Annotated in this window: 55 protein-coding genes and 4 pseudogenes (1 of these 59 only partly in view); 16 read left to right on the forward strand and 43 right to left on the reverse strand. The window is 37.3% G+C overall.

The window, feature by feature from the left end; all coding sequences use genetic code 11:
* Nucleotides 1-211 precede the first annotated feature (211 nt).
* Nucleotides 212-312: pseudogene (locus tag G3O09_RS22875) on the reverse strand (DNA-binding response regulator); the annotation flags it as partial.
* Between the two features lie 549 nt (nt 313-861).
* Nucleotides 862-1,473 (reverse strand): annotated as a pseudogene (locus tag G3O09_RS05480) (transposase); the annotation flags it as partial.
* Nucleotides 1,474-2,031: 558 nt separating this feature from the next.
* Here G3O09_RS05480 and G3O09_RS05485 point away from each other — a divergent pair.
* Nucleotides 2,032-3,498, forward strand: a complete 1,467-nt coding sequence (locus tag G3O09_RS05485; RefSeq protein ID WP_163100477.1) for an alanine/glycine:cation symporter family protein — start codon at nt 2,032-2,034, stop codon at nt 3,496-3,498.
* A gap of 320 nt (nt 3,499-3,818) precedes the next feature.
* Here the strand turns inward: G3O09_RS05485 and G3O09_RS05490 are convergent, their stop codons facing one another.
* The 6 genes from G3O09_RS05490 to G3O09_RS05515 all read right to left on the reverse strand — a co-directional run bounded on the left by G3O09_RS05490 (nt 3,819) and on the right by G3O09_RS05515 (nt 11,428).
* A complete protein-coding gene (locus G3O09_RS05490; protein WP_163100478.1) occupies nt 3,819-4,784 on the reverse strand; it encodes an NAD(P)H-dependent glycerol-3-phosphate dehydrogenase in 966 nt (321 codons plus the stop codon).
* 245 nt (nt 4,785-5,029) lie between these two features.
* Complete coding sequence (locus G3O09_RS05495) at nt 5,030-5,308, reverse strand: hypothetical protein (RefSeq protein ID WP_163100479.1); 279 nt, start codon at nt 5,306-5,308, stop codon at nt 5,030-5,032.
* A gap of 765 nt (nt 5,309-6,073) precedes the next feature.
* A complete protein-coding gene (locus tag G3O09_RS05500) occupies nt 6,074-8,410 on the reverse strand; it encodes a glycerophosphodiester phosphodiesterase family protein (RefSeq protein WP_163100480.1) in 2,337 nt (778 codons plus the stop codon).
* A gap of 1,012 nt (nt 8,411-9,422) precedes the next feature.
* On the reverse strand, nt 9,423-10,670 hold the full coding sequence (locus G3O09_RS05505; RefSeq protein WP_163100481.1) for a DUF4153 domain-containing protein: 1,248 nt from the start codon (nt 10,668-10,670) through the stop codon (nt 9,423-9,425).
* Nucleotides 10,671-10,718: 48 nt separating this feature from the next.
* Nucleotides 10,719-10,934: a helix-turn-helix domain-containing protein gene (locus tag G3O09_RS05510; protein ID WP_017153334.1), complete on the reverse strand. Its 216-nt coding sequence runs from the start codon at nt 10,932-10,934 to the stop codon at nt 10,719-10,721.
* Between the two features lie 11 nt (nt 10,935-10,945).
* Nucleotides 10,946-11,428, reverse strand: coding sequence for a DUF2975 domain-containing protein (locus tag G3O09_RS05515; RefSeq protein ID WP_163100482.1), 483 nt, complete (start codon nt 11,426-11,428; stop codon nt 10,946-10,948).
* Nucleotides 11,429-11,824: 396 nt separating this feature from the next.
* On the opposite strand from G3O09_RS05515, the gene G3O09_RS05520 reads away from it, so the two are divergent.
* A complete protein-coding gene (locus G3O09_RS05520; RefSeq protein ID WP_163100483.1) occupies nt 11,825-12,466 on the forward strand; it encodes a GTP pyrophosphokinase in 642 nt (213 codons plus the stop codon).
* Between the two features lie 73 nt (nt 12,467-12,539).
* Here G3O09_RS05520 and G3O09_RS05525 read toward each other — a convergent pair.
* Nucleotides 12,540-12,671: pseudogene (locus G3O09_RS05525) on the reverse strand (recombinase family protein); the annotation flags it as partial.
* Between the two features lie 507 nt (nt 12,672-13,178).
* Entirely contained in the window at nt 13,179-13,856 is a 678-nt protein-coding gene (locus G3O09_RS05530) for a hypothetical protein (RefSeq protein WP_163100484.1), read from the reverse strand.
* A gap of 106 nt (nt 13,857-13,962) precedes the next feature.
* Here G3O09_RS05530 and G3O09_RS05535 point away from each other — a divergent pair, with 106 nt between their 5' ends.
* Complete coding sequence (locus tag G3O09_RS05535; protein WP_163100485.1) at nt 13,963-14,199, forward strand: hypothetical protein; 237 nt, start codon at nt 13,963-13,965, stop codon at nt 14,197-14,199.
* A 474-nt stretch (nt 14,200-14,673) separates the two neighbouring features.
* Here G3O09_RS05535 and G3O09_RS05540 read toward each other — a convergent pair whose 3' ends face one another.
* A complete protein-coding gene (locus tag G3O09_RS05540) occupies nt 14,674-14,931 on the reverse strand; it encodes a hypothetical protein (protein WP_163100486.1) in 258 nt (85 codons plus the stop codon).
* Nucleotides 14,932-14,947: 16 nt separating this feature from the next.
* Entirely contained in the window at nt 14,948-15,190 is a 243-nt protein-coding gene (locus tag G3O09_RS05545) for a hypothetical protein (protein WP_163100487.1), read from the reverse strand.
* A gap of 754 nt (nt 15,191-15,944) precedes the next feature.
* Here G3O09_RS05545 and G3O09_RS05550 point away from each other — a divergent pair.
* Nucleotides 15,945-16,217, forward strand: a complete 273-nt coding sequence (locus G3O09_RS05550; protein WP_163100488.1) for a hypothetical protein — start codon at nt 15,945-15,947, stop codon at nt 16,215-16,217.
* A 180-nt stretch (nt 16,218-16,397) separates the two neighbouring features.
* Here G3O09_RS05550 and G3O09_RS05555 read toward each other — a convergent pair whose 3' ends face one another.
* The 3 genes from G3O09_RS05555 to G3O09_RS05565 all read right to left on the reverse strand — a co-directional run bounded on the left by G3O09_RS05555 (nt 16,398) and on the right by G3O09_RS05565 (nt 17,992).
* Complete coding sequence (locus tag G3O09_RS05555; protein WP_163100489.1) at nt 16,398-16,817, reverse strand: VOC family protein; 420 nt, start codon at nt 16,815-16,817, stop codon at nt 16,398-16,400.
* 117 nt (nt 16,818-16,934) lie between these two features.
* Complete coding sequence (locus G3O09_RS05560; RefSeq protein WP_163100490.1) at nt 16,935-17,381, reverse strand: GyrI-like domain-containing protein; 447 nt, start codon at nt 17,379-17,381, stop codon at nt 16,935-16,937.
* 203 nt (nt 17,382-17,584) lie between these two features.
* A complete protein-coding gene (locus G3O09_RS05565) occupies nt 17,585-17,992 on the reverse strand; it encodes a YbaN family protein (protein ID WP_240338348.1) in 408 nt (135 codons plus the stop codon).
* A gap of 227 nt (nt 17,993-18,219) precedes the next feature.
* Here G3O09_RS05565 and G3O09_RS05570 point away from each other — a divergent pair, with 227 nt between their 5' ends.
* On the forward strand, nt 18,220-19,074 hold the full coding sequence (locus tag G3O09_RS05570) for a cupredoxin domain-containing protein (protein ID WP_163100491.1): 855 nt from the start codon (nt 18,220-18,222) through the stop codon (nt 19,072-19,074).
* 176 nt (nt 19,075-19,250) lie between these two features.
* On the opposite strand, the gene G3O09_RS05575 is transcribed toward G3O09_RS05570, so the two are convergent.
* From G3O09_RS05575 to G3O09_RS05585, 3 genes are all read right to left on the reverse strand, one after another.
* Nucleotides 19,251-20,249, reverse strand: a complete 999-nt coding sequence (locus tag G3O09_RS05575) for a zinc-dependent alcohol dehydrogenase family protein (RefSeq protein ID WP_163100492.1) — start codon at nt 20,247-20,249, stop codon at nt 19,251-19,253.
* Nucleotides 20,250-20,304: 55 nt separating this feature from the next.
* Nucleotides 20,305-20,886 (reverse strand): DUF4269 domain-containing protein, encoded by a 582-nt coding sequence (locus G3O09_RS05580; protein ID WP_163100493.1) that lies wholly within the window; start codon nt 20,884-20,886, stop codon nt 20,305-20,307.
* An 80-nt stretch (nt 20,887-20,966) separates the two neighbouring features.
* The gene (locus G3O09_RS05585; RefSeq protein WP_240338349.1) at nt 20,967-23,201 is read right to left on the reverse strand and encodes a sensor domain-containing protein; all 2,235 of its coding nucleotides are present in this window, start codon (nt 23,199-23,201) and stop codon (nt 20,967-20,969) included.
* A gap of 189 nt (nt 23,202-23,390) precedes the next feature.
* Between G3O09_RS05585 and G3O09_RS05590 the strand changes: the two genes are divergently transcribed.
* From G3O09_RS05590 to G3O09_RS05605, 4 genes are all read left to right on the forward strand, one after another.
* A complete protein-coding gene (locus tag G3O09_RS05590; RefSeq protein WP_420850327.1) occupies nt 23,391-24,860 on the forward strand; it encodes a spore germination protein in 1,470 nt (489 codons plus the stop codon).
* 23 nt (nt 24,861-24,883) lie between these two features.
* The gene (locus tag G3O09_RS05595) at nt 24,884-25,969 is read left to right on the forward strand and encodes a GerAB/ArcD/ProY family transporter (protein WP_163100495.1); all 1,086 of its coding nucleotides are present in this window, start codon (nt 24,884-24,886) and stop codon (nt 25,967-25,969) included.
* The gene (locus tag G3O09_RS05600) at nt 25,966-27,051 is read left to right on the forward strand and encodes a Ger(x)C family spore germination protein (protein WP_163100496.1); all 1,086 of its coding nucleotides are present in this window, start codon (nt 25,966-25,968) and stop codon (nt 27,049-27,051) included. The genes G3O09_RS05595 and G3O09_RS05600 overlap by 4 nt, the downstream gene beginning before the upstream one ends.
* A gap of 108 nt (nt 27,052-27,159) precedes the next feature.
* The gene (locus tag G3O09_RS05605; protein WP_163100497.1) at nt 27,160-27,609 is read left to right on the forward strand and encodes a hypothetical protein; all 450 of its coding nucleotides are present in this window, start codon (nt 27,160-27,162) and stop codon (nt 27,607-27,609) included.
* Between the two features lie 172 nt (nt 27,610-27,781).
* Here G3O09_RS05605 and G3O09_RS05610 read toward each other — a convergent pair whose 3' ends face one another.
* Both G3O09_RS05610 and G3O09_RS05615 read right to left on the reverse strand, forming a co-directional pair.
* Entirely contained in the window at nt 27,782-28,780 is a 999-nt protein-coding gene (locus tag G3O09_RS05610; RefSeq protein WP_163100498.1) for an ABC transporter permease, read from the reverse strand.
* Nucleotides 28,773-29,693 carry an ABC transporter ATP-binding protein gene (locus tag G3O09_RS05615; protein WP_163100499.1) on the reverse strand — a complete coding sequence of 307 codons (921 nt, stop codon included), beginning with the start codon at nt 29,691-29,693 and terminating at the stop codon, nt 28,773-28,775. The genes G3O09_RS05610 and G3O09_RS05615 overlap by 8 nt, the downstream gene beginning before the upstream one ends.
* 115 nt (nt 29,694-29,808) lie before the next feature.
* On the opposite strand from G3O09_RS05615, the gene G3O09_RS05620 reads away from it, so the two are divergent.
* Complete coding sequence (locus G3O09_RS05620) at nt 29,809-30,582, forward strand: SGNH/GDSL hydrolase family protein (protein ID WP_163100500.1); 774 nt, start codon at nt 29,809-29,811, stop codon at nt 30,580-30,582.
* Nucleotides 30,583-30,635: 53 nt separating this feature from the next.
* On the opposite strand, the gene G3O09_RS05625 is transcribed toward G3O09_RS05620, so the two are convergent.
* Nucleotides 30,636-32,081, reverse strand: a complete 1,446-nt coding sequence (locus G3O09_RS05625; protein ID WP_163100501.1) for a DEAD/DEAH box helicase — start codon at nt 32,079-32,081, stop codon at nt 30,636-30,638.
* 577 nt (nt 32,082-32,658) lie between these two features.
* Between G3O09_RS05625 and G3O09_RS05630 the strand changes: the two genes are divergently transcribed.
* The 4 genes from G3O09_RS05630 to G3O09_RS05645 all read left to right on the forward strand — a co-directional run bounded on the left by G3O09_RS05630 (nt 32,659) and on the right by G3O09_RS05645 (nt 38,467).
* Entirely contained in the window at nt 32,659-34,038 is a 1,380-nt protein-coding gene (locus G3O09_RS05630) for a sigma-54 interaction domain-containing protein (protein ID WP_163100502.1), read from the forward strand.
* Between the two features lie 81 nt (nt 34,039-34,119).
* Nucleotides 34,120-35,463, forward strand: coding sequence for an aspartate aminotransferase family protein (locus G3O09_RS05635; protein WP_163100503.1), 1,344 nt, complete (start codon nt 34,120-34,122; stop codon nt 35,461-35,463).
* A gap of 42 nt (nt 35,464-35,505) precedes the next feature.
* The gene (locus tag G3O09_RS05640) at nt 35,506-36,924 is read left to right on the forward strand and encodes a sodium:solute symporter family protein (RefSeq protein ID WP_163100504.1); all 1,419 of its coding nucleotides are present in this window, start codon (nt 35,506-35,508) and stop codon (nt 36,922-36,924) included.
* A gap of 445 nt (nt 36,925-37,369) precedes the next feature.
* Nucleotides 37,370-38,467, forward strand: a complete 1,098-nt coding sequence (locus G3O09_RS05645; RefSeq protein ID WP_163100505.1) for a tetratricopeptide repeat-containing glycosyltransferase family 2 protein — start codon at nt 37,370-37,372, stop codon at nt 38,465-38,467.
* A 38-nt stretch (nt 38,468-38,505) separates the two neighbouring features.
* Here G3O09_RS05645 and G3O09_RS05650 read toward each other — a convergent pair whose 3' ends face one another.
* Together G3O09_RS05650 and G3O09_RS05655 are read right to left on the reverse strand one after the other, a co-directional pair.
* Nucleotides 38,506-39,432, reverse strand: coding sequence for a glycosyltransferase family protein (locus G3O09_RS05650; RefSeq protein ID WP_163100506.1), 927 nt, complete (start codon nt 39,430-39,432; stop codon nt 38,506-38,508).
* A gap of 9 nt (nt 39,433-39,441) precedes the next feature.
* Nucleotides 39,442-40,368 (reverse strand): NAD-dependent epimerase/dehydratase family protein, encoded by a 927-nt coding sequence (locus G3O09_RS05655; protein ID WP_163100507.1) that lies wholly within the window; start codon nt 40,366-40,368, stop codon nt 39,442-39,444.
* A 136-nt stretch (nt 40,369-40,504) separates the two neighbouring features.
* On the opposite strand from G3O09_RS05655, the gene G3O09_RS05660 reads away from it, so the two are divergent.
* Complete coding sequence (locus tag G3O09_RS05660; RefSeq protein ID WP_163100508.1) at nt 40,505-41,395, forward strand: GT-D fold domain-containing protein; 891 nt, start codon at nt 40,505-40,507, stop codon at nt 41,393-41,395.
* Between the two features lie 115 nt (nt 41,396-41,510).
* Here the strand turns inward: G3O09_RS05660 and G3O09_RS05665 are convergent, their stop codons facing one another.
* From G3O09_RS05665 to G3O09_RS05675, 3 genes are read right to left on the reverse strand one after another with little or no spacing between them, the layout of a single operon-like run.
* Complete coding sequence (locus G3O09_RS05665; RefSeq protein WP_163100509.1) at nt 41,511-42,461, reverse strand: Gfo/Idh/MocA family protein; 951 nt, start codon at nt 42,459-42,461, stop codon at nt 41,511-41,513.
* Nucleotides 42,458-43,564: a DegT/DnrJ/EryC1/StrS family aminotransferase gene (locus G3O09_RS05670; RefSeq protein ID WP_163100510.1), complete on the reverse strand. Its 1,107-nt coding sequence runs from the start codon at nt 43,562-43,564 to the stop codon at nt 42,458-42,460. Before G3O09_RS05670 ends, G3O09_RS05665 begins: the two co-directional genes overlap by 4 nt.
* Nucleotides 43,561-44,280 (reverse strand): N-acetyltransferase, encoded by a 720-nt coding sequence (locus tag G3O09_RS05675; RefSeq protein ID WP_163100511.1) that lies wholly within the window; start codon nt 44,278-44,280, stop codon nt 43,561-43,563. Before G3O09_RS05675 ends, G3O09_RS05670 begins: the two co-directional genes overlap by 4 nt.
* Before the next feature lie 337 nt (nt 44,281-44,617).
* On the opposite strand from G3O09_RS05675, the gene G3O09_RS05680 reads away from it, so the two are divergent.
* Entirely contained in the window at nt 44,618-45,895 is a 1,278-nt protein-coding gene (locus tag G3O09_RS05680) for a nucleotide sugar dehydrogenase (protein ID WP_163100512.1), read from the forward strand.
* 17 nt (nt 45,896-45,912) lie between these two features.
* Here the strand turns inward: G3O09_RS05680 and G3O09_RS05685 are convergent, their stop codons facing one another.
* From G3O09_RS05685 to hppD, 17 genes and pseudogenes are all read right to left on the reverse strand, one after another.
* Nucleotides 45,913-47,040 carry a glycosyltransferase gene (locus G3O09_RS05685; RefSeq protein ID WP_163100513.1) on the reverse strand — a complete coding sequence of 376 codons (1,128 nt, stop codon included), beginning with the start codon at nt 47,038-47,040 and terminating at the stop codon, nt 45,913-45,915.
* A gap of 77 nt (nt 47,041-47,117) precedes the next feature.
* A complete protein-coding gene (locus G3O09_RS05690; protein WP_163100514.1) occupies nt 47,118-48,830 on the reverse strand; it encodes a glycosyltransferase family 4 protein in 1,713 nt (570 codons plus the stop codon).
* Nucleotides 48,831-48,955: 125 nt separating this feature from the next.
* Nucleotides 48,956-49,213, reverse strand: coding sequence for a hypothetical protein (locus tag G3O09_RS22880; RefSeq protein ID WP_338048404.1), 258 nt, complete (start codon nt 49,211-49,213; stop codon nt 48,956-48,958).
* A 226-nt stretch (nt 49,214-49,439) separates the two neighbouring features.
* Entirely contained in the window at nt 49,440-50,312 is an 873-nt protein-coding gene (locus G3O09_RS22420; RefSeq protein ID WP_240338357.1) for a hypothetical protein, read from the reverse strand.
* Nucleotides 50,313-50,948: 636 nt separating this feature from the next.
* The gene (locus G3O09_RS05700; protein WP_240338350.1) at nt 50,949-51,122 is read right to left on the reverse strand and encodes a zinc ribbon domain-containing protein; all 174 of its coding nucleotides are present in this window, start codon (nt 51,120-51,122) and stop codon (nt 50,949-50,951) included.
* Between the two features lie 26 nt (nt 51,123-51,148).
* On the reverse strand, nt 51,149-51,346 hold the full coding sequence (locus G3O09_RS05705) for a hypothetical protein (RefSeq protein WP_163100515.1): 198 nt from the start codon (nt 51,344-51,346) through the stop codon (nt 51,149-51,151).
* Nucleotides 51,347-51,431: 85 nt separating this feature from the next.
* Nucleotides 51,432-51,656, reverse strand: a pseudogene (locus tag G3O09_RS05710) (homogentisate 1,2-dioxygenase); the annotation flags it as partial.
* Between the two features lie 19 nt (nt 51,657-51,675).
* Nucleotides 51,676-52,200: a hypothetical protein gene (locus G3O09_RS05715; RefSeq protein WP_205439615.1), complete on the reverse strand. Its 525-nt coding sequence runs from the start codon at nt 52,198-52,200 to the stop codon at nt 51,676-51,678.
* Nucleotides 52,197-52,325, reverse strand: a complete 129-nt coding sequence (locus G3O09_RS22720; RefSeq protein WP_275898297.1) for a hypothetical protein — start codon at nt 52,323-52,325, stop codon at nt 52,197-52,199. Before G3O09_RS22720 ends, G3O09_RS05715 begins: the two co-directional genes overlap by 4 nt.
* A gap of 108 nt (nt 52,326-52,433) precedes the next feature.
* Complete coding sequence (locus G3O09_RS22430) at nt 52,434-52,730, reverse strand: hypothetical protein (protein ID WP_240338358.1); 297 nt, start codon at nt 52,728-52,730, stop codon at nt 52,434-52,436.
* A gap of 268 nt (nt 52,731-52,998) precedes the next feature.
* Nucleotides 52,999-53,271 carry a zinc ribbon domain-containing protein gene (locus tag G3O09_RS05725; RefSeq protein WP_163100516.1) on the reverse strand — a complete coding sequence of 91 codons (273 nt, stop codon included), beginning with the start codon at nt 53,269-53,271 and terminating at the stop codon, nt 52,999-53,001.
* Nucleotides 53,272-53,297: 26 nt separating this feature from the next.
* Nucleotides 53,298-53,495 carry a hypothetical protein gene (locus tag G3O09_RS22150; protein ID WP_205439611.1) on the reverse strand — a complete coding sequence of 66 codons (198 nt, stop codon included), beginning with the start codon at nt 53,493-53,495 and terminating at the stop codon, nt 53,298-53,300.
* Nucleotides 53,496-53,580: 85 nt separating this feature from the next.
* Nucleotides 53,581-54,729, reverse strand: coding sequence for a homogentisate 1,2-dioxygenase (locus G3O09_RS05730; RefSeq protein WP_163100517.1), 1,149 nt, complete (start codon nt 54,727-54,729; stop codon nt 53,581-53,583).
* A gap of 4 nt (nt 54,730-54,733) precedes the next feature.
* Nucleotides 54,734-55,663, reverse strand: coding sequence for a fumarylacetoacetate hydrolase family protein (locus G3O09_RS05735; RefSeq protein WP_163100518.1), 930 nt, complete (start codon nt 55,661-55,663; stop codon nt 54,734-54,736).
* 7 nt (nt 55,664-55,670) lie between these two features.
* Entirely contained in the window at nt 55,671-56,291 is a 621-nt protein-coding gene (locus G3O09_RS05740; protein ID WP_163100519.1) for a flavin reductase family protein, read from the reverse strand.
* A 3-nt stretch (nt 56,292-56,294) separates the two neighbouring features.
* Nucleotides 56,295-57,401 (reverse strand): histidinol-phosphate transaminase, encoded by a 1,107-nt coding sequence (gene hisC / locus G3O09_RS05745; protein ID WP_163100520.1) that lies wholly within the window; start codon nt 57,399-57,401, stop codon nt 56,295-56,297.
* Between the two features lie 66 nt (nt 57,402-57,467).
* Nucleotides 57,468-57,671, reverse strand: the 3' portion of a protein-coding gene (hppD, locus tag G3O09_RS05750) for a 4-hydroxyphenylpyruvate dioxygenase (protein ID WP_163100521.1). Its footprint extends 912 nt past the window's final position; only the last 204 of its 1,116 coding nucleotides appear in the window; the start codon falls outside the window, past its right edge; its stop codon occupies nt 57,468-57,470.

Here is a 57,671-nt window from a genome sequence, read left to right on the forward strand (position 1 = left end):
TTTTGGGTTAGATCATATTACCTCCTATTATTTCATGTTTTTAATTTTCTGAAAATTCATCATAAGTTATAACTTTTTTAACTTTTGTACTACTTCAAAATAGAACAAAAAAACTACCCAGTGCCTTTTTATTCTGAATGAAATTATCAGGCACTGGATAGCTCTATTAACTTTTTAAATACCAACAATAAAGATTTACATATCCTTAATTTTAAGAGAACGGAACAAGTTTATTTCGGCCGCATGAATAACTGCTTGTGAACGGCTCTTTACATATAGCTTTTTGAAAATTTTATTGATGTGAATTTTGATTTATCAACTTTTTTGGCTTCTGAAAAAGCTTGGCAGCTTCATAAAAAACTAGAGTTTTATGCAACCTCTTATTCCACATAATGGCCCGATTATTGAAAAGAGCTAGTGACGAAAGTTCAACTAAACTCCCTCAATAAAGAAAGCGAAATCGCCCGTTTTCTCTGGTTTTCTCAGTATTTCACAATTAGATAATTTGGTGTTATATGTCATTAATGTGGTTGGATTTATCTTGAAAGGATAAATTTGGACCTTTGAAGAAAAATGATTCATAGCTCAACAGCCACACACTTGCAAAAAATGGTGGGTGAGTAAAATTATGATCGCACTGGTGGATGTCCACATATCTCATGGAGGTCAACCCTCCCATGTCTCACAGAGTCTTCGCTCTCAAATTCCTTCGTCCAACCTTTCCATGAGGTGGATGTCAGTCATGCTGCCCCACAGGGTCTTTGCCCGAAGTTTAGTTGCTTTGCTGACTAATCCGTGATTCAAATGTACGTAACGTATAACTCCAAAAATCTACTCGCTATAAAACTGATCTTTACTAGATTACGCTGCTATTTCTACTTCTCTTTCACTCATATGAGGGATATCCTTTAACATTCTCTTTTCACTAAACTCAAATGGTTTCTTCCCAATGGCAAAGAAAATCCGAATTAACTTATTGCACAATGCAATCAGAGACTGCATTTTCTTTAGTGGATTATCTGGACGTTGCGTATAGTAGGCGTGCAAAGCCTTGAAAGCAGAGTTCTTTACGACCATAATCATACAAACCCTGAAGAGAAGAGCCCTCAGCTTCTTCCTTCCTCTTTTAGTGATCCTGGTTTGTCCCTTATGCTTACCTGAAGTGTTCTCCTTTAAGCTCAATCCAGCCAACTTTATGATTTGTCTAGGATGGAAGTAGTCTTGAAGATTTCCTACTTCCGCGAAAAATCCGGCAACGGTGTCCCTTCCTACACCCTTGATGGCCAACATTTGCTGGACACCTGGGATTTGTTCTATCAGTTTATCTATTTGTGTATCTAATTCTTCGAATTTCATTTGGATTAGATCATACTTATCAAGTAAGGTTGTCAGTTCTAGCTTGGCCATTGAAGTTCCTTGTCGAAGTCCAATGGACTCATTGGCTACTCGCTTCAACTCATTTATTTTGTTCAGTTAATCCTTTTTCTGGTTGTTGCGCCAGCTTCATCTTATTTCATTTTTAGTAAAAGGGATTCACAATTCTATTTACCAGCCAAGCTTATATATGATCATTCAAAAGGCTCAGCCTTTTTTAAAAACTGGTTTTTCTGGGTCTATTTTTTCATGCCCTTTTACAGTTTTTATTTTCATGGGAATTTAAGTGAAAATATTCACAATCTTATATACCTTAACAAAATCTAATCCTAAAGAAAAGCGCCCTTTAACGGCATAACACCTGAGCTTCTATTAGCTAGTTTAGTGAAAAATTACAAATTAAACATAGTTGCGATTACGATAACAGCAATAATGTTTAATACTCCCAATAACGGCAATAAAACTTAAAATTTTCCCGAGAAAGTAGTGTGTTTTTTTATAGAAATAATTGAGTAAATGTAATAGCTAATCCATTACTAAAATTAGCTTTAAGAAAGTAACAACTTAATTTAATATTTTAAAAATAAAAAAAATTCTTTTTTTTAGTTAATATACTGTTATATACTAAAAAACATTAAAGTACATAGGAGGAATAACATGGAACAAATTGTGAACTGGCTTAATGGTATAATTTGGAGCCAAGCACTTATTTATTTATGTTTAGGTGTAGGTTTGTTTTATACTATAGCAACTAGATTTCTGCAAGTAAGGCATATGAAAGACATTTTTAAGCTAATGTTCAAAGGTGGAAAATCAGAATCAGGTATTTCATCTTTTCAAGCGTTGAGTCTTTCATTATCCGGAAGAGTAGGAACTGGAAACATTGCCGGTGTTGCAACGGCGATTGCCTTTGGTGGACCAGGAGCAGTTTTCTGGATGTGGATGATGGCTTTCTTAGGAGCTGGTTCTGCATTTATAGAATCAACTTTAGGACAAGTGTATAAGACAAAACAGGACGGTCAATTCCGTGGCGGCCCTGCATTTTACATAGAAAAAGGGTTAAAAATAAAATGGTATGCGATATTGTTTGCGGTTGTGACAATTATTGCGACAGGAATACTTTTGCCAGGAGTACAAGCAAATAGTATCGCCTTAAGTATTGAAAACGCTTTCGGAATTAGACCTGCGATAACTGGTATTGTTTTAGTTGCTTTACTCGCTTTCATCATCTTTGGAGGAGTAAAACGCATAGCTCGTGTGGCTGAATTTGTGGTTCCATTTATGGCGCTTTCTTATATCTTAGTAGCTATAATTATTACAGTAATGAATATTTCGGAACTACCAGGCGTTATAAAGCTGATATTTTCAAGTGCTTTTGGTGCCGATGCTGCCTTTGGAGGGATCCTAGGAGCCGCTATTTCTTGGGGGGTTAAACGTGGAATATATTCTAATGAAGCCGGTCAAGGTACTGGTCCTCACGCCGCTGCTGCAGCAGAAGTATCTCATCCTGCGAAACAAGGTATTGTTCAAGCATTTTCAGTTTATGTGGATACTTTATTAGTTTGCTCTGCAACAGCATTCATGATTTTGATTACGGGAATGTACAATGTTGCTCCTGATGGTAAACCAGAAATAGTCAACAATCTTGGTGATATAGAACCAGGTCCAGGCTATACTCAAGCTGCTGTTGAATCTATATTTCCAGGCTTTGGAGCTCCTTTTGTTGCGATTTCGCTATTATTCTTTGCATTTACGACGATCATGGCATATTATTACATGGCAGAAACGAACCTTGCCTTTATTAATCGTAAAACAAAACGTGTGTGGACCGTATATGTTTTAAAAGTTGTAATTTGTGTGATGACATTCTATGGAAGTGTGAAAACAGCAAGCCTAGCCTGGGGATTAGGTGACGTTGGCGTAGGAAGTATGGCGTGGTTGAATATCATTGCAATCTTACTTTTAACAAAACCAACTTTAATAGTCCTCAAAGATTACGAAGAACAGCTAAAAGCTGGAAAAGATCCAGTTTTCGATCCTGTGAAGCTTGGCATCCAAGATGCTGAGTTCTGGGAGAAAGAATATAACTATCAAGATCCTAATCGAGTCGAAAAGACTGGGTGATATATGTGAAAAGGGGGCTGACTTAATTAAGAGTCAGTCCTTTTTTTCAAAAGTAGGCTAATTTAAAAAGTTCAATAAAATATATAATAATTTTTAATTTGAAGTGACAATATACCTTAGAGGGCTGGGTATAGTATATGTTGTAGTGAAGTATGCATTGGATATTACCGTTATTCGGTCTTTAATTATCCTCATTCGTTCCTTGGTTAGAACAAGACGGAGCAACACTGACAACAATATAAGTAGCATATATTATCCATAACTTTAATATAACCCTTCTGGATCACCGCCCCCTCTAGCTCAGTAAGTTAATTTATAATTTATTGAAACTCAAATTTTACTGGTCTTAAGAATAATTCTTCTAACGTTTCCTTTGCATTCTTATTTTCAAATAATATCTCATATAACGCATTACAGATTGGAAGTTCAACAGCATAATTTTTAGATAATTCTCTTAATGCCTTAACTGTAGAAACACCTTCTGCGAGTTTTCCAAACCTTTCTCCCTCTACGTACGCTTGTCCAAATTTCCTATTATGGCTATGTATTGAGAACAATGTTGCTTCATAATCTCCTAAATGACTTAATCCGTATATAGTTAAATCATTCCCTCCCATTGCTCTTACAAGACGAGAAATTTCTCTTGTTCCTCTTGCCATAAGTGAACCTTTTAAACTGCTATAATTTAATCCATCTAACATGCCTGCTGCAATTCCAATAACATTTTTTGTTGCAGCCCCTATTTCATTCCCTATTAGATCTTGACAATAGTAAAACCTGATTAAATCACTATTAAGCTCTTGAACAATCATTTTTGTTGTTTCAACATTTTCAGAACCAATAACCATACAATTTGGTATATTATTCACAAAATCTTGTACATGTCCTGGTCCTACCCAAACTGCTACATTCACATTTCTTCCGACTTCCTCACTAAATACTTGAGAAAGTCTCTTTCCACTTGAGGCTTCAAGTCCTTTCATACATAAAATGAATGTTTTTTTATGTATTTCTTTAAAAAAACTTAATTGCTTAGCAAATGACCTTAATTCTTGAGCGCTGATTGAAATAATTATTATTTCTGCATATGTTATCGCTTTCTCCAATGAGCTACTTAATTCTATTGTATCTGGTAATGAAAGATAGTCATTTTTTCTAGTTTCATTTAATCCAACAAAATTCCTTGAATTTTCTCTCCCCCATAACAATACTTTATGTCCAACTTTCTTGACATACCAAGCCATAAAAGTACCCCATCGCCCGCATCCTAAAACTGATATGTTCATTAATTTCCACCTTTACCCTTTTTTTAATTCTAATTTTAATTCTTCCCAAGAGAGTAGGGGGCCACTTTTTAGTGGCCATCAATGGTTATATTCGACTAACTATAAAAAAATCCTTGTTCTACTAACCTGCCCATTTAGTACAAGAAAAAAAGTTGCCTCAATGACAGCTTAATTATTAAATTCGTACACCCTTTAAACTCAATAAAGAAGCTAACTAAAATTGCAACAGGAACCTATTTGGATTACTAATTTGATTTTATAGGAACTGATTTTCTTTTCTCCCATTGAGTACTATTATTACTAACCCAGTAATCTCCCGTGTTTTTATCAAAGACAATAAAATAATCTTGTGTAATGTCTATAAATTCGTATCTGTTGGTTACTTTTTCAGGTTCATTTTGTTCCATTACCATTTCAAAAGTTTTTTCTGAACTAGAGGTTATAGCACGGGATATAATCCAGGAGCCAATTACAATACAAACTCCTAAAAATAATATGGCAAGTGATTGCGGATTATTTCTCATACAAATTCCCCCTTAAATAGATATATGTAATTTTATTCATCAACTTTTAGTTATATAAATAACTTCAACATTTTCAGGTGATTTCTTCTTCAACTAAACTCCCTTTAGTCGAACAAACAAAAAGACAGTCGCAGCGATCACGCTCATTAATGTTGTTTTATAAAAAAGTTTGATCAAAAATACCTCTTATTGTGTTGATTTCCCCAATATAAAAGAGCCTGCTTTTGAAAAAAATTAATCAAAACAGGCTCTTTAATTATTTCACGAGAACGATTTTAATAAAAAGTTTGATCATTTTCTACCTGTGTTGCTCAACAATCGTGTCCTTTTCTTGAATAAATTCGACACCAATTCTTAATTTCTCCAACAAAAAATAAAGTAGGCAGTATAGAATGTGCAACTCTATTACTGTCTACTTAATCGTTCAATTTCAAATTCACTCTATAATCCCGTTTATTTAATACTCAGTTTTATCATCAACGATCTTCTCTGTATTTTGACCTTAGCTATCTTAGATTTTTTTGTAATTTCTCTTGGCTATTTTCCTGATTGTTAAAAAGAAAAAGTCGTGGCTATAACGAAATACTCACGACTTTTTCTGGAATTTTAAAAATGAGTTTAAATTTGTGTCATAGCATTCTTGATATAGTCAGAAAGTTGTTTATCTACCTCAAATTTCTCACCAACTCAGGATTTTCTTTATAATAATGTTCTGCTGCTTGGGAAATCTAAGGATCCCCACCAGTCTATTTAATCCATGCATTTTTATTCTGTAACAGTTACTTCAATTGGTTCTGCCACTACATTCCATTCTTTACCTAACATCGTAAATGTGTGTTTTACGAAAACTTGTGCTGTTCCTGGCGCTAATGCTTCAATCGTGTTTCCATTTACGCGGACAACCCCAGAATCTTCAATGGTGTAAAGCTCGGACTCAATGTTTTCTTTTTTATCAATCCGATAATCAACAAATCCTTTTGCTTGTATTGTCGAGGTTTTTCCTACATACAAGTTAACCTTCTTAATTGGTGTTTCAAGATTAATAGGTGAGTGAGTTAACCATTGCGTGTAGTCTGTAATTGGTCCAATTATCCCTTCTTGCAATTTATCGCTGAAAGATTCCTCATCTCTAAAGGTCCAATGCATATTCAGCATTCCACGCTGACGCATAAAGGTGTTAAATTCTTGATAAACACTGCCATAGTTAGCATTTAGTGTGACGTTTTGGCTTGTACCATAATCTAGCATTTTTTGAGCATTTTTCAATTTTCCAGCTTCTGATCCAGGTACACCTGCTGAGAATAGGTACCCTACAGGAATTTCAGGTTTCAGCTTGTTCATCTTAGTCATGCTACCTAAATTAAAACTTTGTAAGACCACTTGATCGACCATATTTTCTTCTTCAATTTCTTTAATCACTTGCTCCTCGATTCCAGTGTCTTTTAACTCAACAAGCAAAACAATATCTTTTCCTTTAAATTCCTGTAAAAACTCCTTGAAGGTTGGCACTTTTTCTCCCTTGAATTCTGGACCAAATTTTATCCCTGCATCTAAAGCGCGAATCTGATCAAGTGTTAAATCACGTACTCGGCCTGTTCCATCTGTGGTACGATTCACTGTATCATCGTGCATAATAACGAGGTGAGAATCCTTCGTTATTTTTAAGTCTGTTTCAATCATATCTGCACCGAGATCATAAGCTAACTTATAGCCCACTATTGTATTTTCCGGAGCCATCGAAGGTACTCCACGGTGAGCTGCAACAATAGGTCTTTGTATAATCGTGTTTTCTGGGTATTCGTTAAGTGCTTTTGCTGAATACTCTGGCGTATTTGAAATAATACCGTCTACACCAAGGTGAATCATTTCATGGGCAGAATTCTCAGAATCAGCGCCTATACTCCAAACAGAAATTGTTCGACTATGTAAATAATGAACAATTTCTTGGGTTAAAATTTTTTGAGGAATAATGGCTACTTTTCCATTATGTTTATGAATGTCTTGAGCAAACTTCTCTAATTCGTTTTTATTTAGAGAATTCTTATTATATAATATTCCGCCTCGTGCAGTTGGATAGTTCGTTCTTAATTCTTTCAGAATAGAAGGATTGCTTGAGATAAAATGCACATCATTGGTTTGCGTTTCTTTTAATTCTGTACTAATTGCTTCTTCAAGACCATCTTCTTCAACTTCCAGGATTGGAATTCTTTTATTTTTGATAGACTTTAATACTTCACTTAGCAATTTATTGTTTGTAATTAACTGCCCATCTTGATTCATTTGAACAGGGAGCACGACAGAAGAAACTTGTGCTGTTGTATCCATGACTGAACTGTCAGCTATTAATGTCGGTGGATTGATGATTTTTGTTTCAGGTTCAGCTGGAATGAAAGCGCCACCGTTCTCAATTGGAGGAAGTGCTTCAGATGTTGTCGTTACTTTCACATTATCAAATTGGACATTTACACCGTTTGCTTGGAAACCAACATCCCCGTTCATCCACTGATTGGCCAGATCAGTATCAATAACCAATTTTCCATTTATAAACTGCTGAACACGATTTTTATTAGCTACAACTTTAATTTTGTAGGTCTTATTGAATTCAAATTTTTCAGGATAAAAATTTGTCTCAGGAACAACCCATTGATTATTCGTGTTCCTAATGGCGAACTCCAGTCCATTCAAAGCCGTTGTTCCCCTGCGGATAGCAAACTGATAATAAGGGTAGTTTTCAGACTGGATACGATACATTAATGAAGCCCAACGTGTATCCTCAATTGCTGACAAAAATGTCATTTCAGCTTCAAACACATAATCCCCAGATTCAGTTCCAAGGGGTATAATGACTCTAGATGGACTTGAAGACGAAGGAGAAGAGAGTAGAAGTTTGCCATCCTTTGCTACTGCATTTCCTTGGATTAATTTCCACCCTGCTGGAAGTTGCCCATTGGTTATTTCGTCAAAATTTTCGTTTACCAGCACATTCCCCAATTGATTGGCAAATGCCGTTGTTTCCATGTTGATAAATGAAGGGATTGTACTAAAAACAAGAGTAGATGCCACCAAAACTTTTGCTACAGATTTCTTTCCAGATTTTTTCACGTACTGTTCCTCCTACAAAATAAGTTTAAAAAACAGTAATAAATTCTATATCTAAAAAAATTTTATCAGAATAGAGAAATTTTGAATGTTAAGAGTTTTTTGTAGGAGAAAAGATTTATTCAATGATATATAATGCCTAAAAACAATAGATTTACAGGGTGGTTTTGCATTTTATTACAGTCAAATAAAGTCTATAGTTATAGTTCTATATATTCATGGACTTCAAATAATTACCGTTTCTTAACATTTCCTTAATAAAATTCGACAAAAAAATTACAATTTCTGATTCGGTGAATGTGCCAAGATACATGAAGTTTCGGTTCATCCTCTGTCAGCCAATACTGTAAGCGTAAATTCTCACTCCTTTTCATCGAGCTTATAACACTTTTATCCTTACTAAAACAATTGCTATCCGACTAAGACAGGTCCCTTCAAAACAGTACTCTGTCATTTGGCTCTTCGATATAATCCTTAAATTTCTGAAGGAATTGTCTAACTTTTATCTGAGTAATGTGACCTTTCTCAAATTAGGTTAGAAACGTTTCGCACCACAATCTGGTCCTATTTTAAAAAAACGTCCTTCTTAGATAAGAAAGGCGCCCGATTGATGAGCAAAGATCAACCAGGACTCTTTCACTAAACTGCCCTTTTTGTTCAATAAGTAAAAAAGCCACCTAAACGGCAGCTCCTGATTTTAAACTAACGTCCCCTTTATTGTAAGTACATCTTTTCACATTTAATCTAAATCAAACTCAACTTAAAACATGTAAGTTTAGCTTATCAAATACGTTTCATGAAGTCCTTCTTCGTTGGGAACATGAAACTGGACATATTTTAAAGAATCCAGTTGCAACAATATATTATGTCTTCTAGTTTGAATACCCTCTTTTTAACTTTAGTAATGAAAATAAGCCAAAACTATGCAACTCTGTATAAAAAGCTGCATAATATCGGCTCTAAGGATTTTATACGTTATAGAAGATTAGTTTTTCGTTACATTAACAGAGCCTTTCTAATTAAAAATTATAGGAAATGTAAATGTAACGAAAGCTGCCCAAAGTCCGTAGACCGGCAAATACTTAGTAACGGCATCTTGGATAGTTGAAGGTCCGGATTTGTTTTGTAGAAAACGCATATAGGAGAGCATAATCCAAATTAGATTTGCCCAGATAAGTATGTTTACTCCTAAAACAGCAATTCTATTAGGCGTAATCCCATAAGAAGAAAGTCTGAACACGATGGCTGACAAAGCCACACTGTCAATAATAAGCGCAAGAACAATTAAGGCAAAATTTATATAATCTGAAATGTTCTTTTTCTCGTCTGAGTCGCTCTCGGTAATGGAAAATATGGTAACGGCCAATACACCAAGGAGTATTCCGTTGAAGGCTATCAGGAAATTGCGGTCCAAGAATGGATTTTTTCCGACCCATATAACCGTTATAAGATAGACCAACAATGTGACCAGGACAAGAGGACTAAAAATTTTAGCTATATATGGTGTAATATTCTTAGCAAGTTTAAGATTCATTGATACCAGGTATGCAGCCACAATAGCGAGAGCGGCAGCACCAAATAAAACGACATTACTAAAATAGAAGTCTTCTATATCCAAGCCAATAAATCTAAATAACTGCATGGTTAATGCTGCTAGTACCATTCCGCTAACTGCCATGCTGGCGTAGAGAATACAATATTCCAAATTAAATTTAATATAGGCTAATCTTGTACTGCCTTTTGAATATTCATTTCCTGTAAATGCAAGCCCTACCAATACCCATAAGAATATGGGAAGGTGTAAATAAGCAAGAATAATACTGTCTTTATAATTTAATGGCAGCATATTAAGATAAAACCCGGAAATTAGGAACAATGCTGCAAGGGAATAAATAACACTTTTTTTCGGAGTATTATTGTAAACAAAATAGGCAGCAATAAAGGGAATTATACCAAAAGCCAGGTTAATTGGAGCAATTGCTTCCTGTTCGACAAAATGGAAAATGATCCTGGTGCTTATCCCAGCCAGAATGGCTAAAATGCTCATGAATAGGAAACCTTTTTGAAGGAAGGAAGATTTTTCTGTATTTGCCGTCTCCTTGAAATACAATCTTTCATACCAAACGCCAAGAACCTGAGAATCAGGATTTTGTTCCCATGCGTGTGAGAATGACTTTTTAAACGCTTTCGGGTCTTTTCTATACATTCTCTCCAACTCAAGAGGGTTTGCAATATTTTCAATAATCAAATTGTTAATGTCCATAGTTATACCTCCCCTAATAATTGTTATATTAAGTTTCCTCCACAATGTTTAACTGTCTTCGTCACTTTTGTATTCTAAAATATCTCCAGGCTGACATTCTAAAGCCTTACAAATTGCCTCTAAAGTGGATAATCGAATCGCTTTTGCCTTTCCATTTTTCAATATAGAAAGGTTCGCCATGGTTATTCCAACCTTCTCCGAAAGTTCTGTTACGCTCATTTTCCTTTTTGCTAACATCACATCAATATTGATTATAATTGCCATTGTTATTCACCTCAGACCGTTAAATCATTTTCTGATTTGATATTTATTGCTTCTTGTAAAAGTTTTTGGAGAACAGCCGCAAAGACTGCGATAACCATCGAAGCAAAAGGAACAACCAATCCGACAAAGATAACTCCTGGTGCATCGTCTACTTCCGCAAAGATATAGAAGAGCGGCCAAACTAGCACATGCAAAATACTGATTATGATGGCACAGTATTTGATTTTCTTTAAAGCTTTTACAGATAAATCGGAGAAAGCTTTATTTTTGTCAATATAGCGTAAGAGTTTGAAAGCCTGATACAAAGCAAAGGAAAAAGGTATCGCCGATGCATCAAAAGCGGTGAAAACGAGATATTTTATAAAAGCAAACTTTGGAAGCAATTTTGCTGCAAGATTCGCCATCTCAGGCACCAAAAAGATGCACAGAGCAAGAACTGGGACTCCTAAAAGAATAACAGCTATTTTTAAAAACAATGTTGTTACTTTTTCCATAAAAAGCACCTCACTTATTTATTCTGATTTTGATTTTAATATATACTTTATCGTTTTACAATAAATTTTTATTAATTTGAATAATATTTTTGTTGTAGTTTTTTGTTTTAAGCAAAAATAAAAAGCATTCCTTATTCAAAGAAATGCTCTATAACTTTAAACCATTAAATTTATTACTTGTATAGCTAACATGCCCCTTTAGCTGAAAAAAAAGCTGCCAAAATTACAGCTCTGATCTTCAACCAACGCCCCCGTTACTTTAAGTACATTTTTTCACAATCTTATTCACTCTGTTGATAAATAATCAGTAAAAGCAACTTTTACAAAAATGGAAAGTTTTTTTTTTTTAGGGTATCTTGGTTATGATAACAGAATAATAACAGGAGGGCTGTGGACATGCTGAAAAAAAAGATGAAAATCGAGGTTATTCAAAAAGTATTAGACAATTGGAGGGGGTTCTTTTTACCTTACCAAATGGCATTACATGAATTAGAAAGTGATTTCAAGGTTATTGACTTAGAATGGAAAACACAATATGGCTATTCTCCTATTGAACATATGAAAACACGTATGAAAAAATTAAGTTCTTTGGTGGAGAAAATACAAAGAAAAGAAATTCCTTTAACACAAGAAGCGGTGAGGAATGAAATAAGAGATATTTTGGGAGTTAGAATTGTCACAAGTTTTATTGATGACGTATATATGTTGAAGGAGCATATCGAGCAACGTGAAGACATTCGAATGATACGCGTAAAGGATTATATTCAGGACCCGAAAATGAGCGGATATAAAAGTTTGCACCTGATTGTAGAAACCCAAGTCATCCTATCCAACGAAATAATATGGGTTCCTGCAGAAATACAAATTCGTACGTCCGCTATGGATTTTTGGGCATCCACCGAGCATAAACTAAACTATAAATATCAAGGCGAGACTATACCAGAGGATGCTCAAAAGCAGCTAATTGAGCTTGCCAAAGCTTCTTCCTTAATGGATAAAGAAATGTCAAGATTAAGAACAAAATTACTAGCCAATTAAGCAAACAATCGTGACACCTTTCTCATTTACAACCTTAAGTCAATCTGACAAATAAAAACACTTAGTCTTAGAATCTAAGGGTTTCATCCTTGTTCCGTCCAAAACGATCCAGTGAATGAATGTAAAGAACATCCCCTTTCCGGATCATTCGTTTTACCAATTGATATCGTTCTCGTTCAAAATTTTTCCCACTTTGTTTATCCATACTTTAACGGACGTTAAAAGTAGGTGATTTTATAAAAAAATGCGCCGTTCGCAAAAATGTACTTTTACGAACGACAGGAACAACACTATACCTCCCATATCGGAAATTTTATACTCTAAGAGAATTCCAACCTAAAAAGTCGATCTCCTCTACGTGAACTGACCCCATAAAGTTAGACAGGTTATTTCGTTAGGCAGCCCGTTGGGCATGAGCTCGGTATTGTACCGGGCTCATACCTTTTAATTTACCTTTCTCATATGTCACAGTTTTTGTTTAAAAATAGGGAGCAAGACAAAAAAAGTATGATTATATAAAGAATCATACTTTTAAAAGGCCACCAATTGGCGGCCTTCTTATGGCGCTAACGCCCCCGTTTGTTTAAGTGTAATCTTTCACAAACAATTGAATAACGCTCCTGACAAAGTATTTTAATTATCCCATTTCTCAACCACAACAACATTCTATTCAATAACAGTTAGTTAGGGTTCATCATCCATGAAACTTAGCTTAAATCATTTCTTTCTTTTGTTCATCTTCCATTCTTTTTACCCATTCTGGTGGATGTTGGTCTTGATTCTCATAATATACTTCAACGGCATCCTTTTCCTCCAACTGGGCTAAGATATCATGAATATCATTTTGATTCCCAAAAATATTTCCAAATCCCTGGTTAACCTTTTTATGGCTTTTAAAGTCTGTTGGGAAATTATTACCAAAATTCACTGCCGAAGCATCTTCAATGGTACCAATATTAATGTCACGAATTGTAAAATTTGAAGACAGTGTTTTTTCAGTCTTATTTGTTTCTTGATTATTAATTAACCTGTATGGGACACTCCTACCGTCAATTCTAACTGATATTTCTGATTCCTCATATTCATTATTGATTGCCCGATAGTTTTGACTCACAGAAGTAGTTTTTTTATTTTTCTTTCCTTCAGATTGAATTGAATTCCTATGAGGAGGAAAAATGTTGCCAATATTTAGAATTCCACTAAGTTCCTTAACATCAATATTTTCTAAATGATATGAAAGTTCATCCAAGTTCAGTGTTTGAACGTTCTTTATCTCTAAATGGATGGGATTTGGTGCTGTCCTTTTTGATAATTCATTAAAATTCCTCTCTAAATTTGCAAGTCTACTTTCAATGTTTTGGAGTAGATTGATGAGCATATTTTTATCCATACAGTATCATTCCTAATTAAATTTATCACTTAAAGCCCATCTGCCACATATGATGATTAGTATTAGATTAATTACATTTATGCTTCAAATTTAAAAGGGAGGAATTATGAAAGTAGATCTTAGTTCTCCGCAGATCTTTTTTGATGATATCACGATAATTAGAGTTGAAGATAATGCAGGGGTTTTTATTGGTAGAAACCATCAATTTAACTGGAAAACCACTATTAGTAGTAGTAATTCCGGTTTCGGTACAGTTTCGGGAAACGATAATCAAATCTGCAATAATAAACACTTCATTGTTCGGGAAGAAGATTTAGTGGATCTCCACGATAAGGAGCATTAATCCAATTTAATACAAACAGTTTTTTCCTGTACTTTTATTCAAGTATTCTTCCTAGCGCCTCTAACAATAGTGGTATTATTTAAAATTTTATTAGAATCACCCATTACTCTCCCGAAACCGTCAGAATTTTGACATTTATTATTCCATTTATATTGGATATTAACTCCATAAAATAAACCTGAACTGTTTTGAATCTTATTAACTTTTATTGAATGATATTGAATATTGACCATAGATTAACACCTCACAGATGGGGACACATTTCATGTATAAGTTCTATTGTATGATTATTATGACGATAATTATTAAAGTATTCTCCATTACCATTTAACGTAAAGTTTATTTAACGATAAGGATTTTGGACTCGAAAATATCCTAGAAAAAAACCATCTTTTTTTTAAAGATGGTTTTACCATTTAACGATATTATCTATTCAAATGCCAAAAAGATATTTAAATAATCGATAGGCCTTACTTAACTTTGTGTCAACGGTTGATTTTGATATTGATAATTCATATGTGAGGAAAAATCCGCATCATTAACATCATTATCGTTAATCACATTTGCAATATGACGGGCTATATTATTATAACCAGTTATTTCACCTAATCCTAAATTACTTTTCTTATTCAATTGCCAATTTAATTGCGAATTGGTCCCAGTGAAAACACCAGAATTCGATGCAATGCTGGAAATATTGATATTTGTAAATTTGATGATTAAATTTTCCATTTATATTCCATCCTATTTAGAATTGAGCCGTCGGCTGAGGGTTAATGGCTTCTGGCTGCGTAATAGGCATGTCACATAGATCCTGATCATTAATTATATTACTACATCCTAGTATAGCAGCATTTACGAAACTTCCGATTCCAGAGTTAAATTTCCCTTGGGCATTCCAATCTGGCTGACTATTTTGGCCCGAGGCAATTATTGCATTCGAAGCCATACTAATCACATTAATTTGATTAAAAATCACGGAAACAGGCATGATTCCTTCCTCCACATCCTAAATATTTTGATTTAGTATATGCATGCCCTTTGGGTATCGTGATATCTTTAGTATTAGCCATTAAGTTAGGAAAGCAAGCATAATGGGCTGTGATCTTCAATTCTTGCTCATTGTTTCATCCATAAGAACATAGATATAATTATTAATCAGTGGACTTTATTTTCTTTTTCATCAGGTTATTACTAATTATCTCAATGAGTTGTTCTTCGTCTTTAATATTCTTATTTGCATTTATTTGTTCAAAAAAATCCTTATTCGAAATAAAGGCATTACGACAAAAATCGGACTAAAATCTGTTAAAATGCCTGCTATTTTAATAACGGGTTCCGTTTTGGAGGAGAAAACTTAAAATAACATTGTATTTAGCAGATAAAATTGCAAAGGAAAAGGCAGCCAATCTCGCTGCCTTTTTTGTATCTTTAGAGAAATTTTTCTTCATTCTAAAAAATATTTGAATAATAAAATTAAAAGATAATGTTGATAACTCATCAAATAAGAAAAGAACCCATTTATGAGTTCATTTTGTAGTTTCTTATTTAGTTAAACAAGCACAATCCCTTTTTAAGCACATTATCTATTGTGCAAATAATAATAATTAGGATTTCTTTCGATTTTAGACATTTTGCTTAAACAAGCATCCCATAAATACTAAAATATTGAATTATTTTTGAACCCTAAGCATAAATTTAATTAGAATTTCTTCATGTTAAATTGAAAGCAGAGGAGCGTATGTATGAATAATACACCCAACTCAGAACAAAATGACCAACCAACATTACCTTCTAGTATCAGACTTGACCTTATTGCAGCTCTTATTGCTACAATTGAAGATTTTTTTGTAATCCTATCAATTCTAGAATCTATAGATGAATTTATAATTGCTGAAGAAGAAGAGAAAAAAGCTCAAAAAGAATTAGATGAAAAGTTTCAAAAAATACAATTGCAAATTGATGAATTGTCCAACGAATTATCTAAAATGAAATACCAGAGTTATAAATATCCATAAAATATAAAAGATTGAGTTATTCATTAACCAATGTTATTCACTTTATTCGTCAAATGCACATAAAAGAAATGGCTTAGTTATTTTTTCTTTTTGCACTTACCTGCCCTTTAGTAAAAAATAGAGCACTCTTAAAAGGAAAAAATGAAATAATCGTTCTCGATTATTGCACCAAGGATATATTTATTGATTAATTAAGCATTTCTCCTTGAAACTTGGACTTAATTCACTCCAAACATCGAATTTGTTTCCATCTAAATCATAGAAAACAAAATTCCTTCCTGAGTGTCCTCTGTCTTCAATTTCTCCAACTCTCATTTCTTTGTTAACAAATTCATTATGTAACGATTTTAATGCACTTAGTCCATTAACTTCAAATTTCATCGAGAAACGTTCCTGACCATAAACATCATAGAAATTTGAGGTTTGGCCCTTATTTGATCTAACTAAGAAAATGCTTTGATTTGCAAGGTTAAGAATAGCCTTATCATCATCCTTATAACTTATCTTAGCACCTAAATTAGTTACATACCATTCTGTAGAAAATTCAACATTGGTGACTGGGATATAAGTAGTTCCTACTCTTAATAGTTTTTCACTCATCTTATTTTCTCCTTTAAATTACTTCAATATTTCTTTCTTCTCATATACTTATTTTCCCTTTTTATACTTTATTGAACTATCCAGCCTTTATGTTGATGTAGATATTAATTTCTACTATTAGGCATGAATTGGTAAGTAAATCTGTACCTCTTCTTCTACTTCCCCAATAGGGTGGTATGTCTCGATAATATAAGAATCGAGATCTCTTTGATAACCTTGTTCTTCTGACCAATTCAACAAATTCAAATGGAGTTCTCCCAAATTAGATATATTCCCTCTTGTAGTTATGTAATTTTTATTTTTTTCAATATAATGCATTCCTGTTGGTACTTCATTTAATTTTTCACTGACAATTAAACCTACATAATAATGACCTATCCTATGATTCTCATCCTTTTTAGGCTCAAATAATGCAATTTCGGTTTCTGTTGGATTTAAGATTTCGTTTGAACGACTTAATAGTTGTTTTGCAAGCAAAGGTACTTCATTACCAAAGTTAACAAACTCCCCACTACCTTTTAATCCAACAAGCTTAAACTCTTTTTTCACCATCATAAACGACATATTAAACTCTCCTTTTCATAAAAAACCCCATAATATTCTAATTTATTTCTTCAACAAAAAATCCTTACTTCCTGCAAAGAAGTAAGGATTTCATACTAATTTAAACAACTGTTATTCAACCTGCCCCTTTAGATCCATAAGAAAAAGAGCTGCCGAAGCAACTCCCTAATTGAAGAAAAGGACACGTTATTTGAAGGGAATTTTCAAGAAGCTCTTTGTTTCGTACTGTTTCGGTCAATTGTCTTAATTTTTTTAATGAAATAATAATGTTTGTAGAGGCCCAGCAATACCAACAGGATTTTCACTAAAAGGATGTCCACATAAAATACAGAAATTACAATGAAGAAATCGGCAACTAAATTGATTCTGATTTTCTCTTTTCGAGTCATACCCTTTTTTTGTAGGAATGATTCAACGTATTTTTCATATAATGAGGTGCGTTTGAACCAGTTTTCAATCGACTTGGAACTTTTCGCAAAGCAAAAAGCAGCAAATAAGTAAAACGGACCGCCCGGTAGAACTGGTAACACAGTCCCTGCAACTCCAATCACAAGAGATATGGATCCAAGAAGCAAAAATAGGATACTTTTTACTTTTTTAATTGTAATCACCTTTTTATTTATATTCTAATCCCTTATAACGTAAAGAGGAAGTCCAATTTATTCAATATCACTGATTAGTATCTTACCATTTTCCTGCAACTGAATCTTCTACTATTTCCCCCTTTAGATAATTCACAATTTGTCCCTTGTTTCCATGAACTCTTATACATATACTTGGTAAGTATATTTAACTTTGAATTCAATTATAGAGATTTAAGATATATGGAGGAAACAGGATGTTGATATGGATTAGTATTACATTAGTAGTTCTCTTAACCAGTTATGTAATATATTACACATTCCGAAATAGGGATAAGCTAACCTCCATGCCTGGAATGATGATAAGTATGACGAATTCCATGATGGTTAGTATTGCATTCGGGACTATTTTAGGAACTCTTATACAAAATAAAGATTTAACCATCCCAACGATTATTTCTGTTTTAATAGGTATGATAGTTGGTTATTTAACAGGAAGACCTATTTCCCTTATGGCCTCATTAGATGGATTGGGTGCAGGCATAATGGGTGGAATGATGGGTTCTATGCTTGGTGTTATGTTACAACCAAAATCTTCTGAGATAATGATCTATTTTATTGATGTAGTCTATGTATTGGTTATTATTTTACTTATTCGTTTAATTGAGGAAGAATCAAAGTCGGATACAATCAAACCATCCACTCCTAAAAAAAAGCCTTTAGTAGCCAATCCTATAGTATTATTGGTTCTGTTAATATTTATGGGTATTCTTGTATTCGGAAAAGGTACCGTATTTTCAAATACAAGTGAACCTGGAGTTAAGGATGTAAAATTTGATACCCCAAGTAGTCAAATTTACGAGGTGGTGGTAACTCCTACTGCTTATACACCAAACAACCTTGTTGTTAAGTCGGGAACACCCTTTATTATTAATTTTAAAACAGGGATAGTTGGTTGCACTGGTATCATTTTATCCGAGGAACTTGGGTTTAATATTGCGTTAAAGGAAAATACAAACAACTATATTAATATTAAATCTCTGAAACCTGGGACTTATCATTATAATTGTGGAATGAATATGTATAAAGGAACCATAACTGTAGTCAAGTAATATACACATCCCCCCTTTGGGGGGGTTTTCTTCAACTAATCTGCCCCTTTAGCACCAAAAGAAAAAACTGCCGATATGAAAGCCTTGATCTCAGCACTTGCCCCCATTAGCTGAAAAAAAACAATTTATTTAAGTGTTTGTATTTCTTTAATTTCACATAGTAAGAAGGTGGTTTATTACTTTCTTTGACTAGTTAAAAAAACTTTCCCCATATTCCCGTTAGACGATGTTACAGTCGATATGGCTTCTTTTATATCTTTTAATTGGTAATGATGAGCTGGCATCATCAAATTTAGATTCTTTTGTTCAATGAATTGAATTAATTGATAAAAGGCTTCTTGCCACAAGGAAGGAGAAACTTGTGCATTCCAATGTCGAAGATGGAACAATCTTACCTGTACATTTGTTTTCTTAGAGATTGCTTGCCAATCAACAGGAACACCAGATAGTAAGCCGATACTCAACAAAACACCACCTGGCTTAATACAAAATGCCAATTGTGTCCCATCCTTGCCACCAATAGAATCAATCGCTGCAGTTACTCCAAGTCCATTTGTTATTTCCATTATCGTTTCATAGAGGGGCTGTACAGTCGTATTAATTACATTTGAGGCTCCTAGCTCAAGTAATTCAGCGTTATATTTATCATCCCTTGTTACTGCAATCAAGTGAATACCGTTGATTTTACAAAGCTGCGCAAAAATCCGTCCAATCGAAGAGCCACATGCATTAACCACTACCACATCAAATGGTTTTAATGTAAGTGTTTCTGAAATAGATAGCCACGCAGTAAGTGGATTGATATAAAGTTGGGCAGCAGTACTGTCAAGAATGGAATCCGGAACCAGTACGGCCCAATCTACTGCTGTTCTCACATATTCTTGCCAAGTTCCTTCACCTCTTAAGGGTAAAACTCGGCGCCCAAGCAATTCCTTAGGGACGGATGCACCCACCTCTTCTACAATCCCAACACCTTCATAACCAGGAATAGTAGGTAATGATATTCGATGGGAATATGCCCCTTTGATTGGGATTAAATCTGATGGGTTTATGGGCCGATGTAACATTCGTACAAGAACTTCTCCACTCAATGGAGGTGGAATTACCCTTTTTTCAACGACTAAAACATCTTCAGGTCTGCCAAATTCATAGAATCGAACACATGTAGCTTCCATTAATAAGCACCTCTCCCTTACGCAACTTATCTCAGTGGTAATTAACTCTTACATTCTATCCCTCTCCTATTTTCAAATATACAGCCTGACGTAGCGACTCTTCATCCAATTCGAATAATCGTAATAATTCTAGATATGGGTCTCCCTCTAGTTTCAATAAAGTGGCGAAAGCTGGCTCAGTCTTTATTCCTTTTCTTTTGAGATTCCGTATGTACTCAAAACTTTCTTGACCTATTATTTTTATTAAACGGCTTTCTATAATCATATGCTTGTAGCCATTTTGCTCCGTTGTTGGGATTGATTGTCCAAATATTTCAATCGGCCAGCCTTCTAATTTGAAGTTAGCAACTAATCTTTTAATACCATTTACTTCCTTTACAATACAAGAGGAATCATTCAGTTTACAGAATAAACTATCCAATTGTGCTTGTACATTTTTAAAATCATAAACTTCACATATAATGTCTACATCGCTTTCCGATAGGTCAAGATTGATAGGAATCGTTCCAACGATGATTGGGTTGTGGTCTTTCAATAGGTCTAGAATTTTTGTATTTTGAAGAAGTTCATGCAACTTCCTTTGTCTCACGGCACCCTTTAACAAATAATCTATTTGAATAATATCTATATCACTCACATTACCTTCTTCTTTCTTACATTGGAATAAAATAAAAAAAGAAGCGTTGGCATGGTACCAACCACTTCCCTACAACTTCCTTAAACCACACAAGAATTCTTTTTTAACAAATTGCAAATCTCACCTGCAGGCAATGGCTTACTAAAGTAATATCCTTGTCCTTTTTTACAGAAATTCTGGATGAGGAAATGGACCTGCTCTTCCTGTTCGATTCCCTCTGCAATCACACTGAAATTCATATTTTGTCCCATATCGATAATGGCTTTTACGATAGATCCTTGATGATTATCAACTAAAATATCATCGATGAATGATTTATCTATTTTTATATTATCGATTGGAAGATGTTTTAAATAACTGAGAGAAGAATAACCCGTTCCAAAATCATCGATGGAAAGCTTTACTCCAATTTGTTTCAGTTGATCTAATATTTGTGTCGATCTATCTATGTTTTGCATGATGCTTTCGGTAATTTCAAGCTCCAGGTATTTAGGGTCAAGTCCCACAGTTTGTAGTGTATCGCTGATGTAATCGACAAAATCGTCTTCTTGAAGCTGTCGGACCGATATATTCACTGCGACAGGTATAAGTTCTAAACCGCCCCGTTGCCAAGCTTTATTTTGCTGGATTGCATTCTTCAATATCCATTTTCCTAACTGGACAATCAGTCCTGTTTCCTCTGCTAGTGGGATGAATTCACCAGGAGAAATGATTCCAAGCTCAGGATGATTCCAACGTACTAAAGCTTCGACACCTACTATTCTTTCAAATTCCAGATCAACTTGTGGCTGGTAATGGAGAACTAATTGGTCATAATCCAAGACTTTCCGCAATTTATTCTCTAATTCCATTTTTCGCAAAGTTGGGCCATCATGTTTATCCGTATAAAATTGATAATTATTTTTGCCTCTTTCCTTTGCTATGTACATCGCTGTGTCTGCATGTTTAATCAACGTATCAATGTCTTCTCCGTTATCTGGGTATAAGCTGATTCCAATACTTGGTGTTACGTAAAATTCTTCTTCCTCTAATATTAAAGGAGATGAAAACTCCACTAAGAATTGATCACATACTTCCACGACGGTTTCCTTATTGATATCCTCTAATAAAATAATGAACTCGTCTCCACCTTGACGGAAAACCATACCAATATTTTTGGCAGCTAACCGTAAGCGTAATGCTACTTGTTTTAACAAAAGATCTCCAGTGGTGTGTCCCTTAGTATCATTGATCACCTTGAATCGATCCAAGTCTAAAAATAGCACAGCAAACGGTTCAGGGTTACTATTGGCCAGTATTTCGTTCAAATGATCTCTGAATTTATTTCGATTGGGCAGTCCTGTTAATGAATCAAAATATGCCATGTGCTGGATCGTCTTTTCTGCTTTTTTACGTTCTGTTATATCTCTACCTACTACTTGCATAGCAGGTCGCCCCCCATACAAGATGGGCATTGCTGAAAACTCTACATCGATGGCTTGACCATCCACTCGGATTGCCTGTCTTTCCATTCGAATTTTCTCAAAATAATTAGTATCTTTAGTCCGGATTAGACTTTGAATCTCATTAATGGTCTGCTCTGAAGCATAATTCCCTATGTTTTTACCGATAATATTACTCGTGCTTCGTTCCCCTACTAGCTTGCAACCCGCTTCATTGATATACTCAATGACTCCTTTACGAATAACTGCAATGATGTCAGGTGACATTTCTACTATACTACGATATTGATCTTCACTTTCTCTTTGATCAGTAATATCAAAGAGGACACTTGTAAAATCAACAAACTCTCTCGCTTCGTTTAAAGTTGGGAACCCGCGATCTTGAATCCACCTGACCTTGCCATCAGGACGAATAATCCGATAAATGCTAGTCACAGGCTCTCCGATTAATAACTGTTGTTCTCTATCCGAAATGACAGGTAAATCTTCTGGAAGTATCACTTTTTTCCAAAGGTTAAGATCTTTATAGAAATCTTCAGATGAGTACCCATACAATTTTTCTATGCCCGGTGTAATCAGCAATATATTTGTTTTCAAATCATGTGACCAGATAGCAACATCTAAAGTATCGAAAATATTATTTAATTTCTGGTTACTCTTTTCTAATTCTTGTGTAGCAGTACTAAATCCCTTCAGCAAGAAAAATACAATGGTTAAGGTTCCCAAAGTCAAAGCAATGTGGATGAATTGATAATACCAAAATTGTTTATGAAAAAATCCTTCCATTACAAGGCGTGATAATTCGAACAAAAAGACAAGTGAACTTAGGAATAAAACCTTTTTCTGCTTCTTAATTGTGAACTTCGATTCCATTGATGCACTCCCAATGACCTAATGTTTTAATTAAATTTTCCACTATTATGTACATAAAAACAATATGGATTTGTAAATAATATGCAAATAATAGAATCTTTTCTAGTTCTTATACTGACGTTTAAATAAAATTCGTTAAGTCAAGGATGCTACTATATGCTGAAAAAAGGATACGTTAGGTGAATGTTCATGGAAAAATCCGAAAATCAAAATCCTCAACCCAAAAAAGAACAAATACACTTTGAAGACGTATTCAAGCAATTAAGGAAGTCAAAGGATTTTTCGACCTTTTTAATAGGATTAGAAAATGAAAATCTTAGCATTTCTCATTTTAAGACACTAATAGATACTGAAATATTACATAGGGACATTCTCCCTTTTATTAGTAACTCTTTTACTACTGTTGAACAATTTGTCCATCAACTGCCTGTGGAAAATATCATCATTTCAACCGAATCAAATGAATTGCAAACCGCTTTATTAACTGGATATATTTCCATTACTTTTTCTAGCTTGGATAATATAGCAGTTCTTGTAAAAGCAGGTGTAGAAAGAACTAGACAGGTTTCCTTACCAGAAGTTGAATTTAGTGTTGTTGGCCCTAAAGAGTCATTAGTTGAGTCATTAGACACCAACCTTAATTTAATTCGAAAAAGGCTCCCGATTCCAGAATTAGTAATCAGTGAAGTAATAGTTGGTAAATTATCAAAAACAAGGGTAGCTGTCATCCATATTGAAGGAATTGCGAATCCGGAGAATGTAAATACCATCATACAAAGGCTTTCTGATATTGAAATTGATCAAATCAATGATAGCTCCTACATTACACAGTTAATTCAAGATAATAACAATTCACCCTTTCCACAATTAATAGATACTGAACGACCAGATAGACTAACTGCAGTATTAGGTGAAGGTAAAGTCGTGATGTTGGTAGAAGGTGCACCACATGGTTTGATTGGACCAACTACCCTATTAGAGTTTTTCTCTGCTTTTGAAGACTATTTTCTTAACTGGCTCCTTGCATCATTCTTTCGTCTTATACGATTTTTTGCCGTTTTATTCTCGATCTTGGTTACTCCCCTTTATGTTGCTGTACTTACGTATCACTATGAATTAATTCCAAAGGATCTGGTAAGTACTCTTGTGACATCAAGGAGTGCCATTCCACTCCCTCCAATATTAGAAGCCTTAATTCTTGAATTAGCCATTGAGCTACTTCGTGAGGCTGGAGCAAGACTACCGACAAAAGTCGGTCAGACAATCGGTATCGTGGGCGGGATCGTAATCGGAACAGCATCGGTTGAGGCGGGGTTAACGAGTAATGTGCTATTAATCATTGTTGCACTAGCTGCACTTGCCTCATTTACTACGCCGGTATACCAAATGGGTAATACAATCCGTTTAATTCGTTTTCCTTTTTTATTGTTTGCCCATTATATAGGATTGTTAGGAGTTGCCATTTGTTTTTGTTTTTTACTCGTACACTTACTGAAGCTAACATCACTAGGTAGACCTTTTCTTGAACCACTGTATCCTCCAAGATTTTATGATTTGAGGGATACTATTGTTCGATTACCATTTTCTCGTCAACCCAAAAGGCCCATCGACCTTCAAACAGAGAACACTATGCGTTTACCAAAAGAAAGCAAAGAATAATTGGAAGGAGTACGATCTCTCAAATGGTAAATAAAAGCGATCAAGTTTCTCCGTTCCTAGTTTTCTTTCTCATTAGTAAAGTTCAAGTAGGGGTTGGTGTGCTAGGGTTCCAAAGAATCATCATACAAGATGCTGGAAATGATGCATGGATTGCTGTGATTGTAGCAGGAATTTTTTTCTCCATGGCTATATGGTTAATGTACAAACTATTGGATCAGGAGAATAAGGATATTGTGGGAATTCACCAGAATATTTTCGGTAAATGGTTCGGTGGATTAATTAGCATGATTTGGATTGTATACTGGTTGGCAACTGGGATTTCCATTTTCAGGGCTTATATTGAAGTTGTACAAGCTTGGGTTTTTCCACAAATCAATGTTTTGACATTTAGCGTAATATTAGCATTGTTAGTTTATTACACAATTTCTGGGGGATTTAGGACGGTAACTGGGATTTGTTTTTTAGGAGTAGTCATCCCTGCATATCTTATTTTAACTTTCATTTTCCCACTGGAGTTTACCGCTTTCCGTAACTTGTTACCAATTTGGAATCATTCCATTAAAGAAATCTCACTAGCCTCCAAAGATATGACGTATAGCTATTTAGGAATTTCTACCCTGTTGATGTACTATCCTTTAATCAAACATGCAAAAACATCTCAAAAGTGGGCTCATCTAGGAAATTTTTTGACTATGTCACTATATTTAATCGTGATTATCATTACGATCGCCTACTATAGTGAAGCCCAGGTTAGTAAATATATTTGGGCGACTTTATCTATTTGGAAAATCGTAGAAATGCCTTTTGTAGAACGATTTGAGTACATTGGAATAACTTCTTGGGTTCTCGTGATCCTTCCCAATATTTGTTTAACAGTATGGGCAGCCTCTAAGGGGACATCACGAATTTTTAATTTGAAAGAAAAGAAGGTTTCAATAGCACTTCTTGTCGTTTTAGTCACTGTCTCTTATTTGTTAAATGGACGCCATGCGATTAATTTGTTTATTGATTGGATGTCAAAGGTGGGATATTACCTTCTTTTCGCCTACCTTCCTTTATTAGTCATTGTGTCCACTCTTAAATCAAAATTAAGGAAAAAAAGCCAATGAAACTGACAAGGAAAATCATGATTATCATTTTTACATCTTTAGTCTTTCTCTCAGGCTGTATGAATGCAAAGCCCAAAATCTTAGATGATATCAATTTAGCCACAGCTGTAGGTTTTGATTATGTAGATACAGAGAAATTTAGGGCTACTTGGGTGGCACCAACCTATATGCCAGATAAAACCATTGTAGATGAATCATATACTGCCATTTCGACTCTAAGTAAAGAAGTGAGAGCTAAAATTAATCAACAGTCAGAAAAACAGGTTCTTAGTGGTAAATTTGAAGTTGCCCTTTACAGTAAAAAAATTGCACAAAAAGATATTTCCAAGTTAATCGATACTTTACAACGAGATCCGAGTATCGGTGCCAACGTAAATTTAGCTGTAGTTGATGGAACCGCTAATGAATTATTAACGAAACAATTAGGAAATAGTGATAAAGGGATTTATCTATCAAACCTCTTTGAACAGAATATTAAACATGGATTACTACCTAAAACCAATCTTCAGCTTTTTTTATATGCTTTTTATTCAGAAGGAAGGGACCCTATTCTCCCATTCATTAAAGCTCTGGATGGAAAAGTGGATATAAAAGGAATTGCTTTATTCAGCAAAGGAAAATATGTTAGTCATTTAAAAAAAGAGCAAGTTTTTGCTTTCAACATGATGTTAAATAGAAAATCAAATAGTGAATCTTTTGCTGTAAAGCTAGAAAAAAAACAATACGCTTCCTTATTTAATATTACATCAAAGAGAAAGTACGAAATTCAAAAACCAATGGCTAACGCTCCAATCACAATTAAGCTTAAAGTTCAAGCCATATTAAGAGAGTATTCTGGTGGTAAAGCGGATAAAGCCAAGATAAAAGAAATTGAAAAAGCAATGGAAAAAGATATCGAAAAAGAAGCCAATCGTATGATAGAAAAATTTCAAAAACTAAAAATAGATCCACTAGGTATTGGGGAGCAGGTTCGGACAAGAACACGTAAATGGGATATGAAAAAATTTGAAAAGCAATATCCAACTTTGCCAATTAGGGTAAAAGCCAAGGTTAAAGTGATTGAAACTGGTGTAATAGAATAGGTACGTTTTTACTATCTATGAATAAATGGTAAAAATTGGTTAATGATAATGATGAATCGGTTATGAACTAAACCAGTTCAGTCTTCGTTAGGAAGGGTTGTGGACTAATTGGAAAAGTTATTTTGGAGCATTGCCCTCCCAGGGTTTGGACAGTTTCTTAATGGAAAATATATAAAAGGAATAACGTTAATCGTTTTAGAGTTCATCGTAAATGTTCAATCAAACCTCAATGACATCATCATATTGAGTTTCAACGGACAAATAGAAGCGTCTATCGACCATACCAATTATCAATGGCTCATGTTCTACCCATGTTTATATATGTACGCCATCTGGGATGCTTACAAAGATTCAGGTGAAGCAAAGAGCAAGGGCTTATTCTTCCCTTTTGTAAGTGGTGCCTACTTTGCTACTGTTGGAATAATCTATTCCAGAACACTGACCATTTTCGGGATATTAATTGGTCCTGTATGGTTGCCGATTCTGTTCATGATTCTAGGAATCGTCATTGGTGTGTTTGTGAAAAGGATCGTCTATAAACGACCAAAAACTATATAATTACTAAGAAGGGACAAGTTCAAAGTTTCAACCAACTTTGAACTTGTCCCTTTTACTATGTTTGAATGTTCTTTGTAAATAAATAGTCAAAAAATGTTATTTTACCATACCGTACTTTATTCCCGAGAAAAAGAAAAGCCATACCAGTTCTACTGAACTAGTATGGCTCTTTTTAATAGATATCCTTTTGAGTAAAATTCCAAAACGCTACAACCAGACAAATAATTGTCCATATTCCAAGAATCGAGAGTGAAAACGGCAGTGACATCCCTTCAATGGGAGGTGCTTGTCCTTCTAAATAGTTAATGATATCAAAGTTAACGTTCACTAAATACTTCGAGCTCGTCCAGCTTGATCCTATCGATGACAACAACGTTCCTGCAATTAGAACTGCCATCATCGTCCCGATCCCAGTGGCTGTATTTTTTACAAGGACTGATATCATGAGGCTAATAGTTCCAACGACTGCCGTCACCACCCAAGCCAGTCCCACTGTCATGAGCAAGTATTTCCACATCGGAAGGGTATGGACGAATTCAGTTGAAAAGGAGCCAGTAGCTGATGCTTGAAAACCAGTCAAAATAGGTGCGGTCCAGCCATCATACCCAAGGACTATACCTGATATGGCATAACAAACGATTACCGTCGCAGCCATTAACATTGACGTATAGAACAAAATCGTCAACCATTTCGCCATCAGGATTTTCCAACGCTTGACGGGCCGGGACAACAAGGTTTTTATCGTCCCATCATTGTATTCCCCACTCACTATGTCAGCCATAATGATAATAATGAATAATGGAAGGACAAGTGTCACACCCTGTGAAAAGAAGATGCGAATGAACGTAGGTGCTCCGGGATAGTTAGGGTTAATATCATGATCCAAATAATATTGTTTTTGCTTTAGATCAAATTCGAGGAACTGCCTGAATTCGTCCTGGATTCCGCTCGATGCCAACCGATTTTGTCGATCGACAATTTCCTGCTGAAGCTCGACCCGCCAATCAAGTGTGCCTTGTTTTTTGATTTTCTCTTGAATTTCACGATATTGAGCGTATGTAAACATGGAAACGAGGATGACTAAAATGATTGTTACAACCGTAAAGCGCTTCTTGGAAGAGATTTTGATCACTTCATTGCGAACCAGGCCCACCATATTAGGATTAGACAATATGATCTCCTCCTGTCAAACTAATAAATAGGTCCTCCAAAGTTTGCACTTTCCTTTCGATCGTCCATACTTCTATACCCGCCTTCAGCAAAGCTTCATTCAGGTTAGTGGTCTTGCTTTCATCCATAAGAGTGTGTACAGTATGGTCATCGTAAAGTTCTACAGCTTGGACATATTGGGATTCTTTAAAAATAACAAGTGCAGCAAATGCATCACTGACTCTCCAGTCCACACCAGATGACAGTGAACCAACTAAATCGCGGACGGTTCCGACCTGGACGATTTTCCCATGGCTCATGATGGCCACCCGATCTGCCAGTAATTCGATTTCACTTAAAATATGGCTGGATACAAGAACGGAAAGGCCTGTATCATCGACCAACTTCCTAATGAATGTTCGAAGATCTCTTATTCCCATTGGGTCCAATCCATTCGTGGGTTCATCCAATATAAGTACATCCGGACGACCTAACAGCGCTTGGGCAATGCCTAGCCGTTGACGCATTCCCAATGAATAGGTCCTTACTTGATCGTCAATCCGTGCAGTTAGATCAACCAAGTCAATTACCTCTTGAATCCGGTCTTCATCTACATTTGGAAGCATCCGTGCAAAGGTCTGGAGGTTTTCCCGACCACTCAAATACTTATAGAGCTCCGGATTTTCGACGATTGAACCGAGACGCTGCATCGCTTGAACAAATTGCTTTCTTACATCAAAATCACAAATTGTAATTTTTCCCGTAGTAGGCTTGATCAAACCAACGAGCATCCGGATTGTGGTGGTTTTCCCTGCACCATTGGGTCCAAGGAATCCGAACACTTCTCCTGGAAAAATTTCAAATGAAATATTATGGATAATCGTCTTTTTCCCGATTACTTTCGTTACATTTTCAAGTTTAACGGTTGGCTTCATATACTTAGAATCACCCCAAATTCTATTCTAACTAAATTCTTACACATTGACTCTTTTAAATACTCAACTTGAGAAAAAATTTGTTACAATACCAGAAAGAAGGAGTGCTCAAAAGATGAACAAATGGAAGTGGCCCTTATTTTTAACCATATCGCTTCCACTGACGGCCCTTTTTGGATATGGCTTTGTCAGTGCCTATATGGATGTTACAAATCCAACAAGCACAAAGGTTTTAACTAAAACAGAAGAAGCTCCTGTCACACCTGGTGATACATATATCGCACTTGGCGATTCATTGACGAGAGGTGTAGGCTCATCCAATGGAGAAGGCTTTGTCGCATTGGTAGGAAAAAACCTCAAAGAAAACAAAACAGTAGAACGATTTCAAAACCTGGGTGTAAGAGGTGCCAGAATTGAAGACTTATTAGCACAGCTCCAACAAAAAGAAGTCAAGCGTACACTTAGTGATGCAAAAATTATATCTCTCACGATTGGTGGGAATAACTTATTCAACCGAGGAGAAGTATTAGATAACTATTCGGAAGAAACAGCCCTTGGTATACTAAAGACCGAAATACCGAATTTGGAAAAGACTTTTAAAAACATCCGAGAAATCAATCCAAAAGGAGTCATACTCTATACGGGATTATATAATCCATTCAAACAATCACCAAACGGGGATTCATTTGATAGCATCATCCAAAAATGGAACGAGGCCAGCAGGACTTTAGGCTTGAAATACAATATACAAGTCGTCGATACATTTAATTTAGTAACGGATGCAAAGCGTGATCTTTCTAGTGATGTATTCCATCCAAATGACGCTACGTATAAACAAATGGCTGAAAGCGTTTCGCTTGTCATTGAAAAGCACATCATGCAAAAATAAAAAGGTGAATCGATAGGTCGTCCTATAATGACCTGTCGGCTCACCTTTTTTCATCACTTTCTTGCTTCATGTACCTTCAACAGTTTACCCTTTATAGTCTTATCCTTCATTGCACGTAGGACAAGTAGGCCTTTGCCATTCAAGATATCGACATAAGTTGCTGAATCTTGGATCGTGATGATGCCGATATCATCCCCAGTAACTCCATCAATATTTGTGAGGGTTCCCACAAAATCAACTGCTCTAAGCTTTTTCTTTTTTCCACCATTAAAGTACAGCTTCATGATTCCTTTATTCAACTCTTCACTTTTATCTTTCTTAAGAGAAGGTCTAGTGTAGATCTTTTCTTCAAACGTAGCTTTTCCACTAGCAACTTCCTCATGAGTTGGGGCTTCTTGTTTCTGTATTTCAAATCCAATATACGCTTCAATTTCATCTAAAAACTTATCTTCATATGGAGTAATGAACGTAATCGCTTTTCCTGTTTTCCCAGCGCGGCCAGTTCTACCAGTCCTATGCACATAGCTCTCTTTCTCTAATGGAAGGTCATAATTGATGACGTGGGTGATATTATCTATATCGATTCCACGTGCAGCGACATCCGTAGCAACCAAATAACGGAATTCCCCTCTTTTAAATTCGTTCATGACAGCAAAACGATCTTCTTGATTTAATCCGCCATGTATCAAATCGCATGGGTAGTCCAACCTGCTTAACTCATCGAAAACCCTGTCCACTCCAACTTGAGTTCGGCAAAAAATGATACAACTGTCTGGATTTTCAACGACTAACACATCTTTTAACAAATTGAACTTTTCTTCTTCACTTACTTCGATTAATGAATGCTCAATCTTATCTGTTGTGATGCCCCTTGATTTGATTTCAATATGAACTGGATTGTTCATATATTTTTGACTTAGGACTTCGATGTCCTTAGGTAGTGTTGCTGAAAACAACATCGTCACTCTGTCACTGGGTATTTCTTGAATGATCGCTTCCACTTGGTCAATGAAGCCCATATTAAGCATTTCATCCGCTTCATCGATGACCAAGAAATTTAATCGCGATACATCCAGTGTCCCTTTTTCGATATGATCCAGCACCCGACCTGGAGTTCCTACCACCACATGCGTTTTCTGCTTTAGTTCAACTTTTTGTCTCGCGAAAGGATGTTTTCCGTATACCGCTGCTGCTTTTATCCGTTTAAAGCGTCCGATGTTCGTGAAATCCTCTTTTATTTGGACCGCAAGCTCACGGGTTGGTGTGAGGATTAATGCCTGTGGTTTATTTTCTTCCCACTCTACCATCTCGCAAATCGGAATCCCAAATGAAGCGGTCTTCCCGCTACCCGTTTGCGATTTCACCACAAGGTCCCTTTTTTCTATTGCCACTGGAATCACTTCAGATTGAACTTCAGTTGGTGTTTTGTACCCTAAACCTTCAAGTGCTCTTATGATTTCTGTACTCAATCGATAATCTGTAAAACGCTTTAATGTCATATAATAACCTCATTCTTCTTTCCTAAAAACCGATTTAAATGTATCTCCCAATAGCTTAACCGCTTCTTCCATTTTCTTTTCCTCAATATCCGTAAAATAGAAAATAGCACATGGATGCATTTCTTTTACAAAACTCTCTGATTGGCGAGATTTTGATGAAGACATAAGAGTAGTTGCACACATACTTTATTCTTTAAATTGGCCATTACGTCGTACTACCAATTTATACTTTTTTAAAGTGCAAAAAAATAACGGCTTGGAGCACTTCATGTTAATCCGATATTATAACATTGTTTTTGATAGAGCGCATAATTCATTCAATTTATGTTCAATGAATCTTGTAAATATAACATCAAAGAGAAATGGTTTTGTCTAATAGATATATACCATTGGCTTAGCCGCAGCACCGCCTTTATCTTTGTATTTTAGTCATACATATATAAAAAAGACGAATTAACGGAGAAGGGTATAATGGACCTTCTCTTTTTTTGTACCTTGGTGATATAATTATTCAAAAATGAATAACTATTCTAAATTGAATAATTTTTCAAATAAAGATTTCTGAAAGGACGATTAGATGGTGATTCATCAGGAAAATTGGAATGAAAATGAACGAATTCTTCAATCATTAAAGGATGATATATTGGTCACGAATGTAGATGGCATCATTGTAAAAATCAGTGAAGGAACAGGAAAAATCTATGGTGTTGAATCCGATAGTTTAATTGGCAAATCGGTTTATGACTTAGAGGCACAGGGTCTGTTCACCCCTATTTTAACTCCTATGGTCATTAAGGAAAAAAAGAAAATCACCTTTGTCCAAACCACAAACACAGGTAAAAAGCTTCTCGTAACGGGTATCCCTGTATTTGATCAGAATGGCGACCTGTTCCGGATTGTGAGCTACTCTCACGATATCACGGAATTAGCGGACTTAAAGAGCTTCCTTGTCACAATGGAAGAAGAAATGGAAAGAGTAAAGAGTGAGCTAAGCCTCCTTAGGAGTAAACAATTGTACGACAGTGGGATCATTGCCAATAGTGTTGCGATGCAAAAGGTGATCAGCACTTCCCTTCAGTTATCTGAGGTTGATGTCAATGTTCTGATCCTAGGTGAATCGGGAGTCGGTAAATCACTTCTTGCCAAGTTTATACATAATAAAAGCAGCAGAAACAATGGTCCCTTCATTGAAGTCAACTGCGGTGCCATTCCGGATTCCTTATTTGAAGCTGAATTATTCGGATATGAATCAGGGGCATTCAGTGGAGCCAATCGAAATGGAAAATTAGGGCTCATTGAACTTTCTAATGGCGGAACCCTTTTCTTGGATGAAATAGGAGAACTTCCTCTCGCCCATCAGGTCAAGGTGCTAAAGGTCATACAAGAGAAGCAGTTTTATAGAGTGGGTGGTACTAAACCGATCAAAGTCGATTTCCGTTTGATTTCAGCCACAAATAAAGACCTTGGAAAGGCCATTACGGACAAGCTTTTTAGAGAGGATTTATATTTCCGTTTAAACGTTGTCCCAATTACAATTCCCCCTCTAAGAAAGAGGACGGAGGATATTTTACCCTTAATCCATCTACTTCTATCACAATTTGAACAGAAATATAAAAGAGAAAGAAAATTGGACGAAGCTGTCACCCATCACCTCCTTCATTATGATTGGAAAGGGAATGTTCGGGAGCTAGTCAATATCATGGAACGGTTGGTCGTCACCTCCCCTTCAGCGCTCATTACCGTTGACCAGCTGCCTGAATATATCAAAGAATCTATGTCACAACCTGTTATTCAAATCGATTCTGAACGAACACTTACGGAAATGGTGGAAGAATTAGAAAAGCAAATATTGATTAAAGCAAGAAAAAAATATAAAACAACCGTGAATATGGCGAAAGCTCTTGGCATAAGCCAGCCTTCTGTTGTTAGAAAAATAAAAAAATATAATATTTTCTAACTATTTTGGCACGGAACTTGCATCCCTTTTATTCATAGAGAAAATGATTGTTTTCTCATCTGAGTTAAAGGGGGAAATGAAATGGAGAATAATTGGAGTGATCTAATAAATGAGATGTCCGATTTATTAGCACCTAGCATGGCAAAGGATCATCCCAATCTTCCAGTCGTTAAAGAAGAGGGTTGCTACTATTATGGTTTGGACGGAAAAAAATATCTAGACTTCACATCTGGGATTGCGACAGCAAATACAGGGCATCGACACCCGAAAGTGGTTCAAGCGATCAAGGACGCTGCTGACCAAATCATGCATGGTCCTTCTGGTGTCATCATGTATGAGTCAATCCTGAAACTGGCGAAGGAACTAAAGCTTGTTCTTCCTGAGGGCCTAGATTGCTTCTTTTTTGCTAATAGTGGCACTGAAGCAATTGAAGGAGCTATTAAACTAGCAAAGCATGTAACGCGAAGACCGTATGTCGTTTCTTTTATTGGTTGTTTTCATGGGCGTTCACTTGGATCGTTAAGCGTGACAACTTCCAAAAGCAAATACCGTAAATTCCTTCAACCTAATGGGTTAGCTTATCAAATCCCATATGCAGATGTGAAAGGCTGTCCAGCAGGTGAAAATCCTGAAGAATATTGCATCCATAAGCTCGAAAAGGATTTCGAAACGCTATTCAATCATCAAGTCACTCCTGAAGAAGTTGCTTGTGTAATTGTAGAGCCTGTTTTGGGAGAAGGTGGCTACATCGTTCCACCAAAAAGCTGGTTAAAGAAAATTAGAGAAATATGTACTAAGCATGGCATTCTCCTCATTTTTGACGAAGTCCAGACAGGATTTGGTCGGACGGGTGAATGGTTTGCAGCTCAGTCGTTTGATGTCACGCCAGATATTATGGCGATTGCGAAAGGAATTGCATCTGGTCTCCCTTTAAGCGCTACGGTTGCTTCAAAAGAATTAATGAAGCAATGGCCTCTTGGTAGTCACGGTACGACATTCGGAGGAAACCCAATAGCTTGCTCTGCAGCCCTGGCTACTCTTGAAGTTTTAAAGGAAGAAAAGCTCGTCGAAAACTCGAAACGTATGGGCCAGTATGCTCATCAAAAATTACTAGATTTACAAGCTAAACATTCCGTCATTGGAAGCATTCGTTCCATTGGACTCATGATAGGCATTGAAATCATTGATCCTATGTCTGGAAAACCAGATGGGAATGCCCTGTTGAACATATTAGACCGTTGCCTAGAAAAAGGCGTTCTCTTCTATCTATGCGGAAATCATGGTGAAGTGATTCGGATGATTCCACCTTTGACTATCACTCAAGACCAAATTGATTTCGGACTTCAAGTTCTTGATGAAGCCATAACAGAATATGAAGCAGAAATACAAAAGGAACAACTACATCTTTTACAAGAATCCAGATAATGTAAGCGTTATCAATTTTTCATATTAAAAGGAGGTTTTCCAATGCAATTACTAGATACTATTGTTGTATTACTATATTTTGCTGTATTAATTGGTGTTGGTATTATTGGGTCTAAAAAAGCTAAAACATCTGAAGAATACAACCTTGCTGGAAGAAACCTAGGAATGTTTATGTATCTAGGCTGCCTATCAGCGGTCATACTTGGTGGTGCCGCAACGATTGGAACGACCAAACTGGGCTATGTTTTTGGTATATCAGGGCTTTGGTTTGTAACAATGATTGGACTTGGAATTATCCTTCTTGGTACTATTTTCGTAAAAAAGATCGATGCATTTAAAGTGACGACAATCTCTGAATTGTTAGGAAAACGCTATAAGTCAGAGGCAAGACTTATCAGTGCAATAGTAGCTGCCATATACACTCTCATGATTGCAGTTACACAAGTCATTGGAATGGGATCAATCATCAGTGTGATACTTGGCTGGAATATTACAACATCCATGCTGGTTGGGGGTGGTATTGTCCTTTTCTATACCATTCTAGGCGGCATGTGGAGCGTAACGATGACAGATATCATCCAGTTTGTGGTCATGACCGTTGGAATCTTCTTCATCATGCTACCAATAAGTATTTCTGAGGTTGATGGGTTTAGTTCTTTATTATCCAAACTACCGGAATCTCACTTAAGCTTCTCATCCATTGGCTATCAGCAAATATTCCAATACTTCATGTTATACACACTTGGAATGGTAGTTTCACAGGACATTTGGCAACGTGTATTCACAGCCAAAACGAATAAAATCGCAAGGAACGGTTCCATTTATGCAGGAATTTACAGTATCGCTTATGCATTGGCAGGTAGCATTATTGGAATGTGTGCTCTAGTACTACTTCCAAATATAGAAGATACACAAACCACTTTCGCTACAATGGCGCTTACCATTTTACCGACTGGAGTATTAGGCCTCGTATTAGCAGCAGTTTGTTCGGCTCTAATGTCAACTGCATCAGGAACTTTATTGGCATCATCCACATTGATTACTAATGATATCCTTAAACAATATTTCGTAAAAAATATCAGTGACAAGCAATTATTAACTATTTCAAGGATCACAACGCTAGTTATTGGTGTGGTTGCAGTAATCTTCTCTATCTGGATTCAAGACGTATTAGTGGCTCTAGATGTAGCTTACGCTATCCTTTCAGGTGCAATTTTTGTCCCGTTAGTCATGACCTTCTTCTGGAAAAAAGCCCATCCGAACGCAGGGTTTTATTCTATCCTAATTAGTACAGTAGTGGTACTTGCAGGTCTCTTCTTCGAAGGCCTAACATCTACGAACCCAATCCTTTACGGAATGTCTTCAGGTGTCATTACAATAGTATTAATTTCACTACTATCTAATAGAAACAATAACGATCAGAAAACTGAAGTCTACTATGATTATAGAAAAAGAGCTTAAAAGAAAGAGCCACCGATTCGGTGGTTTTTCTTTTAATTTTGTTATTTAACATTTGTTGTATAATTAACCATCGATAAATGTATGTTGTTTAGGTACTAACTTTAATCTATCAATATCCCATTATTCATTGAGAGAATAATTGTTTTCTCATCTGATTCAAAGGGGGAAATGAAATAGAGAATAATAGGAGTGATCTAGTAAATGAGATGTTATTCTATTGTATTTTGCTGTATTAATCGGTGTTGGTATTATGGGTTGTATTCCAACAAGGTAATCATCTTAACCCTCCTTGTTCAGGTGGTCTTTTAGTCATATTCATTATATTTATCATGTGAAAAATGGGACTGGGTATAAGTACATATAGTCAAACAACCATCCATAATAAAGTTTCACATTTTTGTCCCTTTACATAAGATGAGGAGAAATCTTTTATAGGAGGTATCTCATGCCCACCATCAGTCTCTGCATGATTGTAAAAAATGAAATGGAAGTACTGGCAAACTGCCTTGAAAGTGTACAGGGAATCTGCGATGAAATCGTCATTGTTGATACTGGCTCGACTGATAAAACAAAGGATATCGCCAAACAGTTCACTGATAAAGTATTCGACTTCCAATGGATCGACGATTTTTCCGCAGCTCGAAATTTTGCTTTCAGCAATGCCACAAAGGATTATATCCTGTGGCTTGATGCAGACGATGTTTTGCTGCCAGATGATCAAAAGAAATTCAAAGAACTGAAAGCAACACTGAATTCCAATGTTGATGCAGTATCAATGATCTATGTCATTCTCAGGGATGAATACGGAAATTCCACATTCCATTACAGAAGGAACCGGCTGGTAAAAAGAAGCCGGAACTTTAAATGGAAAGGCCCTGTACATGAATATCTAGATGTCAGCGGTCATATCGTATCTTCTGACATTTCAGTAGAGCATAAGAAAGATCAAAAAACATCAAGCGGAAATACCTCTGACAGGAATTTACGAATCTATGAAAATAGAATTAAAAAAGGTGAGGATTTTTCCCCTAGGGACTTATTTTACTATGCTAATGAATTGCGTGATCATAAACAATATGAGAAGGCGATCATTTACTATAATGAGTTTCTTGGAGGTAAAAAGGGCTGGGTAGAGGATAACATCAGAGCATGCCTCAATTTAGCTGATTGCCATGCACATAGAGGAGAGAAGGAAGAGGAAATGGATGCCCTTTTAAAGACTTTAGCTTATGATGTCCCTCGCCCTGAATCTTCCTGCCGATTAGGAGATCTATTTAAAGCGAAAAAAAACTATCAGACAGCTGTCTATTGGTATGACACCGCCTACCAAACGAAAGTAGCTACTTCAGGCTTCCAAAACGAGACTTATTCTACCTGGTACCCTCACCTAGCACTTTGTGTATGCCACTGGGAATTGGGAAATGTAGAGAAATCCATTGAACATAATAAGATGGCAAAAAAATACCGTCCTAATGACAAGCAGGTTTTGTTCAATGAATCGTTTTTTAATGATTTTTTGAAAAAAAATAACCGAAAGAAATAAGAGGGGAAATGGTCCCCTCTTATTTCTTTTTGCCTTGATTAAGACCGTACAATCTCTTGAATCATTTCTATTAATTGTTGTATTCGTTTTGAGGTTGAATGCATGCTATGGACAAGGTTGTATCCATTCCTGCTAATTTCCTCCCGCTCTTTGTCATTTTTCAAATAGTAATCAGCTTTGTCCATAAAGTTTTTTTCATCTATTTCAACAAAATGCACACCCGGTAATAAGCCTAAGTCTAAAATCTCCTCAGAGCAAGGGGCGAGTAATAATGTATTACAGGCAAGAACTTCAAAGTATTTCTTGACTGTATATCCATATATTGAAGTGCATGTGAAAAATAATTTAGCCCGGTTAATTTCTCTTGCATATCGTTCCTTAACAAATACGCTTTTTGATTGCTCCTCATTCAGATTTTTGTACCCTGGATGCGGATGGTATACAAAATTCTTTTTATTGCCATAGGCCAAGAGAATTTTATGTCTTAAGGGATAGTAGTATGAATTCGTTGCTCCCATCAGTAATATATCAATTTCTTTCTTTTGACCATAATCTTTAAAAATTTCCGTATTTACATGATGGGGAAACCATTTAACTTTATCTGAAAACCCTGGATAATACTTAGGAAAGGCATCCCTGCAAGTTGAAAATATATGCTGTACATTGTCACGTTTCATTGCCTCATTCGTCCTGGCCGGGTAGTGATGGAGATCTTCCAGGTAGATTCCATAGGGAATGTTTAATTTGTCAAGCCCGGTAATTTTCGGAGCATGGGTATCAAATAAATAAATGAATATGAAGTCAGGTTCAAAGTTAAGATGGTTCAGAATGTCATGAATATCGCCATCATTATTACAGACAAGAAGATTCGTCGTTTTTGAAAGTTCCTCCTGAAGGTAAAATGCGTTCCCGTGAACCCATCGACTGTAATCCCTCGTGATCAGTAATAATTTCAATTTCTCCACGTATTTTTCTCACTCCTTTTTCGATAAACATGATTGATAATACTCAATCGTTTTTTTAAGGCCTTCCTTAAGCGAAATGACAGGCTTCCAGTCTAATTTTTTCAAGGCTAATCGGTTGTCCAGTACACTATGGACGATGTCTCCAGCCCTGAACTTCCTGTGGGCCGGAACAATCTTTGTATTTAGCAACCCATTCAGTTTATCGATTAATTGATTGATGGAGATTGCCTGGTTGCAGCTAATGTTGAAAACTCCGCAGCATTCTTTTTCCAACGCGGCAATGTTTGCCGAGACAACGTCCCCGACATAAATGAAATCCCGTGTTTGTTCTCCATTTCCATAAATAATTGGTGGTTCATTTTGAAGCATTTTTTTGATGAAAATAGAGACGACACCTCCTTCGCCCTCCACTTCCTGCCTGATTCCATAGACATTGGCATAGCGAAGAATCGTATAATCCAGGTTATATTGCTGGGAATACAGAGAAATATACATTTCAGGGGTATATTTGGAGATGCCATAGTTCGATAATGGTTTGATTGGATGCTGTTCATCTACTGGCAAATATACGGGGTTTCCATAGACAGCTGCTGATGAGGAATAGATCAATTTACAATTAAACTCTTTGCATAGCTCGACGATTTTTATCGTGCCCAAGATATTAACCTCTGCGTCAAAGCTTGAATATTCAACGGATTTCTGGACACTGATTTGGGCAGCAAGATGGATGACGGCATTTGGCCTTTCTTTTTCAAAAACAGACCGCAACCCATCATCCAGGATGCTTAACGAATGAAAGGCAGCTCCTGAATGGATAAACTCCTTCTTGCCTGAAGACAAATCGTCCACTATAACCGCTTCATGGCCTTTGCTCATTAACTCTTCGACAATATTAGATCCGATAAAACCAGCACCTCCAGTAACTAAAACCTTCATTTTACACCTCCCGCAAAAATTCTTTCCTTATATTACTTATGAGAAAATTCCCCTTCTTGTTTGGACTATCACAGAGAATCTTTTCAGCATAAAGCTAATATAATGTTTAGAATGAATCATGAAAGGAGATTGCGCGTTGGCCTATTCTTTTACGAAAGATCAATGGGAAGCTATTTTCAAAGTAGGTTATCCTGGAACCTGGGATATTGGCACACTTGCTGCAGAAGCAATGTACAGAGGCGGGGAGGCCCTTGTGAAAAAGCAACTGAAGGATGGTCAATATCTCCCCTACAATTTGGAGGACATTATAGAAGAAGGATTAAAAAAGCTTTCGGAAGATATGATTGATTTAAAGACACCTGAAGAAGTTCAGGATTTAATTACAGAAGCATTGAACGCAAAAAAGGGCTTGAGCGTGATCCGTTTAGGGGACGGGGAAGTCTTGGCTTTATCGCATGATATTCTTGTTTCTTCAGACGAAATCAATAAAAATGAAAAGCTGAAATATGCATTAGGCGGCTTCAGCGTACCCAATCACGAACAAAGGGACTTATTAATACAAAATCTGCTGGAAGCTGATATAGTCGGCATCCCCGAAGCAAGATATCCAACCTATCAACGGTTATTTAATAACGTGGCGAATGCAATCAAACTGCCATTGAAGGATACCTGTTTCACAAGCTCCCAGATCAATTACAAAATGAATGAATCCACTGCCTGCTTCCATTACTTGCTGAGCCATTACCGCGTCCTGCTCATCGGAAACCGGGCAAAGGACGGAAAAGATTTCTTAAATAACAAAGGGTACAATTCAATCGTTGGCACCATTCCGGTTCCAGGCATTGCCTCAGTGCCGGAAGTACTCGAGCAGGCCCAAAAATATGATTTTGATGTGGCTTTCGTCTCTGCTGGAATTCCGGCTAATTTGATTTGTGTGGAACTGGCGAAGCAGAAAAAAATCGCCTTGGATTTTGGACATTTGCTTGACTGGTATATAAAAGAATATCGAATTTTGAGGAAAGGGTAAGAATTGGTCATTCCCGTAAAGGCATACTGGCTAATCAAAAAATCCCCGCACAGGGGGATACTTCTTGTTTTTCTCCTATGCGGGGATTTTTCTTTTATGCCTGACGGATTTTAATTCAATTGTTCTTTTTAAGAAAACCCTTAATTTTCAAGGCCGCTTCAACTGCCGCAGCTCCTTCTTCAACCCCGATGATTGGCTGCTTTTTCTTCCTTATGCAATCGACAAAGTGTTCCAGCTCCTCAAGCAGCGGATCCAAAATGGGTGTTGCCAAAATGCTTATTTCCGATTCAATTTCAAATGGTTGACCGGCAGCGCCTGTTCGATTCCGGACGATTTTTTGCCTCCTGGTCAAATAGTCCGTTTTGATTACTTTCTCCTTTTCCAGAATGGTCAGTGTTCTTTCCTTCTCATGTGATGCATAGCTTGCTGTTACGGAAGCTATTACTCCATTTTCGAATGAAAGCAATGCTGTGACAGTTTCAAAATGATTTGTTTCCGAACCGCAGACCCCTTCTGCAGAAGCACGGGCAATAGGGCTTTTCACGATATCTAAAATAATATCAAGATCGTGAATCATCACGTCCAAAATGACGTCACTGTCCTGAATCCTGTTTGAAAGGCCCACCCTTTTTGCTTCAATGCTGATTATTTTTTCCCTGTCAATGCACTTAGCCAGCTGCTGAACAGCCGGATTAAATCTCTCAATGTGCCCTACCTGAAAGATTAGATCCTGACCCTTGAGCAGTCCCTTGATGTGGTTGGCTTCCTCCATGGAAACGGTAATAGGCTTTTCTACTAAAATATGCCTTTGTGCCTTGATGGCTTCTTCGACAAGCAGGAAATGAAGCTTTGTCGGTGCAGCTATTACGACTGCATCTACATTCTCCAACAACTCCTGGTAGCTTTTAAACGCAGTAACACCCAGTTTCCTGCTGATCTCTTCGGCTCTTTTCAAATCTTTATCGAATACCCCAACAAAATCCACATTTTTCATCTGCTTCAGTTTCGAGCAATGATAAGTCCCCATTTTCCCTGTACCGACAACTCCAATACGGATCAGGTTCATGTTGAAGCACCTGCATATTCTTTAACCATAGAGATAATAAATTGCTGATCCGAGACTGTCATGGTTGGATTAATGGGAAGGGCCAGGATATTTTTCGCTGCAGCTTCCGAAACAGGAAAATCGCCTCGCTTATAGTTCAGATGGCTAAATGCTTTTTGTAAATGAAGAGGGATTGGGTAATAGATTCCCGTCGCTATTCCTCTTTCATTTAAAAAGGCAGAAAGCTCATCGCGAGCAGGGGTTTCAATGCAATATTGATGAAAGGTATGAAGCTTGTCATTGTAAGACGGCGGAGTTTTCAGCACACCCTGGAGTTCAAGGGTATAGGTGCTGGCTATTAACATCCGCTTAAATAAAAACATATCCAAAAGACTTAGCTTTTCAATTAAAATGGCAGCCTGAATTTCGTCTAGTCTGCTATTCACCCCTACATAGGAGTGAATATATCTTTCTTTACTGCCATGATTCCGCAGCTCGCATAAACGCTCATATAGCGTTTGGTCATTTGTAACAGTGATTCCCGCATCCCCAAATGCACCAAGATTTTTAGAAGGAAAAAAGGAAAAACAGCCGATATCTCCCAGCGTACCCACCTTTGTTCCTTCATGCTCTGTCCCTATAGCCTGACAGGCATCCTCAATCACCTTTAGTTTGTTTTCTGAGGCAATCTTCATGATGGCATCCATATCAGCCGACTTTCCGAACAAATGCACCACGATGATTGCTTTTGTTTTTTTCGAAATGGCAGCTTCTATTTTTCGGGGATCCATATTATAAGTATCGGGTTCTATATCGACAAAAACAGGTGTGGCTCCTACTCGTGCAATCATTTCTCCAGTCGCAAAAAAAGTGAATGGTGTGGTGATCACTTCATCGCCGGCACCAATTTCCAGGGCCTCAAGAGCCAGTAGCAGGGCATCTGTCCCATTTGCAACTCCAGCGGCATAATGACAGCCTAAATAACCCGACAAATCCTGTTCGAATCGCCTCCCTTTCTCACCTAGGATATAAGAACCGCTTTCAAGCACCTCCAGGACAGATTTCTTTATCTCATTTCCATATAATTCGTATTCCTTTTTTAAATCCACCATCGGAATCTTCATGAGATTTTACCCCCATCAGCTTCAGCATGAGGAGTTAATTTTTTGGCAGGGACACCTGCGAAGGTCGCATTCGCGGCAGCATCCTTCGTCAAAACGGACCCAGCGCCTACTATGGCATTTTCCCCGACGGTTACCCCTGGAAGCAAAGATGCATTATTGCCGATTTTCGCTCCCTTTTTTATGTGCGGACCCTTTAAAGTGAACTCCCTCGCACCCATGTATTTATCATTGGACATCGATACACATGGACCAAGGAATACATCATCCTCTAAGATCGAATCTCCCGTGACATAGGCAAGTGTTTGAATGGTCACATTCTTCCCTATCCATGTATTCAGCTCCACCATTGCTCCTCTGCCGATCACCGAGCCGCTGCCTACCAGGGCATTATCCCTGATACCGGCATGATCACCGATAAAAACATTCTCATGGATTTCGGTATTAGCGTAAATCGTTACCAGGTTGCCAATCCGTGTATTGGATTCAATGCGCAATGGTTTTAAGGATTGCTCAGATTTCCTCATTTTTTTATTTCCTGCAGGCTTTACCCCTAACACACAATTCGCTCCAATGGAAACGTGATCGCCAATAATTGTGCCCTCTAATATCACTGAGTTATGGCCAATCGTAACATTCTCTCCAATAGTGACATTCTTTTCAATGACAACGTTTTGCCCCAGAACCACGCTATCAGGAATTGAGCTATGAACACTCATGTAAATCCCTCTTTTCTGAACATACTTTATCTCTATCCGCATCTCTAAAATGCCTCATATTAAGCTATGAAAAGATTTGAAAAAAGTTAAAGTTTATTGTTTTTTTATCTAAATGGGCATTTACGGACTCTGATTTAAGGGCCCTCATGTAACACTCCAACCGGTACACCTCCATCCTTCACTGCATAAAATAAAAAGTGATGTCAATCTCTTGATATTTAAAGCTAATTACTTTGTTAATGTTCGATTTTTAGCGGAATCAATCAGCAAGTGTGACAGCGCCAATTTAACAAAGGCTTTATCAGCGCTGAATAAGTGGTCTAAAGGGGATATGCGTATGAAAAATATAGCGGTTGTGGGATTAGGAAAAATCGGGCTTACACTCGCCGCGGTTTTTGCTAATAGTGGTCATTACCGTGTGTTTGGAGCAGATATTAATGAAGAGGTTGTAAAAACAGTGAATAAAGGAATTTCCCATGTCAGCAAGGAACCAGGACTGGAAGAACTGTTGGAAGAAGCACATAAAAGGCAAACGTTAATAGCCACAACCCGCACCTCTGAAGCTGTATCCAATGCTGAAATTGTTGTTGTAATTGTTCCAGTTTTAGTAAATGAACAGAATGAAGTGTATTATCACTATATCGATTCAGCAGTAGAGGAAATCGGCAAAGGAGTCAAAAAAGGAACGTTAGTCATCTTTGAAACCACGCTGCCAACCGGGGATACACGAAACCGTTTTGGTAAAAGAATTGAACAAATCTCCGGCTTAAAAATGGGAACTGATTTTTATTTAGGCTATAGCCCGGAAAGGGTTTATTCCAACCGCATCATTGCAGACCTTGCAAACTACCCTAAAGTGATCGGCGGCCTTGATGAGAAAAGCCTCCAGCTGGCGACTGAGTTTTACCAGAAGGCGCTCAAATGTGATGTTCTGCAAGTAAGCAGCCTGGAAACAGCGGAGTTTACCAAGGTGGCGGAAAGTGTCTACCGTGATGTCAATATTGCCCTGGTAAATGAATTAGCTGTCTATGCGGATCGATTAAGCGTAAACATTAAAGAGGTCATTAAAGCAGCAAACAGCGAGCCATTCTCCCACCTACATTCACCAGGCGTCGGAGTAGGTGGCCACTGCATTCCTGTCTACCCTTATTTTTTCATTAATAATGGCTTAGAGAAAGGACTGGTCACATTATCAAGAAAAATAAATGATATGATGGCGAACTATGCAGTACAGGCAATCGAGGATGCGGCCGGTTCCCTTAATCAGCAAAATGTCTTGATTCTCGGCATTGCATTCAGGGAAAACGTCAAAGAACACACAAAATCTTCTACCCTGTTGCTTATCAAGGAATTACAGTTAAGGGGCGCCAATGTTTATGTGGATGATCCACTATACACAGATGGAGAAATTTCATCATTTGGTGTCAAGCCCTTTACAAAAGAAAACGCAAATGAAATAGGAGTAATCGTCCTTCAAGCATTCCATGATGAGTATAAAAACTTCGACTTCAAACGTTTTTCCAATTGCAAATTCATCCTGGATGGGAGAAATGTCCTTGATAAAAAAGAAATCGAGGGTTTGGGAATTAGCTATAAAGGGATTGGAGTAAACTAAGGATGATAAAAACCCCCTCAAGAAGGGGGTTTTTTGTATTTATTCATCTGTTTATCAATGACATTCAAGCTTTTCAGCATACCTAATGATTTAATATTTTGTACCGGCGAACGGTAGGAAGGATCTATTTCCAATGCCTTAAGGAAATGGCGGTACGCCTGATCATATTTTTTTTGAAAAAGCAGCGCTTCTCCTAAATAATTTTCATCCAAATGATTCCGGTTCTTTATTTTGCCAAAATGATTTACAGCCCTCTGATAATCCTTTTCGAAAATCCCCTTCATCGCTTCATAAAAAATCCGCTCCCGCTCTGTCTTAATGAATGGTATCGCCTCATAAAACAGAGAGTAGGCTTCATTCATCATCCAGCGTCTCGAAAGTGCGAGCCCGGCAATTAATTTTGCTGCAAATAACTTTTGATAATCGGATTCCATCATCGGATTGACCTCTTTCAGGCTTTTTTCGAGCTGTTCATCGTTTATATTTATTTTTACATGTCGCGATAAGATCTCCTGATTTCTTTGATTGGTCACATTCGTTTGATGCCTTCTATATAAATACAATGGTTCAGCGACATGGTATGGTATCCACTTCCGTTCGGCCACCTTTACCATATAGTCTGTATCAGAACCTACTTTTATCGTTTCATCGTAAAGAATCCCTTCTACTGCTTCTTTTCTGAAAAGGATACTTGCATTGTTGAAAGGGGTGCCTACGTTTAAAAAGAAAGAATAAATATCATCAGGAGCAATATTGAAGGATTGCCAGTAGCCGAAGGGTGATCCCGTTTCCGAGATTAACAACATATCTGAATGAGTATAGCCAATGCTATCGTCACCAAACCCTTCCAGCAATCTCTCAAAACGGTTTCGCAAAGAAAGGTCATCGGCGCCATGAAAGGTGATGAAATCGCCTTGAGCCTTTGATAAACCTACATTAAATGCTGAAGCAACTCCTTTATTTTCTTGCTTGAAATAGCGGATTCGTTCATCTTCAATGGATATTATGATTTCTTCGCTGCGGTCTGCAGAACCATCATTTATAATGATTATCTCTAAATCTCTTACTGTTTGATTCAATAAGCTTCCGATTGTTTCCTTTATGAATTTCTCCCCATTATATACAGGTAAAATAACACTTATCATTCAAACACCCCATCAATAGAAAAAGAGTTTATTGCCATGCCTGCTGTCCTCAATAATGGTGCCAGGACTTTTTCATATTATGTGTGCAGCTTCTGAACATCGAAGAAAAACTCGGGGCAAGAAGTTGCTTCACCCAATACTCTGATAAATTCCTGCTTTGACTTTTTGATTTCTTCATCTTCGTAAACCATCATTTCCAATAAATAAAAATCTGCGTTATGAGGATATTGGCTTCTTAAATGATTCAATCTTTTCTTTGCCTCCTGCTTCCTCTGCAATCTCAGCAAAGTCAGGATCAGCCATCGGGCAGCTGCTTCTTTTTCTTTCCCGTTTGTCTGTTCATATGAATGCTGGAATTCTTCCAGTGCTTTTTCGTACTCCTTTGATAAAAACGAACCATATCCAGGAAAATTAAACAGCTCCAGCTTATTTAACGGCTTAATAGGCGCAAAACAATGCTCTGTTAACCCTTCCCCGCCATTTTTCCGATGCGCAATAACTTCCCACCTGGCTAACAGCGGAATTTTTTCAACATCATAAATGACCGGCACTTTTATCAAATTCGCCTTCGTGGCCTTCAAAAGCTTTTTAAATTTCGCATAGTCCTCTTTCCTAAAAAAATCCTTTGGTTGCACAACAATTTCCCAATCTTCATTTCCCTCCTGATTGTTACAGATTTTATGTGAAGCAATCATTCTATAATATTCATAAATATCATTAATGATCGTTTCCCACCTGTATAGTTTTGCTGTGGACAATCCATTTTTGATCAAATCCTTTTTTATGGACTGATTTAAAAAAACCTCTGCGATTTTAGCAGCCATATCATCAGGGTCTTTCATCTTGCATATATAGGCATTTTTCCGGTGAACGGCATACTCCAGAGAACCGCGGTTGTCAGTAGTTACAACAGGACAGCCGCAAGCCATCGCCTCCAATGGAGGAAGCGGGAAGTTTTCATAAGAAGACCCGCATACATACAACGCTGCACCACGATACAAATTGCTGATTGTTTTTTGGGACGGATTGACAAAAACCCTGGTAACTCTGGCTTTTAGCTTTTCAGTTGGTTGTTCTGGGGTAATCCAATACAAATCCATATCCAGTTCTTTTTTTATTTTTTCGTAGGCTGCAATAATATCAGGTATGCCCTTAAATGCGGAGCTTTCCCCTCCAACCATCAGTAAATACGGACGCTCTCCAATCACCTTTTCCCCTTCAGCTGAAAAAACGGTCTCATCTACAGCATTAGGATAACATTGTGCTTCCCTGCCGTAGATTTTTGTAATTAATTCAGAGGCCTGGTTAGAAACAGTATAGATAAATGGAACAATTTCAAATTGCATTTGAATGAAATTTTTCAATGTAAAATTCATTGTTTCATAATCGAAGAGATGGAAATCACCCTGCTCAAAATAAACGACAGGGGCAATCCCTGTTTCAATGCTTGCCTGGATATGATCCCAGTAAGTAGCCACAATAAGATCGCAATCAGGGATTCCTTTAGCAAGCTCCAAATCAAACGAAACCTGGATATATTCCGCCTCAATCGGGAACCATGACGGCTGTGGGAAGTGGGATACCAGCGTTACCTTCGCACCCGCTTTTTTTAATCTGTTGGCATGCTCAAATATGACCTTCACGCCGCCGCAAATGCCTACATGAGTCATTGCGTAGACTACATGAAGATTTTCTATCATTTTGTTCGATTTAGATAAAAGTTGTTTAGCTGTAAAGGGTATTCGCTTCAACCTATTATTAAATTCTTTTGTTCGAAGTTCTTGTATCAATAACATACACCTACATTCATTCCACAATATTTTGGATTATCACCGTATTTTATGAAAGAAAATAATTTAAGTGAGAATTTTAAAAGGCACAGAAACAAACAATGTTCCTATGCCCTCTATCTAACTTATACTACATCATTGTCTAATTGAACAATTGTCATTGCAGTACTATCAATTGGTGTACCTGCCACCTCAATGCGTATATGAACTGTAGAAGAACCTATATTTCTAAGTGAAAGTACTCCACCAGCTTGAACTTGTACCATTACTTCCCCGTTAACCTGGAATCTTGATACGTTTCCATCATTATTATCCTCTAGACTCACTCTTGTTCCAAATCTACTACCTGGTATTGGTGCACCATTTAAGTGTAATGCAAACACTCCGCTTACATCATTTGTTGCAGGTGTATTATTAAAAATAACATTGTAGTTAACAAGATAGACGCCTGCATTTACAACAGTTATTGAGGAGTCAGCATTTCTTATGAAATCACCTGGTGTACATTCTCCTGTTTGATTAAACGGAACATTTCCTGCTGGAGGAACATTAACTGTTGTTGTTGCAGAGAAATAGTATACATTACAATATCTTGGAAGACATACACATTCACCTGTTGGTCCTGTTGGTCCTGTTGGTCCTGTCGGTCCCGTCGGTCCTGTTGGTCCCGTTGGTCCTGTTGGCCCTGTTGGTCCTGTCGGTCCTGTCGGTCCTGTTGGTCCTGTTGGTCCTGTTGGTCCTGTTGGTCCTGTTGGTCCTGTCGGTCCTGTTGGCCCTGTCGGTCCTGTTGGTCCTGTTGGTCCTGTTGGTCCTGTTGGTCCTGTTGGTCCTGTTGGTCCTGTTGGTCCTGTTGGTCCTGTCGGTCCTGTCGGTCCTGTTGGTCCTGTCGGTCCTGTTGGTCCCGTTGGTCCTGTCGGTCCTGTCGGTCCTGTTGGTCCTGTCGGTCCTGTTGGTCCTGTTGGTCCTGTCGGCCCTGTTGGTCCTGTCGGTCCTGTTGGTCCTGTCGGTCCTGTCGGTCCCGTTGGTCCTGTTGGTCCCGTCGGTCCTGTTGGTCCTGTTGGCCCCGTTGGTCCTGTTGGTCCCGTCGGCCCCGTTGGTCCTGTCGGTCCTGTTGGTCCTGTTGGCCCCGTTGGTCCTGTTGGTCCCGTCGGCCCCGTTGGTCCTGTCGGTCCTGTTGGTCCCGTCGTTCCAGTCGGTCCCGTTGGTCCTGTTGGTCCTGTTGGTCCCGTCGGCCCCGTTGGTCCTGTTGGTCCTGTTGGTCCTGTTGGTCCCGTTGGTCCTGTTGGTCCCGTTGGCCCTGTTGGTCCCGTTGGCCCTGTTGGTCCCGTTGGTCCTGTCGGTCCTGTTGGCCCTGTTGGTCCCGTTGGTCCTGTTGGTCCCGTTGGTCCTGTTGGTCCTGTTGGCCCTGTTGGTCCTCTTAGTCCTGCTGGTCCTGTTGGCCCCGTTGGTCCTGGTGGACAAATTGGACAAATTGGAGGACAACAACAAGAACAACTGGAAATACAATTGCATTTTTTAGAAAAACAATCAAAATCATCGTCATGCAATCTAATTACTGTCAAGTCTAATTCACCTCATTTCAAGTTTTTGCAAGAATGTCATATTATGTCTCTATAATTTTTGTAGGTTATTAGTAGATTTAATAATAGAAACACCAACATCCCTGTATTTAATTTATGGAATTTTATTAGTAAGTGTCTCGGCAATAATACTATTTCAAAAAAATTTTTACATTGGTTAACAATATTAATAAGGCATAAAATGGTTCTTATTCTAGACAATTTCATTGTATTTTTAAATAATTTCTTCTTGTTGAGATTAATAGAATCATATCCTTAACTTTGATACGGAGTACTAGCCATCTAATATATGTGTTAAAGGGAAATAAGTGATATACTTCAATTAAAATGCACGATTGTCCCAGAGATGTACCTTTCATAATTTATAGTATTTTGCTTCCTTTAATAAAAATAGGGCAAAAACAGATAGAGCCACCGATTTTATTCGGTGGCTCTATCACTTATTCAAGACTTAATTTTCCCATCGCTTAAGCTTGGGAATGTTCCTCGTAAAAAATTCCCCTAGAAATCTAGGCATACCAAACTCCACAATTTTATCTTATACAAGTTTTTTCATTTCATGGACAGTAATGTTTGGTTGGACAAACTCGCCATTCACATAACAATGACTGCAATACATTTCACTTTTATGTCCGTTTTTTTCTGTTCCCCCACCATTTTCATCTCTCGATAATGGCATACCACAGCTTTGGCAATTCTTATTTTTTTTCAAAACTCTTCCACCTTTTAACACTATGATTAATTATTTAATTCAATTTTACCACTTACATTATTACTAATATGATGGTTTAAATACACACTTAAAGCCGGCAATACTAGAAAGGTAAACGAAATAATCCCTTCTGTCCAACAGTCTTTTAAAAATAATTGCATGGTAACAAAGCTAAAACCAAGAACTACAAGAAATGAAAGAATGGAAATAATCCCCTTAACCAATATAATACACCTCTTTCGCATTAAGTAGTCTATGTATATGTCTGCACTATAAAAAAGAGAAGTGCCACTGCACTCCCCTCCATAATCATTCCAACCATGTATACATATAATTCGTATCTTCGATATCTTTTGCTTTTTTCACAGTTTTTAGTGGTTTGAAAGTATCGATCATGACCGCAAGCTCAAGGGTCTCTTTTTTGCCGATGCTTGCTTCTGTTTTACTTGGGTGTAACGTGATGGAACCTTCTTTAAATCCTTTACGGCTCATAAAGTTTCCTTTAACGTAATATAGAAGCTCATCACTGTTTAGTCAGTTTAATTTAACTTATTTATGCGGGTGGGAGTGTAAAAGGAAATTCTTGAACTGTTGTTATATCACAAAGACTTAATATCCATACTGCACCTGGTGCAGTACTACTATTATTTTGGGTAAATCTTGCTACACCTTGACCAATATCAGCTGCAGATCGAATAAATACATTTTGTAAATTATTAAAATGTGGAGAATTTGTATCAACATCGATTGCCACACCAGTTAAACCTGATAAAAATTCTCTCATTCCCTCTTCACAACAATCACAGTTTTCAACAGCTTGAGGGAGAGTTACAGTATTTAAACTTGTTAAATTTGTACCTGAGGTAGCATGGATTCCAACTACGTTACAAATAGGGAAAGCGGCATTCCTACGAGATTGCCCCCCTCCAGGAACAGTCCCTACAACAATAGTATCGTTTACAATGACTTGAGGTATAAAATTGTTATCACCACTTCCTGGGCCAGTTTGATCGATAGTTCCAATTTCTATTTCAATTTCTCCTGGTAGATTAATTAAAGATTGTAATACAGCCCTCATTCCTTCTGTACAGCAGTCACAAGTTGGACAATCACATTCTCCCGTTGCTCCTGTTGCACCCTGCGCTCCTGTTGCTCCTGTTGCTCCTGTTGCTCCGGCTGGTCCTTTTGGGCCTTCTGGTCCACTTGGTCCTTCTGGCCCTTTTGGTCCTTCCGGTCCTCTTGGCCCTTCCGGTCCTCTTGATCCTTCCGGACCTTCTGATCCAGTTTTACCTCTTTTTCCTTTTTTTCCTCTTAAACAACATACACACTCCTTCTTTTTATGATGGCATTTTTCACAGCAGTCATGATCAACATGTTTGCATTTGTGTTTCTTGCAATCTCTTTCGCCACATACAACGCAGCAGTCATGATAGACATGTTTGCATTTGTGTTTCTTGCAAACTTTTTCGCCACATACATCGCAGCAGTCATGATGTTTTTTCCCCATGCTATATACAATTCTCCTTTAAAAAGAACTGAAACTCCTAATAAAATGGAAAAGAAAAAGGGCCCACTTTTTGCTTTTTTTCTAGACCAAATCACTTCCATATAGCCCCCTCCAATCGGAGAACTAAAGTAAGAGGATCCTTGTTCTTTTAGAAAATAATTTTAATGCTACAGATATTTTATGTTAAGGCATATATAATGCATGGGGTTTTGTCTATTGCCGCACACTTTTTTAGTACAAATCCCCATAATTCTTAAGAATCTAGCTGTTTAATTAGTTAAGATAGCTAAAAACCTCTCTCTAAAAATATGAAAGAGCCACCGAATTGAAATTCGGTGGCTCTTCTATGTTAAAATCTAAACCGCTTTATTATGACAAAGAGCTATTTTCCCATCGTTTTAGTTTATGAATGTTTCTGGTAAACAATTTCGCAAGGAATCTAGGCATTCCAAATTCCACAATTTTGTCTTCTACTAGTTTCTTCATTTCATGGACAGTTATATTCGGTTGTACAAATTCCCCATTCACATAACAATGACTGCAAAATAATTCAATTTTTTTACCGTTTTTTTCAGTTCCACCACCATTTTCATCTCTTGATAATGGCATACCACAGCTTTGGCAATTCTTATTTTTTTTCAAAACACGTCCACCTTTTAACACTATGATTAATTATTTAATTCTATTTTACCACTTACATTATTACTAATATGATGGTTTAAATACACACTTAAAGCAGGCAATACTAGAAAGGTAAACGAAATTATCCCTTCTGTCCAATAATCTTTTAAAAATAATTGCATGGTAACAAAGCTAAAACCAAGAACTACAAGAAATGATAGAATGGAAATAATACCCTTAACCAATATAACTCACCTCTTTCGCTTTAAGTAGTCTATGTATATGTCTGTACCATAAAAAAGAGAAGTGCCACTGCACTCCTCTCCCTAATCATTCCAACCATGTATACATATAATTCGTATCTTCGATATCTTTTGCTTTTTTCACAGTTTTAAGTGGTTTGAACGTATCAATCATGACCGCAAGCTCAAGAGTCTCTTTTTTACCAATGCTTGCTTCTGTTTTACCTGGGTGTGGTCCATGTGGAATCCCACTTGGGTGTAACGTGATGGAACCTTCTTTAACTCCTTTACGGCTCATAAAGTTTCCTTTAACGTAATAAAGAAGCTCATCACTGTTGACATTGCTATGATAGTATGGGGCAGGAATTGATTCTGGATGATAATCATACAGCCTAGGAACAAACGAACAAACGACAAAGTTATGAGCTTCGAACGTTTGATGAACCGGTGGTGGCTGATGCACACGTCCTGTAATTGGTTCAAAATCTGCAATATTAAAGACCCACGGATACAAATATCCGTCCCACCCTACCACGTCCATTGGATGGTGGTTTAGGGTATGCTTATGCATGTAGCCTCTTGACTTGGTCAAAACGACGTGCTCACCTTTTACCGAATGTGTCACAAGCTCTTCAGGTCCTCGTATGTCCCGCTCACAAAACGGGCTATGTTCCAGCAACTGGCCGTATTCATTTCGGTAGCGTCTTGGAGTCGTAATTTGACTGAACGCTTCTACGACTAAAATCTTGGTCTCATCGGTTGGAATAAGTTTATAAATCGTTCCAATCGGAATGACTACATAATCACCAGGATGGTACGTGATTGTTCCGAACATCGTTTCAATTTTACCAGTTCCGTAATGAACAAACAGCATTTCATCTCCATCGCCATTCCGGTAATAATCGTCCATTGGCTTATCTGCATGAATGATTCCGATCAACAAGTCGCTATTTCCTAAAATATATTCTCTAGCGCTCAGTGCATCTCCTTTATGGGTAATGTCCGTCGTATAAAAATGACGGTGATTCAACGATTCCATCTCTTCATACTCTGGTAAATATGAACCTAACAGATCTGATTTCGCTACCTCTGTCGGCATGAAATGGTGATAAAGGATGGACTGAGTTCCAGAGAATCCTTTCGTCCCCATCACCTGCTCACGAAACAAGCTTCCGTCATCTTTTTTGAACATCGTATGTCTTTTATGCGGGATTTTCCCTAATTGACGATAAAACATTGCTTCACCTTCTTCCTTCCACAATCGTATTTTTCAACGTGCCAAGACCCTCTATCGAAAATTCGACTTCATCGCCCGGCTCCAGCCAACGATGGACCTCCGTCCCAAGCTCTAAAATGCAGCCCGTTCCCACAGTTCCAGACCCGATGACTTCACCTGGATACAAAGTGACCCCTTTTGATGCCCGTTCAATCATCTCTCCAAACGAATAATATATGTCTTTCAAGTTTCCTTTAGATAACAGCTTGCCGTTTACTGTCGCTCTCATTTCTAAATCGTACACTTCATCATGTCGATACAATTCTAGTTCTTCCTTTGATACCAGGTATGGACCAAAGGAAGTGGCAAAGTCTTTCCCTTTCGCAGGTCCAAGACCAACCTTCATTTCTTCCCGTTGAATGTCCCTGGCACTCCAATCATTCATGATAAAGTAGCCAAAAATATAATCCTCTGCGTCACTTGCAGTGATGTCTCTCCCTTGCTTTCCAATCACACAGGCAATTTCCAGCTCATAATCCAACCACTTGCATCCAGGCGGTCGTTCAATCTCTTCATCCGGACCTTTTACCGCCAAGTGATTAGTAAAATAAAATACAGGAAAGTCATACCACTCTGGAATGACATCGAGTCCCCTTCGGCTACGGGAAGTTTTCACATGCTGTTCAAACGCATAGAAATCGCGGATACTGACTGGCCTAGGTAGGGGAGCCAACAGAGTCACATCAGTTAGTGAGTGAACACCTTTGCACACTTGATCAAAAACAGGAAGTTCTTCAATGATCAAAGTATTCTGTTCATAGTCTTCAAGAAACGCCTGTAAAGTGGATGGAAGCTTTCCGTTACTTACAACATTCATATCCACAACTAAACTATTTTCTTGAAGCCATCCAGCTGAAACTTTTCCTTCTCTGGTTTGAAAGGTTACATATTTCATAGAATCCTCACCTTGGCAATGTTTTTCTAGTAATTTCGAATGTATCCGTAAGAGGTTTGGTATAAGCTTGACCTGCCAATCGCCCAATCGGATTTAATCCGACTGAATTTATTCGGCCTCCTTCAAACAATTCATCATCAACATGAACATGCTTGACTCTACCAATCACCAAACTCCCTGAACCAGCATGTTCACCAAAATGAAGAACTTGATGCAGCTCACATTCCAAATGGACTTTGCTTTCCTTGACACGATAAGGTGCGACAGATGCACTTTTTTCCTTAGTCAGTCCAGCTTGATCGAATTCATCAACATCTGAATCAAATTCAGTTGCACATTCATTCATTTGTTCTGCAATTTCTTCACTGACGATATTGATGACAAATTCCTTTGTGTTTTCAATGTTCACTAATGTATCCTTTTTCGCTCCATCAGTTCCCCTTCTCATCGGAGAAAAACATACCATCATTGGATCAGCAGAAATGGCTGTGAAAAAGCTGAACGGTGCTAGATTACTAACTCCCTGTTCATCAATGGACGAAACAAAGGCGATAGGACGAGGTAAAATTGAACCTACTATCAGTTTGTAGGCATCTCTCCAAGCTAGTGTTTCTGGTTGTACTTCCATGTTTTATTCCACCTTCCTCGATAGAATCTCGTTTAATGCCGTTCTAAAAGCCTCATTATCCTCACTTGTTCCAAGTGTCACCCTGAACATGGAAGGGTAACCCAATAAATGACCAGAACGAACGACAAACCCTTTTTTCAACAATTCACTAGAAACGAGTTCTCCCGAAGTCTTGGTATCGACCATGATAAAATTCGTTTGTGATGGGAAGTATGGTAAATCCATCCCTGAAAAGGCAAGCTGCATTTTATTCCGCTCTTCTTCATTAAGTTTAGTACAAGAGATAATGAATCCTTGATCCTCTAATGCTGCAAGGGCAGAGATTTGTGCGAGTCCGTTAGCATTAAACACTTCTTTTACTTTTAATAGCTCACCTACTAAGGCAGGGTGGGCAATTCCATAGCCAATCCTTAGACTTGCCAAACCATAAATCTTAGAAAAAGTTCGTAAGATTACGAGATTGGGATGCTGTTTTAATAGCGGGATCGACTCTAGATAGTCCTCACTTGTTACATACTCAAAGTACGCCTCATCTAGAACAATCAAGACTTGTTCAGGAATGGACTGTATAAAATGAAGAAGCTCATCTTTTCCAACAATCGTGCCGGTCGGATTATTTGGATTACACACAAAGACCATCTTCGTACGTGGAGTGATGGATTCCAGCATATTATTCAAATCGTGTACACCATCCACAAGAGGAACGATAACTGGCTTTCCACCTTCAATCAACACATTCGTTTTATATCGAGGAAACGTCACATCTCCCATAACCGCTTCATCTTCAGGACTAATATATGTACGAGTCAGTACGCGGATTAATTCATCCGAACCATTTCCTAAAATAAATTGATTCGCATCCAATCCATAAAACTCTGCTAATTTTAAACGTAAATCCCGTACCGCTCCGTCAGGATACAGATGAAGATTATCCAATGAACCAAGAATGATTTGTTTAACGAGTGGCGAGGTGCCGTACACATTTTCATTCTCAGACATCTTCCGTATGTGTGTTAATCCTAACTCTTTCTTAACGTCCTCTAACGATTGACCCAGAACATAAGGAGCGATTGTTTCTACTTGCGTTCTTGTTCGAATTGGAAAAGTCATATTCTTAATGCCCCGCTTTCTATGTACAAAAGAGGGAGAACATAGCCCCCCTCTTTCTCTGATCTATTACAGATTTCCTCGTAATGCTTGCTCACGCTCAATCGATTCAAATAGAGCTTTGAAGTTTCCATCTCCGAAACCTTTTGCACCTTTTCGCTGAATGATTTCAATGAATACCGTTGGTCGGTCCATGATAGGCCTAGTGAAAATTTGCAGCAAGTATCCTTCATCGTCACCGTCAACTAGGATATTCAGCTCTTTTAATTTTTC

Source organism: Peribacillus alkalitolerans (assembly GCF_010882125.1).
Classification (GTDB): domain Bacteria; phylum Bacillota; class Bacilli; order Bacillales; family DSM-1321; genus Bacillus_BN; species Bacillus_BN alkalitolerans.

Excerpts from the sequence above, each read along its gene's own strand:
- G3O09_RS05485 (WP_163100477.1), top strand. The coding sequence starts at position 2,032 with ATGGAACAAATTGTGAACTGGCTTAATGGTATAATTTGGAGCCAAGCA.
- G3O09_RS05490 (WP_163100478.1), bottom strand. The coding sequence starts at position 4,784 with ATGAACATATCAGTTTTAGGATGCGGGCGATGGGGTACTTTTATGGCT.
- G3O09_RS05495 (WP_163100479.1), bottom strand. The coding sequence starts at position 5,308 with ATGAGAAATAATCCGCAATCACTTGCCATATTATTTTTAGGAGTTTGT.
- G3O09_RS05505 (WP_163100481.1), bottom strand. The coding sequence starts at position 10,670 with ATGGACATTAACAATTTGATTATTGAAAATATTGCAAACCCTCTTGAG.
- G3O09_RS05510 (WP_017153334.1), bottom strand. The coding sequence starts at position 10,934 with ATGGCAATTATAATCAATATTGATGTGATGTTAGCAAAAAGGAAAATG.
- G3O09_RS05515 (WP_163100482.1), bottom strand. The coding sequence starts at position 11,428 with ATGGAAAAAGTAACAACATTGTTTTTAAAAATAGCTGTTATTCTTTTA.
- G3O09_RS05520 (WP_163100483.1), top strand. The coding sequence starts at position 11,825 with ATGCTGAAAAAAAAGATGAAAATCGAGGTTATTCAAAAAGTATTAGAC.
- G3O09_RS05530 (WP_163100484.1), bottom strand. The coding sequence starts at position 13,856 with ATGGATAAAAATATGCTCATCAATCTACTCCAAAACATTGAAAGTAGA.
- G3O09_RS05535 (WP_163100485.1), top strand. The coding sequence starts at position 13,963 with ATGAAAGTAGATCTTAGTTCTCCGCAGATCTTTTTTGATGATATCACG.
- G3O09_RS05540 (WP_163100486.1), bottom strand. The coding sequence starts at position 14,931 with ATGGAAAATTTAATCATCAAATTTACAAATATCAATATTTCCAGCATT.
- G3O09_RS05545 (WP_163100487.1), bottom strand. The coding sequence starts at position 15,190 with ATGCCTGTTTCCGTGATTTTTAATCAAATTAATGTGATTAGTATGGCT.
- G3O09_RS05550 (WP_163100488.1), top strand. The coding sequence starts at position 15,945 with ATGAATAATACACCCAACTCAGAACAAAATGACCAACCAACATTACCT.
- G3O09_RS05555 (WP_163100489.1), bottom strand. The coding sequence starts at position 16,817 with ATGAGTGAAAAACTATTAAGAGTAGGAACTACTTATATCCCAGTCACC.
- G3O09_RS05560 (WP_163100490.1), bottom strand. The coding sequence starts at position 17,381 with ATGTCGTTTATGATGGTGAAAAAAGAGTTTAAGCTTGTTGGATTAAAA.
- G3O09_RS05570 (WP_163100491.1), top strand. The coding sequence starts at position 18,220 with ATGTTGATATGGATTAGTATTACATTAGTAGTTCTCTTAACCAGTTAT.
- G3O09_RS05575 (WP_163100492.1), bottom strand. The coding sequence starts at position 20,249 with ATGGAAGCTACATGTGTTCGATTCTATGAATTTGGCAGACCTGAAGAT.
- G3O09_RS05585 (WP_240338349.1), bottom strand. The coding sequence starts at position 23,201 with ATGGAATCGAAGTTCACAATTAAGAAGCAGAAAAAGGTTTTATTCCTA.
- G3O09_RS05590 (WP_420850327.1), top strand. The coding sequence starts at position 23,391 with ATGGAAAAATCCGAAAATCAAAATCCTCAACCCAAAAAAGAACAAATA.
- G3O09_RS05595 (WP_163100495.1), top strand. The coding sequence starts at position 24,884 with ATGGTAAATAAAAGCGATCAAGTTTCTCCGTTCCTAGTTTTCTTTCTC.
- G3O09_RS05600 (WP_163100496.1), top strand. The coding sequence starts at position 25,966 with ATGAAACTGACAAGGAAAATCATGATTATCATTTTTACATCTTTAGTC.
- G3O09_RS05615 (WP_163100499.1), bottom strand. The coding sequence starts at position 29,693 with ATGAAGCCAACCGTTAAACTTGAAAATGTAACGAAAGTAATCGGGAAA.
- G3O09_RS05620 (WP_163100500.1), top strand. The coding sequence starts at position 29,809 with ATGAACAAATGGAAGTGGCCCTTATTTTTAACCATATCGCTTCCACTG.
- G3O09_RS05625 (WP_163100501.1), bottom strand. The coding sequence starts at position 32,081 with ATGACATTAAAGCGTTTTACAGATTATCGATTGAGTACAGAAATCATA.
- G3O09_RS05630 (WP_163100502.1), top strand. The coding sequence starts at position 32,659 with ATGGTGATTCATCAGGAAAATTGGAATGAAAATGAACGAATTCTTCAA.
- G3O09_RS05635 (WP_163100503.1), top strand. The coding sequence starts at position 34,120 with ATGGAGAATAATTGGAGTGATCTAATAAATGAGATGTCCGATTTATTA.
- G3O09_RS05640 (WP_163100504.1), top strand. The coding sequence starts at position 35,506 with ATGCAATTACTAGATACTATTGTTGTATTACTATATTTTGCTGTATTA.
- G3O09_RS05645 (WP_163100505.1), top strand. The coding sequence starts at position 37,370 with ATGCCCACCATCAGTCTCTGCATGATTGTAAAAAATGAAATGGAAGTA.
- G3O09_RS05655 (WP_163100507.1), bottom strand. The coding sequence starts at position 40,368 with ATGAAGGTTTTAGTTACTGGAGGTGCTGGTTTTATCGGATCTAATATT.
- G3O09_RS05665 (WP_163100509.1), bottom strand. The coding sequence starts at position 42,461 with ATGAACCTGATCCGTATTGGAGTTGTCGGTACAGGGAAAATGGGGACT.
- G3O09_RS05670 (WP_163100510.1), bottom strand. The coding sequence starts at position 43,564 with ATGAAGATTCCGATGGTGGATTTAAAAAAGGAATACGAATTATATGGA.
- G3O09_RS05675 (WP_163100511.1), bottom strand. The coding sequence starts at position 44,280 with ATGAGTGTTCATAGCTCAATTCCTGATAGCGTGGTTCTGGGGCAAAAC.
- G3O09_RS05680 (WP_163100512.1), top strand. The coding sequence starts at position 44,618 with ATGAAAAATATAGCGGTTGTGGGATTAGGAAAAATCGGGCTTACACTC.
- G3O09_RS05685 (WP_163100513.1), bottom strand. The coding sequence starts at position 47,040 with ATGATAAGTGTTATTTTACCTGTATATAATGGGGAGAAATTCATAAAG.
- G3O09_RS05715 (WP_205439615.1), bottom strand. The coding sequence starts at position 52,200 with ATGAGGGCTGTATTACAATCTTTAATTAATCTACCAGGAGAAATTGAA.
- G3O09_RS22430 (WP_240338358.1), bottom strand. The coding sequence starts at position 52,730 with ATGGAAGTGATTTGGTCTAGAAAAAAAGCAAAAAGTGGGCCCTTTTTC.
- G3O09_RS05730 (WP_163100517.1), bottom strand. The coding sequence starts at position 54,729 with ATGTTTTATCGTCAATTAGGGAAAATCCCGCATAAAAGACATACGATG.
- G3O09_RS05735 (WP_163100518.1), bottom strand. The coding sequence starts at position 55,663 with ATGAAATATGTAACCTTTCAAACCAGAGAAGGAAAAGTTTCAGCTGGA.
- G3O09_RS05740 (WP_163100519.1), bottom strand. The coding sequence starts at position 56,291 with ATGGAAGTACAACCAGAAACACTAGCTTGGAGAGATGCCTACAAACTG.
- hisC (WP_163100520.1), bottom strand. The coding sequence starts at position 57,401 with ATGACTTTTCCAATTCGAACAAGAACGCAAGTAGAAACAATCGCTCCT.